General features: G+C 63.7%; 50 protein-coding genes and 2 tRNA genes (1 of these 52 cut by a window edge). 21 read left to right on the top strand and 31 right to left on the bottom strand.

Annotated features, from left to right (window positions below; genetic code table 11):
* From QF118_RS13030 to QF118_RS13020, 3 genes are all read right to left on the bottom strand, one after another.
* Positions 1 to 1,824, bottom strand: the 5' portion of a protein-coding gene (locus QF118_RS13030; RefSeq protein ID WP_282299486.1) for a site-specific integrase. The gene continues 114 nt to the left of window position 1, outside the view; only the first 1,824 of its 1,938 coding nucleotides appear in the window; the start codon lies at positions 1,822 to 1,824; its stop codon lies beyond the left edge, outside the window.
* Positions 1,825 to 2,150: 326 nt separating this feature from the next.
* Positions 2,151 to 2,225, bottom strand: a tRNA-Asn gene (locus QF118_RS13025).
* 80 nt (positions 2,226 to 2,305) lie between these two features.
* On the bottom strand, positions 2,306 to 3,217 hold the full coding sequence (locus tag QF118_RS13020) for an MBL fold metallo-hydrolase (RefSeq protein ID WP_394357095.1): 912 nt from the start codon (positions 3,215 to 3,217) through the stop codon (positions 2,306 to 2,308).
* Positions 3,218 to 3,274: 57 nt separating this feature from the next.
* Here QF118_RS13020 and QF118_RS13015 point away from each other — a divergent pair, with 57 nt between their 5' ends.
* Both QF118_RS13015 and QF118_RS13010 read left to right on the top strand, forming a co-directional pair.
* Entirely contained in the window at positions 3,275 to 4,567 is a 1,293-nt protein-coding gene (locus QF118_RS13015; RefSeq protein WP_282299484.1) for an ATP-binding protein, read from the top strand.
* 227 nt (positions 4,568 to 4,794) lie between these two features.
* Entirely contained in the window at positions 4,795 to 5,073 is a 279-nt protein-coding gene (locus QF118_RS13010) for a hypothetical protein (RefSeq protein WP_282299483.1), read from the top strand.
* Between the two features lie 27 nt (positions 5,074 to 5,100).
* Here QF118_RS13010 and QF118_RS13005 read toward each other — a convergent pair whose 3' ends face one another.
* The 5 genes from QF118_RS13005 to QF118_RS12985 form a co-directional block, all read right to left on the bottom strand.
* Entirely contained in the window at positions 5,101 to 7,308 is a 2,208-nt protein-coding gene (locus QF118_RS13005) for a hybrid sensor histidine kinase/response regulator (protein WP_282299482.1), read from the bottom strand.
* A 1-nt stretch (position 7,309) separates the two neighbouring features.
* Positions 7,310 to 8,485, bottom strand: a complete 1,176-nt coding sequence (locus tag QF118_RS13000) for an FIST N-terminal domain-containing protein (RefSeq protein WP_282299481.1) — start codon at positions 8,483 to 8,485, stop codon at positions 7,310 to 7,312.
* Between the two features lie 42 nt (positions 8,486 to 8,527).
* A complete protein-coding gene (locus QF118_RS12995; RefSeq protein ID WP_282299480.1) occupies positions 8,528 to 9,220 on the bottom strand; it encodes a response regulator in 693 nt (230 codons plus the stop codon).
* 117 nt (positions 9,221 to 9,337) lie between these two features.
* The gene (locus QF118_RS12990) at positions 9,338 to 9,454 is read right to left on the bottom strand and encodes an entericidin EcnA/B family protein (RefSeq protein ID WP_282299479.1); all 117 of its coding nucleotides are present in this window, start codon (positions 9,452 to 9,454) and stop codon (positions 9,338 to 9,340) included.
* A gap of 34 nt (positions 9,455 to 9,488) precedes the next feature.
* Positions 9,489 to 11,309, bottom strand: coding sequence for an extracellular solute-binding protein (locus QF118_RS12985; RefSeq protein WP_282299478.1), 1,821 nt, complete (start codon positions 11,307 to 11,309; stop codon positions 9,489 to 9,491).
* A 328-nt stretch (positions 11,310 to 11,637) separates the two neighbouring features.
* Between QF118_RS12985 and QF118_RS12980 the strand changes: the two genes are divergently transcribed.
* The 3 genes from QF118_RS12980 to QF118_RS12970 are packed head-to-tail and all read left to right on the top strand — an operon-like array spanning position 11,638 to position 13,779.
* Positions 11,638 to 12,411 (top strand): 3-hydroxybutyrate dehydrogenase, encoded by a 774-nt coding sequence (locus QF118_RS12980; RefSeq protein WP_282299477.1) that lies wholly within the window; start codon positions 11,638 to 11,640, stop codon positions 12,409 to 12,411.
* The gene (locus QF118_RS12975; RefSeq protein ID WP_282299476.1) at positions 12,408 to 12,746 is read left to right on the top strand and encodes a pentapeptide repeat-containing protein; all 339 of its coding nucleotides are present in this window, start codon (positions 12,408 to 12,410) and stop codon (positions 12,744 to 12,746) included. The genes QF118_RS12980 and QF118_RS12975 overlap by 4 nt, the downstream gene beginning before the upstream one ends.
* The gene (locus QF118_RS12970; RefSeq protein WP_282299475.1) at positions 12,739 to 13,779 is read left to right on the top strand and encodes a patatin-like phospholipase family protein; all 1,041 of its coding nucleotides are present in this window, start codon (positions 12,739 to 12,741) and stop codon (positions 13,777 to 13,779) included. Before QF118_RS12975 ends, QF118_RS12970 begins: the two co-directional genes overlap by 8 nt.
* Before the next feature lie 12 nt (positions 13,780 to 13,791).
* Here the strand turns inward: QF118_RS12970 and QF118_RS12965 are convergent, their stop codons facing one another.
* The 5 genes from QF118_RS12965 to QF118_RS12945 all read right to left on the bottom strand — a co-directional run bounded on the left by QF118_RS12965 (position 13,792) and on the right by QF118_RS12945 (position 19,470).
* The gene (locus tag QF118_RS12965; protein ID WP_282299474.1) at positions 13,792 to 14,487 is read right to left on the bottom strand and encodes a DUF502 domain-containing protein; all 696 of its coding nucleotides are present in this window, start codon (positions 14,485 to 14,487) and stop codon (positions 13,792 to 13,794) included.
* 84 nt (positions 14,488 to 14,571) lie between these two features.
* The gene (locus QF118_RS12960) at positions 14,572 to 15,495 is read right to left on the bottom strand and encodes a pseudouridine-5'-phosphate glycosidase (protein WP_282299473.1); all 924 of its coding nucleotides are present in this window, start codon (positions 15,493 to 15,495) and stop codon (positions 14,572 to 14,574) included.
* Positions 15,492 to 16,385 (bottom strand): PfkB family carbohydrate kinase, encoded by an 894-nt coding sequence (locus QF118_RS12955; RefSeq protein WP_282299472.1) that lies wholly within the window; start codon positions 16,383 to 16,385, stop codon positions 15,492 to 15,494. Before QF118_RS12955 ends, QF118_RS12960 begins: the two co-directional genes overlap by 4 nt.
* A gap of 98 nt (positions 16,386 to 16,483) precedes the next feature.
* A complete protein-coding gene (locus tag QF118_RS12950; protein ID WP_282299471.1) occupies positions 16,484 to 17,365 on the bottom strand; it encodes an FAD:protein FMN transferase in 882 nt (293 codons plus the stop codon).
* The gene (locus tag QF118_RS12945) at positions 17,362 to 19,470 is read right to left on the bottom strand and encodes a 4Fe-4S binding protein (protein WP_282299470.1); all 2,109 of its coding nucleotides are present in this window, start codon (positions 19,468 to 19,470) and stop codon (positions 17,362 to 17,364) included. The genes QF118_RS12950 and QF118_RS12945 overlap by 4 nt, the downstream gene beginning before the upstream one ends.
* Before the next feature lie 101 nt (positions 19,471 to 19,571).
* On the opposite strand from QF118_RS12945, the gene QF118_RS12940 reads away from it, so the two are divergent.
* Complete coding sequence (locus tag QF118_RS12940; protein WP_282299469.1) at positions 19,572 to 20,333, top strand: ABC transporter permease; 762 nt, start codon at positions 19,572 to 19,574, stop codon at positions 20,331 to 20,333.
* Between the two features lie 169 nt (positions 20,334 to 20,502).
* Positions 20,503 to 23,382 carry a PAS domain S-box protein gene (locus QF118_RS12935; RefSeq protein WP_282299468.1) on the top strand — a complete coding sequence of 960 codons (2,880 nt, stop codon included), beginning with the start codon at positions 20,503 to 20,505 and terminating at the stop codon, positions 23,380 to 23,382.
* A 47-nt stretch (positions 23,383 to 23,429) separates the two neighbouring features.
* On the opposite strand, the gene QF118_RS12930 is transcribed toward QF118_RS12935, so the two are convergent.
* Positions 23,430 to 23,506, bottom strand: a tRNA-Ile gene (locus QF118_RS12930).
* Positions 23,507 to 23,610: 104 nt separating this feature from the next.
* Here QF118_RS12930 and purM point away from each other — a divergent pair.
* From purM to tsf, 6 genes are all read left to right on the top strand, one after another.
* Positions 23,611 to 24,657: a phosphoribosylformylglycinamidine cyclo-ligase gene (gene purM, locus QF118_RS12925; RefSeq protein WP_282299467.1), complete on the top strand. Its 1,047-nt coding sequence runs from the start codon at positions 23,611 to 23,613 to the stop codon at positions 24,655 to 24,657.
* Positions 24,654 to 25,250: a phosphoribosylglycinamide formyltransferase gene (gene purN / locus QF118_RS12920; protein WP_282299466.1), complete on the top strand. Its 597-nt coding sequence runs from the start codon at positions 24,654 to 24,656 to the stop codon at positions 25,248 to 25,250. The genes purM and purN overlap by 4 nt, the downstream gene beginning before the upstream one ends.
* Before the next feature lie 78 nt (positions 25,251 to 25,328).
* Complete coding sequence (gene rnd / locus QF118_RS12915) at positions 25,329 to 26,486, top strand: ribonuclease D (RefSeq protein WP_282299465.1); 1,158 nt, start codon at positions 25,329 to 25,331, stop codon at positions 26,484 to 26,486.
* A gap of 75 nt (positions 26,487 to 26,561) precedes the next feature.
* Positions 26,562 to 27,860: a HupE/UreJ family protein gene (locus QF118_RS12910; protein ID WP_282299464.1), complete on the top strand. Its 1,299-nt coding sequence runs from the start codon at positions 26,562 to 26,564 to the stop codon at positions 27,858 to 27,860.
* A 173-nt stretch (positions 27,861 to 28,033) separates the two neighbouring features.
* Positions 28,034 to 28,798 (top strand): 30S ribosomal protein S2, encoded by a 765-nt coding sequence (gene rpsB, locus QF118_RS12905; RefSeq protein ID WP_282299463.1) that lies wholly within the window; start codon positions 28,034 to 28,036, stop codon positions 28,796 to 28,798.
* Between the two features lie 102 nt (positions 28,799 to 28,900).
* Positions 28,901 to 29,776, top strand: a complete 876-nt coding sequence (gene tsf / locus QF118_RS12900) for a translation elongation factor Ts (protein WP_282299462.1) — start codon at positions 28,901 to 28,903, stop codon at positions 29,774 to 29,776.
* A 421-nt stretch (positions 29,777 to 30,197) separates the two neighbouring features.
* Here tsf and QF118_RS12895 read toward each other — a convergent pair whose 3' ends face one another.
* From QF118_RS12895 to pedF, 9 genes are all read right to left on the bottom strand, one after another.
* The gene (locus tag QF118_RS12895) at positions 30,198 to 30,962 is read right to left on the bottom strand and encodes a helix-turn-helix transcriptional regulator (RefSeq protein WP_282299461.1); all 765 of its coding nucleotides are present in this window, start codon (positions 30,960 to 30,962) and stop codon (positions 30,198 to 30,200) included.
* Positions 30,963 to 31,250: 288 nt separating this feature from the next.
* Entirely contained in the window at positions 31,251 to 32,594 is a 1,344-nt protein-coding gene (locus tag QF118_RS12890; RefSeq protein ID WP_282299460.1) for an NAD(P)H-dependent oxidoreductase, read from the bottom strand.
* Positions 32,595 to 32,699: 105 nt separating this feature from the next.
* Positions 32,700 to 33,923 carry an acyl-CoA dehydrogenase gene (locus QF118_RS12885; protein ID WP_282302477.1) on the bottom strand — a complete coding sequence of 408 codons (1,224 nt, stop codon included), beginning with the start codon at positions 33,921 to 33,923 and terminating at the stop codon, positions 32,700 to 32,702.
* 168 nt (positions 33,924 to 34,091) lie between these two features.
* The gene (locus QF118_RS12880; protein ID WP_282299459.1) at positions 34,092 to 34,877 is read right to left on the bottom strand and encodes an FAD binding domain-containing protein; all 786 of its coding nucleotides are present in this window, start codon (positions 34,875 to 34,877) and stop codon (positions 34,092 to 34,094) included.
* Positions 34,878 to 34,983: 106 nt separating this feature from the next.
* Complete coding sequence (locus tag QF118_RS12875; protein ID WP_282299458.1) at positions 34,984 to 37,344, bottom strand: xanthine dehydrogenase family protein molybdopterin-binding subunit; 2,361 nt, start codon at positions 37,342 to 37,344, stop codon at positions 34,984 to 34,986.
* A 97-nt stretch (positions 37,345 to 37,441) separates the two neighbouring features.
* Positions 37,442 to 37,927 (bottom strand): (2Fe-2S)-binding protein, encoded by a 486-nt coding sequence (locus QF118_RS12870; protein WP_282299457.1) that lies wholly within the window; start codon positions 37,925 to 37,927, stop codon positions 37,442 to 37,444.
* 53 nt (positions 37,928 to 37,980) lie between these two features.
* Positions 37,981 to 38,502 carry an SRPBCC family protein gene (locus QF118_RS12865; protein WP_282299456.1) on the bottom strand — a complete coding sequence of 174 codons (522 nt, stop codon included), beginning with the start codon at positions 38,500 to 38,502 and terminating at the stop codon, positions 37,981 to 37,983.
* A gap of 88 nt (positions 38,503 to 38,590) precedes the next feature.
* Positions 38,591 to 39,508: a substrate-binding periplasmic protein gene (locus QF118_RS12860; RefSeq protein ID WP_282299455.1), complete on the bottom strand. Its 918-nt coding sequence runs from the start codon at positions 39,506 to 39,508 to the stop codon at positions 38,591 to 38,593.
* Between the two features lie 28 nt (positions 39,509 to 39,536).
* Positions 39,537 to 40,229, bottom strand: coding sequence for a cytochrome c-550 PedF (gene pedF, locus QF118_RS12855; RefSeq protein ID WP_282299454.1), 693 nt, complete (start codon positions 40,227 to 40,229; stop codon positions 39,537 to 39,539).
* A gap of 179 nt (positions 40,230 to 40,408) precedes the next feature.
* On the opposite strand from pedF, the gene QF118_RS12850 reads away from it, so the two are divergent.
* The 5 genes from QF118_RS12850 to QF118_RS12830 all read left to right on the top strand — a co-directional run bounded on the left by QF118_RS12850 (position 40,409) and on the right by QF118_RS12830 (position 44,613).
* Entirely contained in the window at positions 40,409 to 41,575 is a 1,167-nt protein-coding gene (locus tag QF118_RS12850; RefSeq protein ID WP_282299453.1) for an ABC transporter substrate-binding protein, read from the top strand.
* 85 nt (positions 41,576 to 41,660) lie between these two features.
* A complete protein-coding gene (locus QF118_RS12845; RefSeq protein ID WP_282299452.1) occupies positions 41,661 to 42,623 on the top strand; it encodes a YVTN family beta-propeller repeat protein in 963 nt (320 codons plus the stop codon).
* A 48-nt stretch (positions 42,624 to 42,671) separates the two neighbouring features.
* Entirely contained in the window at positions 42,672 to 43,106 is a 435-nt protein-coding gene (locus tag QF118_RS12840) for a cupredoxin domain-containing protein (protein ID WP_282299451.1), read from the top strand.
* Positions 43,107 to 43,108: 2 nt separating this feature from the next.
* Positions 43,109 to 43,825: an ABC transporter ATP-binding protein gene (locus tag QF118_RS12835; protein ID WP_282299450.1), complete on the top strand. Its 717-nt coding sequence runs from the start codon at positions 43,109 to 43,111 to the stop codon at positions 43,823 to 43,825.
* Positions 43,822 to 44,613 (top strand): ABC transporter permease, encoded by a 792-nt coding sequence (locus tag QF118_RS12830; protein WP_282299449.1) that lies wholly within the window; start codon positions 43,822 to 43,824, stop codon positions 44,611 to 44,613. The genes QF118_RS12835 and QF118_RS12830 overlap by 4 nt, the downstream gene beginning before the upstream one ends.
* Before the next feature lie 48 nt (positions 44,614 to 44,661).
* Here QF118_RS12830 and QF118_RS12825 read toward each other — a convergent pair whose 3' ends face one another.
* Together QF118_RS12825 and QF118_RS12820 are read right to left on the bottom strand one after the other, a co-directional pair.
* The gene (locus tag QF118_RS12825; RefSeq protein WP_282299448.1) at positions 44,662 to 45,306 is read right to left on the bottom strand and encodes an ABC transporter ATP-binding protein; all 645 of its coding nucleotides are present in this window, start codon (positions 45,304 to 45,306) and stop codon (positions 44,662 to 44,664) included.
* Positions 45,306 to 46,280 carry an ABC transporter substrate-binding protein gene (locus QF118_RS12820; RefSeq protein WP_282299447.1) on the bottom strand — a complete coding sequence of 325 codons (975 nt, stop codon included), beginning with the start codon at positions 46,278 to 46,280 and terminating at the stop codon, positions 45,306 to 45,308. Before QF118_RS12820 ends, QF118_RS12825 begins: the two co-directional genes overlap by 1 nt.
* Before the next feature lie 160 nt (positions 46,281 to 46,440).
* Between QF118_RS12820 and QF118_RS12815 the strand changes: the two genes are divergently transcribed.
* A complete protein-coding gene (locus tag QF118_RS12815; protein ID WP_282299446.1) occupies positions 46,441 to 46,848 on the top strand; it encodes a c-type cytochrome in 408 nt (135 codons plus the stop codon).
* A 117-nt stretch (positions 46,849 to 46,965) separates the two neighbouring features.
* Here QF118_RS12815 and QF118_RS12810 read toward each other — a convergent pair whose 3' ends face one another.
* Complete coding sequence (locus QF118_RS12810) at positions 46,966 to 47,790, bottom strand: DUF1963 domain-containing protein (RefSeq protein ID WP_282299445.1); 825 nt, start codon at positions 47,788 to 47,790, stop codon at positions 46,966 to 46,968.
* 301 nt (positions 47,791 to 48,091) lie between these two features.
* On the opposite strand from QF118_RS12810, the gene QF118_RS12805 reads away from it, so the two are divergent.
* Positions 48,092 to 49,858: a PQQ-dependent methanol/ethanol family dehydrogenase gene (locus QF118_RS12805; RefSeq protein WP_282299444.1), complete on the top strand. Its 1,767-nt coding sequence runs from the start codon at positions 48,092 to 48,094 to the stop codon at positions 49,856 to 49,858.
* Positions 49,859 to 50,067: 209 nt separating this feature from the next.
* On the opposite strand, the gene QF118_RS12800 is transcribed toward QF118_RS12805, so the two are convergent.
* Positions 50,068 to 51,618 carry a helicase HerA-like domain-containing protein gene (locus QF118_RS12800; protein ID WP_282299443.1) on the bottom strand — a complete coding sequence of 517 codons (1,551 nt, stop codon included), beginning with the start codon at positions 51,616 to 51,618 and terminating at the stop codon, positions 50,068 to 50,070.
* A 434-nt stretch (positions 51,619 to 52,052) separates the two neighbouring features.
* Between QF118_RS12800 and QF118_RS12795 the strand changes: the two genes are divergently transcribed.
* Positions 52,053 to 52,700 (top strand): invasion associated locus B family protein, encoded by a 648-nt coding sequence (locus QF118_RS12795; protein ID WP_282299442.1) that lies wholly within the window; start codon positions 52,053 to 52,055, stop codon positions 52,698 to 52,700.
* 61 nt (positions 52,701 to 52,761) lie between these two features.
* Here QF118_RS12795 and lpxB read toward each other — a convergent pair whose 3' ends face one another.
* Genes lpxB through fabZ form a run of 4 tightly spaced genes read right to left on the bottom strand, consistent with a single transcriptional unit; the run spans position 52,762 to position 55,959 of the window.
* On the bottom strand, positions 52,762 to 53,922 hold the full coding sequence (gene lpxB, locus QF118_RS12790; protein WP_282299441.1) for a lipid-A-disaccharide synthase: 1,161 nt from the start codon (positions 53,920 to 53,922) through the stop codon (positions 52,762 to 52,764).
* Positions 53,922 to 54,707 carry an LpxI family protein gene (locus QF118_RS12785; protein WP_282299440.1) on the bottom strand — a complete coding sequence of 262 codons (786 nt, stop codon included), beginning with the start codon at positions 54,705 to 54,707 and terminating at the stop codon, positions 53,922 to 53,924. The genes lpxB and QF118_RS12785 overlap by 1 nt, the downstream gene beginning before the upstream one ends.
* A 5-nt stretch (positions 54,708 to 54,712) precedes the next feature.
* Positions 54,713 to 55,501: an acyl-ACP--UDP-N-acetylglucosamine O-acyltransferase gene (lpxA, locus tag QF118_RS12780; RefSeq protein ID WP_282299439.1), complete on the bottom strand. Its 789-nt coding sequence runs from the start codon at positions 55,499 to 55,501 to the stop codon at positions 54,713 to 54,715.
* The gene (gene fabZ / locus QF118_RS12775) at positions 55,498 to 55,959 is read right to left on the bottom strand and encodes a 3-hydroxyacyl-ACP dehydratase FabZ (protein WP_282299438.1); all 462 of its coding nucleotides are present in this window, start codon (positions 55,957 to 55,959) and stop codon (positions 55,498 to 55,500) included. The genes lpxA and fabZ overlap by 4 nt, the downstream gene beginning before the upstream one ends.
* Positions 55,960 to 55,961: the final 2 nt, after the last annotated feature.

The following is a 55,961-nucleotide window of genomic DNA, read 5'->3' as shown; positions in this document are numbered from 1 at the left end:
GCCCTCAACGTGCCCGAGGAGATCAAGCCTTGTTACTTTGTGAACGTCATTTTCGTGAATCAGCGTGTTGTTGACGAAATGGCGAAGGCTGTGGATGCACAATTTACGCGGGTTGTCCTCCAGCGCAAACTTCATAGCGTTGCTCCACGCATTATCGAACTTTGCTCCGAACTTCTCGACGAGAAGAGCGGGATCCGCAGCTTTTGCTCGTACCGAGCCCTTGCGCGGCTTCGGGACGACATCTGGGAACAACAGGGCGTGGCCCTTGGTGCGGATGTTTTCGACGTAGTCGAGAATTCCCAGGTCGAGCAGTTGCGAGTGGATGGGGACAATACGGGTGAGCTTGTCATCCGGACCGGCGTCCTTCGCCTCACCCTTGATGCCTCGGTACTTGTTCGACTGGATGATGAATACTGGAATTCCATCGACGACCTGTACGTCTGATGCCAGCATCCCGGCGATTTCGGCCCGGCGAGCACCGGTGTACATCAAAATCAAGGGGATCCACCACTTGCCGTCGCGCGTGACGACGGGTCCGGCCTTGTGGAGCCGGTCAGCGGATTTCGCACCGGTCCAAAGGGGATGTGCGAAAAGCTGGTTGAGCTCTTCCACTCTGAAAGTCGCGCGCTTTTTGTGGCGGTTCCGACCAGATGTTTTCCTTGGTTTTAATGACTTGAGTTCCAGATCCTTAAGATCGCTCATTCCCTCGGAAACGGCCCGTCTGATCAGAAGTTCGATCGACTTCACATGGCGGTCGAGTGTACCGGATGCGAGACCTTTATCCTTGGCGGCGAGATGCTTTGCCCCCAGCAGGATGGCTTCGAGTTCCTGATGGACATCCTTGCTTGAACGCAGAAAGTTCTTGGGGAACTGCATCAACATATCGTTCCAATGCCTTAATTTTGCTTGCGTAATCTGCGTCACGCTTGTGATCCCCAAGATGAGCATGAACCGCCTGATATCTGACTGACGCTGCGTCGCCACCGCCGGTGTCATGTTCTCTGACCGAGTTGCCCGCCAGAAGACATGCGCAATGTCCATGGACCAGCCGTCGGAACCTGCAGCCAGTGCTTCATCCCGGCAGGCGGCGAAATGGTCTGCCAAGGTGGACATGGTCCGACAAACGGATTTCGGGGCAGGGCGCTGGACGGCGGATACGGGTTCCGTCGTTGTTTCCGCAGCCTTTGCAGGCGTCCGCGGACACACAGGACAAGGTTGACCGTTGTCAGGCCGCACACCGAGCGTAGTGTCATCTGGACGAGTATCGCATTGCGAAGCCGTCGAAACCACGCTGTCCATGGCGCCAGCGCTGGCCGGTTCCCGGGCGTTGGCGGCTTGTTCGTGGTGATCCGCCTGATCGCAGAGAGCTTCAAAACACGTCGGCGCAGTTCCTTTCCCCAAGGCGGCGAGGCGGGCGGAAATGTAGGCTTCGCGCAGTTGCGCGGTATGCTCCATGCTGGTGAGATCGGATTGCTTGATGTCGGGGAAGGACTGCTGGATCCGCCGCGTCTCTTCCGAAGATTGGATTTTGCGGGCTTCCAGCGCATAAAGGTGCATCGCCATCGAGAGCGTCTCTTCTGACCACTCGGGGTCGACCCTCTGGAGCGGCAGTTTGTCATTGATACCATCGTGCAGAAGGCTCTGCAGGATCATGGGCATGAGGGAGAGCTGCATCTGATTGTCTGCTCCGAAGCGTCCGGTCATCCTGGCCATACGGACTTGGCGACGTAGCGTGGACAGGCTGTCCTCGAGGCAATGCCGAAAATACTGTGCGACGAGCGCTTCGGGAAGCGGCGGGGCAACAAAAATGAAACTGTCGAACATAAGGTCGGACTCCTGCGTCAGGTGTCTGACCCAGGTAAGCGCAAGATTTTCGTCTGTCGTCCCCAGCGGGAGAGAGATCGGCGGAAAATTGCCGAAAGCCCCTGGAATTCGTCTGCGAAAGTGAAAGCGGTCGCGTTTGCGGTGCAGGTATCGAAAAGGCGTCATTGTGACCTCGACGGTTGGACCGTCGCGGACGTACATGAGACACGAAGTGAGCCGCGTGTGACCCCCGTGTGCGCCGCCTGTGTGCCAGGATCGCAGCTGAGGGGGAAAGTTAACGGAGCTACTCTCCGTTTCCTTTCAGTATCAACGGGTTAGGTTGATTATGGCTCCGGCGGTAGGGATCGAACCTACGACCAATTGATTAACAGTCAACTGCTCTACCGCTGAGCTACGCCGGAACACGTGGGCCGTATAGCAATCTCGAATCCGGGCGTCCAGTGGGTTTTGCACCAAAATTCAGGATTTTCTGAATTTCCTGTCACAAGCGTCGAAAACGCGCTGTCGCGGACAATGCCTCTTCGGGGGTTATCCAATCTTTTTGCGTCATATCAACAAGATGGCTCAGGACGTTGCGTTCGGCGGCGGGCAGCAGCGCGGCGGGCGTGTCGGTGTAAATGCGCGCGGCCAGCTCGGCCGCGGTGGCGGGGGCGTCGCCCAAGGCCTGCAGGATCGCGGCCTCGCGGCCCAGGCGATGGGCCAAAAGCGCCTCGATCCGGGCCATGGGGTCGGTGACGGGGGCGCCGTGGCCGGCATGGAACTGCCGCCAGCGGTCCGTTTGCAGCCGCCGCAGCGACGCCATGAAGGCGGTCAGATCGCCATCGGGAGGCGAGACAAGCGAGCTGGCCCAGCCCATGATCAGATCGCCGGAAAACAGCACGTCGCCCCAGGCAAAGCAAAGGTGGTTGGCCATGTGGCCCGGGGTATGCAGGGCGCGCAGGGTCCAATCCGGCCCGCTGACCTGATCGCCATCGGCCAGCAGGATATCGGGCGCAAAGGCCAGGTCCACGCCTTCGCCGCCGCCCATCAGACCCTGGTCGGCCAGCCTGGACATGATGGCGCTGCGCCCGGCGGTGGCGGGCCCGAAGCCCAGCACCGGCGCGCCGGTTTCGCGCGCCAGCGGGGCGGCCAGCGGCGAATGGTCCAGGTGGGCGTGGGTCACCAGGATATGGGTGATGCGTTGACCGGGCAAAACCGCCCGCAGAATCGCAGCAAGATGCGCGGGATCGTCCGGGCCGGGGTCGATCACCGCCAGTTCGCTTTCGCCCAGCAGATAGGTATTGGTGCCACGATAGGTCATCGGCGAGGGATTCGGCGCAAGAACCCGCCGCAGACCGGGCGCGAGAGGGTCGGCAAGGCCCGCCACGGGGCGAAACTCGGGCTGGGGGTCGATCACGGGGGCGTCCTTTTGGTGATGGCGCAGGTGCGCGGGCAAGGATAGGTTTAACGCATGTCGTTCGAATGGCTCAAACGCTATATGCCGCGCAGCCTTTATGGCCGTGCCGCGCTGATCCTGGTGCTTCCGGTTGTGACGCTGCAACTGGTGGTTTCGGTGGCTTTCATCCAGCGCCATTTCGAAGGCGTCTCTGTCCAGCTGAGCCGCGAGCTGGCGCGGGCGGTCAATCTGGCCACCGCCGAACAGGCCAGCGGGCTGGACCTGTCGCAGGCGCTGGATCTGCGTTTGTCCAAGGTCAGCGCCGATGATGTGCCACGGGCCGATTTCCGCCGTTGGTATGATTTCACCGGGATCGTGGTGATCCGCACGCTGCGCGCCCGCGTCACGGGCCTGACCCAGGTGGAATTGCCCAACGATCAAGAGGTGCGGTTGTTCGTGGCGCGCGGTGATACGCTGTTTCGGATCGCGGCGGACCGGGGGCGGGTTTCGGCCAGCAACCCGCATCAGTTGCTGATCACCATGGCGGTGTTCGGCCTGCTGATGACGTTGATTTCCTTTGCCTATCTGCGCAATCAGCTGCGCCCGATCACCCGGCTTGCCCAGGCCGCCGAGGCTTTTGGCCGGGGGCGCACCGTGCCTTATTCGCCCTCTGGCGCGATCGAGGTGCGGGCGGCGGGCCATGCCTTTCTGGACATGCGGGCGCGGATCGAACGGCAGATCGAACAGCGCACCATGATGCTGTCAGGGGTCAGTCACGACCTGCGCACGCCGCTGACGCGGATGCGCCTGGGCCTGTCCTTGCTGGATGACGAAGACCGCGAACCGCTGGAACGCGATGTCGAGGACATGCAGCAGCTGATCGACGCCTTTCTGGAATTTGCGCGCAGCGACGCCGAAACCGCCGCCGTTGAGCCGACAGACGTGGTGGCCCTGGTCCAGTCCATTGCGGAAAACGCCCAAAGGGTGGGCCAGGCGGTGACGCTGGGCGATATTCAGGGCGGCGGCGAATACCCGCTGCGGCCCCGGGCGCTGCGCCGCGCAGTCGAAAACCTGGTGGGCAATGCCATCCGCTACGGGTCGCGCTGCGAGATATCGGTGATGATCACCGCCAAGTCGCTCCGCATCCGGGTCGAGGATGACGGCCCCGGCATTCCGGTCGATCAGCGCGACGAGGCGATCCGCCCCTTTGTGCGGCTGGATCCGGCGCGCAACCAGGACAAGGGGCCGGGTGTGGGGCTGGGCCTGGCGATTGCGGCGGACATTGCGCGCGCGCATGGCGGCGTGCTGCGGCTGGGCGAAAGCGAAACGCTTGGCGGTCTGCGGGCGGACATCGTGATCGCGCTTTGAGCGGTGCATGAGCTGCGCCGCGCTTTTATCTGAAATTGAACGATAATTTATCCAATTGAACCCGGGCGGATTTTCCTAAAAACCGATCGGATGTTCATCTTTCTGCCCTTTACCGGACATGGAATAGATCAGCCGCCCCCCGAAGGTCATGGCCAGTTCGCCCGCCAGCGGCGCGATCCTTTTGCCACAGCGCCGGCTGGTCCGGCCCGACCCACAGGAGTTACCCGATGAGCCTTACCGCATTCATGACCGCCTCGGTGATTGGACTTGTTTCGCTGACCGCACAGGACACCCCGGCGCCCAAGCAATTGCTGATGGCGCAGGGCGCCCCCTTTGTCAGCAGCCAGGGCGTGGCGGCGCCGCAGGGCGATTACCGCACCATGTCGAATGGTTGCACCTACCGGCGCACGCAGGCTCCGGGCTATCCCGAACGCTGGATCCTGGTGGTCAACCCGACGCGCATCGGCATGCCGGCAGCGCCGCGCGGTTGTCGCGGCATGATGTAAGGCGGGCAGGGCGCGCCGCCCCCCGGGTCAGACCATCCGGGCGGCGGCGCTTTCCAGAACCTGGCTCAGCTTTTGGCGGTCGATCGGCTTTTGCAGAAAGGCCAGACCCAGTTCCGCGCAGTTCTGCCCCAATTCCGGCGCCCGGTTGGCCGACACGATGGCGCCGGGCAGCGGCCCCAGCCGGTCGCAGATTTCCTGGTACAGCTCCAACCCGGTCTGGCCGGGGCCCAGCTGATAGTCCAGCAGCACCGCATCGGGCGTGATTTCCAGATCGGTCAGCAGGGCCAGCGCAGAATCGGCGTCTTCGGCCTCGATCACATGCACGCCCCAGCTTTCCATCAGCACCGTGATGGCCCGGCGCATCTGCGGGTCGTTTTCCACCAACAGCGTGATCATCCCCGCCTGCGCCAGCGAAATCGGCCGCACCACGCGCGGCGTCTTGACCCCGCTGGGCGCCACCTGGCCGGCAATCGGCAGGTTCACCATGAAACAACTGCCGCGCCCGGGCTGTGACCACAGCCCGATGGGATGGCCCAGCCGGGCGCAGGCGCGTTCGACGATGGCCAGCCCCAGGCCCAGCCCGTCATTGTCCGAGGCATTGGCATCAAGGCGCTTGAACTCTTCGAAGATGGCGTTCTGGTCTTCCTCGGCGATGCCTGGGCCGGTGTCCCAGACCTCGACCCGGGCCGAGCCGCCGTTGCGCCGCACGCCCACCAGCACCCGGCCGCGATCGGTATAGCGGATGGCATTGGCCAGCAGGTTCTGCACGATGCGCCGCAAATAGGTGGCATCGCTTTCGACGCTCAGGTCGCAATCGACCAGCCGCAGTTCCAGCCCCTTGTTCTGGGCCAGCACCTCCATTTCGTCGACCAGCGGGCGCAGGATGTCGCGCAGCGACACGGTGCGGATGTCAAAGCTGATGCCGTCGCCATCCAGTTTCGAGATGTCCAGCAGCGCGTCGATGATCGCCTCGGCGCTGGTCAGGGCGCTTTCTGTCTTGGCCAGGACCGAGCTTTCGTGCGCATTGGTGCAGTGATCCGCCAGCGAAGCGATATACAGCTTGGCCGCCGACAGCGGTTGCAACAGGTCATGGCTGGCGGCGGCGACGAACCGGGACTTGGAGGCATTGGCGCGTTCGGCGGCAGACAGGGCATCCTCCAGCTCCAGCGTGCGCTCCATCACCCTTTGTTCAAGGATCTCATTGAGTTCATACAGCTTTTTCGCCGCCTCGCGTTCCGCCGTCACATCGGTGACCGAAATCACAAAGCCGCCGTCCGGCATGCCGCGGCCAAAGATCTGCAAGGTCACCGCGCCATTGCGGCGGATTTCAAAGCTGATGGCGGCGCGCGGCCCTTTCTGGCGCGCCCAATAGGCAAAGCCTTCGCGGTCAAGGCCGCGGGTGAAATCAATCTCGTCGCCCAAAAGGTCGATCAGCGCAAAAAACGACGCCCCCAGGTGCATGCGCCGGGCGGGCAGGGCCAGCAGCGTGCCGATCTTGTCGTTCCATCCGACCAGCCGCGCGTTTTCGTCAAAGATGCAGACGCCCTGGTTCAGGTGGTCCAGCGTGGCGCGGATCATGCGGGTCTGCTTGTCGCGCAGCTTGGTGCGTTCCTGCCGCTCCAGCCGGATGATGTCGGTCACGTCGGTCTGCAAGACGACCGTGCCGCCATTGGCGGTGCGGTGTTCGGACACCTGAAGCCAGCGGTCATTGGCCAGCTGCACGTTGAACATCACGCGCCGGTCCTTGTGGCGGCGCATGCGCTTTTCCGACCATTCCTGCGGCGTGGTGGTGGCCGGCAGCGCCAGGTAGCGCGATGTGCTGACCGTTTCGACATAACGCTGAAAGGCCAGGCCAGGGCGCAGATCGACCACGGTGTCGCGAAAATCGCGGCAAAAGCGCGAATTGCACATGACCAGCACATCGCCGGGATCGAACAGGGCAAAGCCTTCGGACACGGTTTCGATTGCATCGGCCAGGTTGCGCCGCGCGGCTTCGGTTTCGTTGTTGGCCTGGGCCAGCTGGGCGTTGGATTCGTGCAGCAGGTCCAGCGTGCGTTCCAGCTCCAGCGTGCGTTCGCGCACCCGCTTTTCCAAAAGCGCCGCGCGTTCGAACTGTTCATAGGCCGCGCCCGAGGGCGCCCCGCCGTATTCCACCCGCTTCATCAACGACTCGGCGATCTTGATCAGCTTGGCGTTTTGCAGATCCAGCGGGTCCGACGGGTTGACGAGCGACATCTCAGGCATCCTCGAGCGGTGGGTAGATGGCCACGCCGGTCAGCGTCTGGTTGACATGCAGCGCGCCGATCTGTTCGCCATAGGTCGAAAAGCCGACGACCTTGTGCCGGATCAGGATATCCGAGATTTCGCGGCTTTTCTGGGTCTGCCCGGCTTCGATCCGGCGCAGCAGGCAATCGCAGGCCAGGATGTGGTCGGGTTTGCCCAGGTCGGCCAGCTTTTCGAACCGCTTGTTCAGGTGATCGGCAATGTCCAGGTGATCGGCAAGGGTCAGCACCATGCCTTCGTCGATGGCCGAGAAAAAGACCAGGTCGCCGTTGTCGTCCACCCGCTGGATCGAACGCACGTGATGGGTATCGCCCAGGCGCACCACGACCGGGTGGGCGGCAAAGGTAAAGGGGGTCAGCTGGTTGGGGTCCTTGCCCAGCAGGCGGGCATATTCCTTAGCGGCAGGTTCGGCGTTGATTTCCTGCACCACGCGGCGGTCGGGATCGGCGGCGGTGACCACCATGCGCGTGGCCGTGGGCACCATGTGATCGAGGCTGAAAACCTGCACCGGGCAGCGCGTGCGCACCAGCGCGACCTGCGCCGCGTTCTGCCGCACCGTGCCGTTGCGCGACAAAAAGGTGGCGTGGAAATTTTCGCCATCGCCGGCCGAGCCGCCAAACAGCGGCGTCGGGCCCAGCCCGGCGGTCAGCACCGCGGTCAGGTGTTCCTCGCGCAGCGACAGCCCGTCGACCATCAGAAAGGCGAATTCCGACGGCATCTGCGGCGCGCGCTGGTTCAGCGCCATGCGGCTTTGGATCAACCGGTCGATCAGCGCCTGTTCGTTGAGGTTGTCCAGATCCTCGATCACCAGGGTCGTGACGGCAAAATAGGCCTCGGGGAAGGCGACGGCGATGATCTGGCCGTCTTCGTAGCCCTGTTCGCCCAGCTCTCCGGCGGTGGTGCAGGCCAAGACATCCGCCCCGCCAAAGGCGCGGTGGGTGTCGCGGGTCAACCGCGCGAAATCCGCATCGGGAGAGGCGAACAGGCAGACAAGGGCAAAAGGCCCCGGCCCAAGCCGTGCGGCCAGCGTGCCGACCCTGTCCGGCCCGTCACAGGGCACCTGGGCCACGCGCAGCGCCGCCCTTGTGCCGGTTTCCTCCCGTGCGGAGCTGTTTTGCGCTCCGTCCATGATCTTGACCCTTGTGGGGTTTCGTTGGTGCAGGATGCGGGCTTATTCGCCCATTGGCAAGACCCGGCTGAACCGTGCCTCTTGCGCGACCAGCACCGCCTGGGTGCGGCTGTGCACGCCCAGTTTGCGCATGATTGCCGTGACATGCGCCTTGACCGTGGTTTCGGCGATCGACAGGTCATAGGCAATCTGCTTGTTCAGCTTGCCTTCGCAGATCAGGTGCAGGATGCGCGCCTGCTGGTTGGTCAGCGACGCCAGCCGCGCCAGCGCATCGTCGGGGGCCGGTTCCTTGCCGGCCTGCGGGTCGATATAGCCGTCGGGCACAAAGGCCTGGCCCTTGGCCACCGCCTCGAAGGCGCGGCGAAACACCGAGCGCTGGGAATGCTTGGGCACAAAGGCATCGGCCCCGGCCTTGAGAGCATGGCTGATCATGGCGTTGTCCGCCATCGAACTGGCAATGATGATCGAGGCCTTGGGCGCCGCATTGCGCAGCCGCACCAGCCCGTCCAGGCCATTGACGTCCGGCAGGTTCAGGTCCAGCACGATCAGCCCGATGCCGGTGTCCTGTGTCACCACCTCCAGCGCCTTTTCCAGCGTCCCGGCGCTGCGGATTTCCTCGAAATCGGCGATGGATTGCAACGTGAGCGTCAGAGCATCGCAAAACAGCGGGTGATCATCGACGACCAAAGCCGTTGTCAGATTACCTTCGGGAAACTTCTGTGCCGCTTCGCTCATCGTGTTTTCTCCTCGTGACCTCAGCATAGGCGAGGGCAGGGCGAAAGGAACTAGGCGAAAAGTACTAAGGCCGCCCGGGTGTCGGGCGGCCCTTGAATGTCAGTCTGACGTTATGGGTCAGAACCAGCCCGCGACGCGCTGCGCCCCGCGCGAGATGTCCTGTCCGACGCCATCCACCGTCGCGCAGCCCGCCAGAAGGACGGCAAGCGCGACCAGGATCCCTGCTTGTTTCATCTTCGCCTCATGTCTTTTCATGCTCGGGTGGACCTTATTGGTCCTCCCACCACCATACATCAGGCTGGAATCCGATCCAATCGCCATAGGCAGGGATACGCTCGGGGTAGTGCAGTTCTGCCGCATGGGCGATGTAACTGACGTCATACTGGTCATGGAACGGGATGGCATAACGGCCTGCCGTCAGCACACGGTCCAGCGCCCGCGTGGCAGCGATGAAATCATCGCGGCTGGTCGCGGACAGCATGGTGCCGATCATCGCCTCGGCGGCGGGGTCGCAGATCCCGATCAGGTTGCGCGATCCCGGAACCTCGGCGTTTTCACACCCCCAATAGCTGTATTGCTCGTTGCCCGGCGACAGCGACAGCCCGAACCGGTTGTAAGTCATGTCATAGTCAAAGCTGCTGGTGCGTTCCTTGTACTGGGCGCTGTCGATCACGGTGATGGTCGGGCTGATCCCCAGCCGCTTGAGCGCCTCGATATAGGTGTCGGCCATCGACTCCGGCTCGCCCGAGCCCTGCGACAGCAGCAGCTCAAAGGTAAAGGGCTCGCCTTCGGCGTTTTTCATCACGCCGTCCTGCACGGTCCAGCCGGCCTGTTCAAACAGCTCGGTGGCGCGGGCGATATTGGCGCGGTTGCGCGAACTGCCGTCGCCCTGCGGCAGGGTATACCCTTCGAGCGTGCCGGGAAGCAGGTCAGCCTTGAACGGTTCCAGCAATTCGGCGACGCGCCCCGTGGCGGCGCCTTCCTGCATGCCCAGCACCGAACTGCCAAAATAGCTTTTGATACGCTGCTTGCGGCTGCCGACGATGCTTTCGTTGATGTATTCAAAGTTGAAGGCGGAAATCAGCGCCTCGCGCACGCGCCAGTCCTTGAAAATGTCGCGGCGCATGTTCATCACGAACCCGGTCATCCCGGTGGGGCGGGCGTTGGGGATTTCCGATTTCACCACCTCGCCAAGGTCAATGGCCGGAAAGTTGTACTGTTCGTCCCATTTCACCGGGTTGGTTTCGCGGTTGGAATTCAGGATGCCGGCCTTGAAGGCCTCGAACTGGGCAGTGCCATCGGAAAAGAATTCCAATCGCACTGTATCAAGGTTGTTGGTGCCGCGCGCCACCGGCACGGTGCGGCCCCAATAATCGGGGTTGCGTTTCAGTGTAACATACCGGCCGGCCTCGAAATCCTCGATCACGTAGGGGGCGGTGGAAATCGGGATCGTGTCCAGCCCGGATTCGGTGAAATCCTTGCCGTCCCACTGGGCTTTTTTCAGGATCGGGCGCATGCCCACCAGCAGCGCCAGTTCGCGGTCGTCTTCGGAGAAGGTGAACTTGATCTTGCGCTCGCCGGTCTGTTCCATGCTGGCGATCTTGCCCCACAGCCCGTGATAGCGCGGGTGGCCGATGGTGCCGAGGGTCTCGTAGCTCCACATAACGTCTTCGATGGTGACGGGGCTGCCATCGGAAAAGGCCGCCTGCGGGCGCAGGGTAAATTCCACCCATTCGCGATTCGGCCCGACGTCGATCGTTTCCGCTAACAATCCGTAAAGCGCGAAAGGTTCATCCCAATTGCGGCCCATAAGTGACTCATACGCCAAATATCGCAACTGCCAGGGTGTGGACCCTTTGAGGATGTGCGGGTTGAGGCTGTCAAAGCCGCCGACCTCGCCGGTGACGATGGTGCCGCCGGTGGGCGCATCGGCGTTTGCATAGGGCAGGGACACAAAATCCGGTGGCAGCTGCGGGTCGCCATACATAGCTATGCCATGCTGCGGGTCGGCCCCGGCCAGGGTGCCGCAGAGAATCATCGCCAGGGCCGAAGTGGCCAGGCCGCGCTTTGGGAAAAAGTTTAGATACATTTCGAAGACAATCCTCTACCGCCCTTGGTTTGTTTGGCCTGACCGTACCGGGGCTTTTACGCCTTTTCAAACTTTTAGCTTGGACTCAGGCGGCGTTTTGCATATAACTAACTCACTGCTCGATAGGTTTCTTGCCTGTATGAAACCTGCCTCAATGACTTAACCCCGGCTTCGGCCGGGGTTTTTTTCTGCCCGATTATCGGGCGGTGCCGGGCGGGCGCCTGCTGCATGAAAAACCCGTGAAACCCTTTGCCTGTTGGTAGTTTCGCTTTTGCTTTTGCGCGCGGCGGGCTAGGTTCGCTGCAAAGCAGCATCAAGGAAAGCCGCCATGAACCTCAAGGGAAAGACCGCCGTCATCACCGGATCGAACTCGGGAATCGGTTTGGGAATCGCGCATGAAATCGCCCGTGCCGGGGCCTCGGTCGTGATCAATTCCTTTACGGACCGCGCCGAAGACCACGCGCTGGCCAAGGAAATCGCGCAGGAACACGGGGTTGCGGTCCGCTACATCAAGGCGGACATGTCCAAGGCCGATGAATGCCGCGCCCTGATCGAACAGGCCGGGGCTTGTGATATCCTGATCAACAACGCCGGCATCCAGCACGTCGCGCCGATCGACGAATTCCCGGTTGAAAAATGGGATGCGATCATCTCGATCAACCTCAGCTCGGCCTTTCACACCACCGCCGCCGCGCTGCCGATGATGCGCAAGGCAGGCTGGGGCAGGGTGGTGAACATCGCCAGCGCCCATGGCCTGACCGCATCGCCCTACAAATCGGCCTATGTCGCGGCCAAGCACGGCATCGTCGGCCTGACCAAGACCACGGCGCTGGAAACCGCGCAGGAACCGATCACCGCCAACGCCATCTGCCCCGGCTACGTTCTGACCCCGCTGGTCGAAGCGCAGATCCCCGACACCATGAAGAAATACGACATGGACCGCGACGAGGTGATCAAGAAGGTCATGCTGGAACGCCAGCCCTCCAAGGAATTCGCCACGGTCGAACAGCTGGGCGGCACGGCGGTCTTTCTGTGTTCGGACGCAGCAGCGCAGATCACCGGCACCACGATTTCCGTCGACGGCGGCTGGACCGCGCTATGAGCGATTCAGAGGCCGGGCGCGACAGGCTGGAAATCGACAACATGGTCCTGTGTGGCTCGCGGCTGACGCGGGTCAGCCTGAAGGACAGCTTCTTTGGCGATGCGCATCTGATGGGCGCACGGTTCGAGGATGTGAACGGCAGCGGGCTGACCTTTGACAATGCCAACCTGACCGGCGCGCATTTTCACAACGTCAACCTGTCGCAGGCCACCATCGACGCGGCCACGCTGCAGGGGCTGGCGATCACCAACGCCAACCTGGACGGCATGACCATCAACGGTGTTCTGGTCAGCGACCTGTTCGCCGCCTATCAGGCGCAGAACCCCGATGACTGACCCGGTCCGCATCAACCTGGCGCTTCAGGGGGGCGGTGCGCATGGTGCCTTTACCTGGGGCGTGCTGGACCGGCTGCTTGAAGAAGAGAGCATCGAGATTGCCGCCATCTCCGGCACCTCGGCCGGGGCGCTGAACGGCGCGGCGCTGAAGGTCGGGATGATCAAGGGCGGGCGGCAAGGCGCGCGCGACAACCTGGACTGGCTGTGGAGCCAGATCGGCGCTCTGGACGACAGCGCCCTGCCGGTCTGGATGCACCCCTGGTTCCCCGATCCGGCCCATGTCAGCAAATCGCTGGAATATTCGCTGCCCTATGTCTGGGGCGAGGCGCTGGGGCGGATGTTTTCGCCCTATACGGTCGGGCCCTTCTATCGCAACCCGCTGGAACGCATCGTCGATCAGTTCGATTTCGCCAGTGTCTGCGCCCATGACGGCCCGGCCTTGTATGTCTGCGCCACGCAGGTGCGCAGCGGCAAGATCCGGCTGTTTTCCGGTCATCAGATCACCACACAGGCGATCCTGGCCTCGGCCTGCCTGCCGACGATGTTCCAGGCGGTCGAATGCCCCGATCCCGAAACCGGCCAGCCCGAGGCGTTCTGGGACGGCGGCTATACCGGCAACCCGGCGCTGTTTCCGTTCTTTGAACCGCAATACCCCGATGACGTGCTGGTGGTGAACATCAACCCGCTGCAGCGGGATCGCGTGCCGGTCACGCCGCCGGAAATCCAGAACCGGATCAATGAGATAAGCTTCAACTCTTCGCTGCTGCGTGAACTGCGCGCCATCGACTTTGTCCAACGCCTGTTGGCCGATGGTTCGGTCCAGTCGGGGCGGATGAAGGACGTGCGGGTGCACATGATCGCCGATGATGCGCTGATGAACGCGCTTTCCGTGGCAACCAAGGTCGTGCCGGTGCCGACGGTGATCGCCCAACTGAAAACCGCGGGCAGGCGCGCCGCCGATGATTTCCTGAACGATCATTTGCAGGATCTGGGCCGGCGTCAAACCGCCGATCTTCGGGAAATGTTTACCTGATGAAATATAGGCTTACGAGGCTTTCTTGAACGTGCCTTCGACGGTTTCCTTGGCCTTGTCGGCGTTGGGATAGACCAGACCGGCCGAAATCACCAGCTTGGCGGCGTCCTCGATGGTCATGTCCAGTTCGATCACGTCTTCCTTGGGGAAGAACAGCAAGAACCCCGAGGTCGGGTTGGGCGTGGTCGGCACGAAAACCGACACCAACCCGCCCATGGTCTGCGCCTTTTCCGCCACTTCGCCCTTGGTTTCGGTCGAAATGAAGGCCACGGCCCAGATCCCCTTGCGCGGGTATTCGATCAGGCAGGCCTTTTCAAAGCTGCGCTCGGACTGGGCGAACACCGTCTCGGCGATCTGTTTGATCCCCGAATAGATCGAGCGAACGACAGGCGTGCGTCCGACCAGCCCTTCGGCAAAGCGGATCAAGGACCGACCGATAAGCCCCTTGGCGACCCAGCCGATGATGATGGTGAAAACCAGCCCGAAAATGACGCCGACGCCGCGCAGGTTGATGCCGATGTACTGTTCAGGATTGAACCGGTCGGGCACCAAGGGCAGCACAAAGCCATCAACCCAGCCCACCAACGTCCAGACCAGCCAGATCGTCAGGCTGACCGGAACGATCACGACCAGACCGGTCAGAAAGCTCGAGCGCAACCGCGAGAACATCCCGGGGCGCTTGGGTTCTTGGTCAAAGGGGCTGGTCATGAAAGGCAGGTCTCGGCTGGCTGCTGGGAATTATGGTTAATAGCTAAGCCTTGGGATGTGACGCTACAATGGCTGATCCGCCGATCAGGCGGTTTCGCCGCGCAATTTGCACAATTCACAGGCGATTTGCGCCCCAAGCCGGGCATTGTTCAGGACCAGCGCGATATTGGCGGACAGCGACCGGCCTTCGGTCAGCTCATAGATGCGTTGCAACAGGTAGGGCGTGACGGCCTTGCCGTGGATGCCGTGGGTCTGCGCGTCGCGGGTGGCCTGGGCGATGATCGGGGCCATGACCGCATGCGGGATCTCGTCTGCCTGCGGGATCGGGTTGGCGATCAACTGCCCGCCGGGCAGGCCAAGCGCGCCGCGCATCACCTGGGCGCGGGCGATCTGGGCCGGATCATCCATGCGCAGCGGCGCCTTGTGACCGGCGCTGCGCGACCAGAAGGCGGGCAGGTCGTCCTGGCCAAAGGCGATGGTCGGCACCCCCAGCGTTTCCAGCACTTCCAGCGTCTTGGGCAGGTCCAGAATGGCCTTGGCGCCGGCGGCGATCACCGTCACCGGGCTTTGCGCCAGTTCCTGAAGATCGGCCGAAATGTCAAAACTTTGCTCGGCGCCCTTGTGCACGCCGCCGATGCCGCCGGTGGCGAAGACCCCGATCCCGGCCAGGCGCGCGGCGATCATGGTGGCGGCGACGGTGGTGGCGCCGGTGCCGCCATGCGCCATGCAGACGGCCATGTCGGCGCGGCTCAGCTTGGCGACGCCCTTGGCCTGGGCCAGCTTGTGCAACTGTTCTTCGGTCAGGCCGACGTGCAGGGTGCCCTCGATCACGGCGATGGTGGCCGGGGTGGCGCCGCCCTGGCGGATCACCTCTTCGACCTTTTGCGCCATCTCCAGGTTCTGCGGCCAGGGCATTCCGTGCGTGATAATGGTCGATTCAAGCGCGACAACCGGCTTGCCTGCGGCCAGGGCCGTGGCGACTTCGGGCGAGGGGGTGTAAAGGGTCATGAGGCGATCTCTCCGGATACATGGGCGGCGGCGGTTTGCAGGGCAAAATCCAGCGCCTTGGCGCGGCTCTGGCCCTTGCGTTCGGCGGCGATATGGGCGGCCATGAAGGTGTCGCCCGCGCCGGTCACCTTGGTGACCAGCACTTCGGGCGGGCGCTGGGAAATCAGACCATCGGCGCTGGCGTCACAGCACAGATCGCCGCCGTGGGTGACCAGCGCGCGGGCCGCGCCGCGTTCGACCAGCCGCGCGGCCGCTTCGGGGGCGGTGTCGAACCGGTCCTGGCACAGCAGTCCTGCCTCTTCGAGGTTGACGTAAAGGGTGCCGCGTCCGCCGCGCAAAAAGGGCGTCAAACGCTCGGCCTTGCCGGGCGAGGCTGGCGCGATGCGCAGGTCGGCCTGCGCGAACAGCGGGCTTTGCGCGATCTCGGCCAAAAGCGCCTCGGTCAGGTTGCCGTCCAGGGCGATCTGCCCGGTATAGGGCGTGTCCGGGCGGCCCAGCGGGCCATCCAGCAGCGGCCGCAGGATGCGCTGGCCGGCGGCCTCAAGAGAATGGGCATCGGCGATGGCGGCAATCAACCCGTTCGCGCCCTCGATCGCCATATAGCTGTCGGTGGGCAGGTCGTCCGAACGGTAGACATGGGTCATGTCCAACCCCAGCGCGATGCATTCGCGGATCAGCTCGTCGCCCTCGGCGTCGCGGCCCAGCGCGGTCAGCAGCGCCGGGCGCAGGCCAAAGCGGCCCAGCGTCATGGCGATGTTCAGCGCGACACCGCCGGGAATGCGGGTGATGCGCCCCGGCACGTCGGCCCCGGCGCGCATATGGCTGGGGGTGCGGCCGATCACGTCCCATAGGGCCGAGCCAATGCAAAGGATATCAGGAGAAGCTGTCATGGCGTTGTTTTTGACCTTGTCCGCGCAGCAGCGCAAGCCTTGGCGTGACGGCAGCGCAATTCCTGCGCTGCGGCCGGGGTTTGACGCGGGACTGTGCGTCAGCTGCCCTGGATCGTGCGCAAGTTGCCGTCGTGATCGACCAGGGTGATGCGCCGCAACTGCGCCTGATCCTTGAGCCGCCGCAACCGTTCGACCGGCAGAAAGACCGCGGCGGTCGACAGGGCGTCGGCGAGGGTGGCGCTTTGCGCTTCGATGCTGACGGTGGACCACAGCGGCGGCTGTCCTTGCGGACCAAGGATATGCGCCTGCGTTCCAAGCGACAGCGCGCCGGGGCTGGAACTGGCAATCGCGCCGGCGGTCAAAACCCGTTGGCCTATCACCCCGAACTCCGGGTCCTGCAGCCCCAGGCGATAGGGTCCGCCCAGCGCCGCGATCTCGCCGATGTCGATCAGCGCGCGGTCAAAGCCCTGCGCCTGCAGGTCGCTTCGGATCAGGTCGGTGGCAAAGCCTTGCGCGATGCCGTTCAGGGTAAGCGCCTGCCCGCTGCCCAGCCGGACCCGGCCGCCAACATCGCGGCGCACCCGGTTCCAGCCGATCAGCGCCCGGGCCGGGGCAGGGTCAGTGCCCCGGGCCAGCGCCTTCCACAGCGGCTGGACCGTCGGATCGAACAGCCCGTCCGTCAGGTCATGGGCCTGCGAAACCTGATCCAGAAGCTGCGTGAACAGGCCGGGCGCCACGGCGGCGCCGTCCCGGTTCAGGCGCGCCAGTACCGAATTCGGGCGGTAAAGGCTGAACAGGTCTTCGATCTGTTCCAGCTTGCGCGGGATCGCGGCCAAGGCCGGATCGACCGCGTCGCGTGGGCCGCTCAGCGTGACCGACACTTCGGCCCCCAGCGCCCGACCTTGCCAGGTGGCAGCATGGGCAAAACGCGGTGCGCAGGCAAAGGCGGCGGCAAGGGTCAGAAAACGGCGACGGTTCATTCGGCAGGTGTCCCGCTGGGCTGGCGGCCAAGATCGGGCGCGCGTTTCTGGCTGCGCGCCTTCAGGATCAACGGCACGCATTGGCTGGCACTGTCGTGGATCGTCACGCAGTCGAGGCATTGGAAACATTCGTCGTACTGGATTTCGCCGGTCTTGCGGATGGCGCCATAGCTGCACTTGACCCGGCACAGCTGGCAGGGCGATCCGCATTCCACCCGGCGCGGAATCCACTTGCGCAGGCGCAGCACGCCGCCAATCGCCATCAGCGCGCCAAGCGGGCACAGATAGCGGCAGAACCCCTTGAAGGTGAACAGCCCCAACCCCAGCCACAGCGCGGCATAGGCGGCATAGTACCATTCGCGCAGGAAAAACGTCGTGATGGCGGTCTTGAAGGGTTCGATCTCGGCCGCCTTGTCCATGTAGGACGGGGCAAAGACCGTGACCAGCACCAGACCCGCCAGCGCCACGTACTTCAGTTTCTTCAGCCGCTGGTCCCAAAGCCGCGAAGGTTCGATCCGCGGCAGGCGCAGAAGGCGGCCCAGATGGTGGGCAAATTCCTGCAAGGCGCCAAAGGGGCACAGCCAGCCGCAGAACAGCCCGCGCCCCCACAGCACGAACCCGGCAATGGCCGCGCCCCAGATCAGCAGCGAAAACGGATCATACAGCAAGAAGGCCAGGCTGCCGACCGAAAGCACCGCCTGAAGGCTGGCCAGGGGCGTGACGATCGACAATTGCCCCTGACCCCACCAGCCGACAAAGCCCAGCACCACCGCAAGCACGCCCAAGCGGATCGGAGTGTAGAATTTCTGCCCTGCAAGCCAGGACTGTGCGAGGAATAACAAGGGGATAAGAGCCAGCAGAAAAACTCCTGCTGCAATCATGTCGTCCTGCCGGTTGCGCACCGCCTCTTGAAAAGGGGACAATTTCTGCACCTGGCCGGGGCGCGTGAAAAAGCGTTCGGGCGTCTGGTGCGTGGCGGTCAGGGTAACACTGCCGATCTCGGGTTGGAACATCCCGTGTTCGCGGACCGCCTTGATCGAAATCTCCCAGGGGCTGGCCGGATCAAAGCCCAGCCGCCGGTCGGTGCGCAGGATCATCGCCACGCCGTCCTGCAGCGCATCGGGCAGATCCCGGGACAGTTCGACAAAGATGTCGGCATCGCGCAGGGCCACGGGAAACCCGCCCTGCTGGGCGCCGATCAGGTCAGGCGCGGTGTTGCGGACGAATTCGTCGGACACCAGCCCGTGCCTTGCGGTTTCGATCAGCAGGATCGGTTCGTCAAAGCCCGAGATGGCGGTGAAATGGTCCAGCTCGTCCAGGGTATCGGGCGACAGCAGGGCGCGGGCGATGGACCGCGGCCCAAGATCGGCCACCCAGAGGTCCAGATAGGGATCTTCGGGCGCGTCCAGCGCCTCGGGGTCGTCGTCGTCCCATGTGGTGCCTTCGAACAGGGCCTGCACCTCGGCGTTGGTGACGCGTTTGTGGGTGATCAGCCCCTGGTCCAGAACCGCCTGCCAGTCCAGCGGCTCGTCGACTTCGGGGTTTGGAAAGGCGGGGGGGCCTGCGGCGATGCCGCCCATCTTTTCGCGCGCCACCTGCAGGGCGGCGGCCAGGATCGATTCATGAGCGATGCGGACGCTGGCCGTGGCCTTGGTCACGCCATCCAGGTAAACCAGCCCCGACCCGCCAGCCCCGGAACCATAGGGCGTGCCGACCACCAGACTGTCGGAAATGGAATGGCCGCGATACTGCTCCATGAAGGCGTGAAACGGCGCCTCGCCCAGGCCCGAGACAAAGATCGGCTCGTTATGCTCCAACAGCTGCACGTCCAGAAAGCGCCCTTCGAGGTCGAGCACCACCAGCATGTTGATCGGCGCGCCGGAAAAGCCGGGCAGGGGGGCCATCGGTTCGGTTTCAAAGACATAGCCCGCATGCGCCCCGCCGGAGTTGAGCAGGTCGTAGACGCCGTTTTCCGGATCCAGATCGCCCAGCGCCATGGGGGCAAAGATGCGCGCCTCGATGGTTTCGCGGTCGCTGGGCGCGGCCTGCCCGGCGACGCAGGTTACAAGCCAGAACAAGGCGGTAAGGATATATGCGTTCCACATGATCGCGCAGACTATGCAAGCGCGCGACACCGGCATATGCGACCTTGGTTCTAGGGCAAATCCGTGACGCCATGGGCTAGTCTGCCCGGCAAGGAGGACCCATGGACGACAGGACCCGCGCGCCCTTGCATGTGACGCTGATCTCGCTTTGCGGGCTTTTGGCGCTTTGGTGGCTGGCCGCCTGGCTGGGCAATGATCCGTCGGTGCTGCCGACGCCTGCGACCGTCGCGCGCGCCATCGCCAAAGAGGCCGCTTCTGGCAAGCTGTGGCTGCATGTGTCCTCGACGCTGTGGCGGGTGATTCTGGCCTTTGGGCTGGCGATGTCGGTGGGCTGCGCGCTGGGCATCGTGCTGGGGCTGATGCCGCGGCTGAACCGCTGGGCCGATCCTTGGGTCACGGTGCTGCTGAATGTACCGGCGCTGGTGGTCATCGTGCTGTGCTATCTGTGGATCGGCTTGAACGAGCTGGCCGCCATCGTCGCCGTCGCCCTGAACAAGACGGCCATGGTGACAGTGACGATCCGAGAAGGGGTGCGGGCCATGGACCCCGGCGTGTCCGACATGGCCCGCCTGTACAAGATGAGCCTGCCGCGCCGCCTGGTGCATGTGATCTGGCCGCAGCTTGGCCCCTTTGTCGCGGCCAGCACGCGCAATGGTCTGGCGGTGATCTGGAAAATCGTTCTGGTGGTCGAATTCCTTGGCCGCTCGAACGGGGTGGGGTTCCAGATTCACTTGTATTTCCAGCTTTTCGATACGGCGATGGTGCTGGCCTATGCTTTCAGCTTTACCGCCGTCATGCTGCTGATCGAATACCTGATCGTGCAACGCTGGGAACGGCGCGCCAATGCCTGGCGCGCGATCTGAGGGGGCGGCCAAGCCTTTTGTGTGCCCATGTTTCGCCGGCTGTGACAGGCTCGACACTCAGGCAGCGCGCCCCAAAGCGGGAAAACTGGTATTTCCGCTTTTGTTTCAACCACAAACTGCGCGATAACTGAGCGGGCGCATTACAATGGAATTGGAAAAGTCGACCGAAATGGCCAAAACAGGTGAAGAAGGCAATCAGCGACTGAACGAAATTCTGCGCGATGTGGTGACCAAACGCGAATTCAGCGCCCTGGATTTCGACGAATGCCTTTTGTATTTCTGCAAATTGCTGTCGCAATCCCTGGGTGTCCGCCGTGTCGGCATATGGGAGCTGAGCACCGACAAATCCCGGCTGAGCGTTCTGGTGCAATGGGACAGCGAGGCCGGATTGCTGCGCGACACCGCGACGCTGAACGCCGACGCCGCGCAGGCCTATTTTGACGCGATCAATGAAAACTGCGTTCTGCCGATCCGTGACACCCTGAACGATCCGCGATGCGCCGGGCTGGTTCCCGATTACCTGGTGCGGACCGGGGTGCGCGCCATGCTTGATTGCCCGGTTCGGACCTACACCGGCCTGACCGGGATCGTTTGCATCGAAACGGTCGAAGGCCCGCGTGACTGGACCGAGGCCGAGCGCAACTTTGCCTTTGCGATTTCCGATCTGGTGGCGTTGTCCATCGAACATTGGGGCCGGGTGATTTCGGAACAGGCCGCCGGGACGCATGAACAACGCCTGAAGGTCTATACCGAACTGGCCACCGACTGGCTGTGGGAAACCGACACCGACCTGCGCTTTCAGTTTCTCGAAGGCAATCAGGCCAATGACGGCCAGATGCCAAAGGATTATATCGGCAAGCGCCTGTGGGAGGTCCCCGTCCTGACGCCGCTGCACGGCGATTGGGAAAGCCTGAAATCGCGGATGGCGCAGCACAAGCGCGTGACCGGCTTTGTCGTCGGCGCCGATCTGGCGGGCGATGGCATCCACTATGCCGAGATTTCCGGCCTGCCAAAATTCGACGAACAGGGCCGCTATGTCGGCTATTACGGCACCGCGCGCGACGTGACGCAACGGGTGCGTCAAAGCCTTGCGCTTTCGGAAAGTGAACAGAAATTCAAGCACGCTTCGCATATCGCGCGCCTGGGCCATTGGACCTGGGACGAAGTCAACGACCGCTGCACCTATTGCTCGTCCGAGCTCGAGGAAATCTATGGCGTTTCGGTCGAGGAACTGTTGCGGCGCACGGCCTCGCATCAGGATCGGCTGGCCTGGGTGCACAGCGACGACCGGGACCGCTTTGACCAGGTGCTGAAAACAGCGCGCCAGACCAAGGCCGGTTACGAGATGACCATGCGCATCGTGCGCGACGACGGGACCGAACGCACCCTGCATCACCACGCCGAACCGGTGCTCAATGCCCAGGGCGATCTGGTGGCGACGCATGGGGTGCTTTTGGACATCACCGAAAACGCGCGCATCCAGGCGCAGTTGCAGCTGCAACAGGGCCGCCTGACCAGCATCATCGACCATCTGCCCGGCGCCGTGTACCGGGTGAAATGGGATGCCGTGTTCAGCAATATCTATCGCAGCCGCGGCTATCTGCGCCATTTCGTCGATCCTGCGCTGGGCGGCGACGACTGGGCCCTGCAAGGCGATCTGCCGGGCCTTGAGATGGATTCGGCAGACCGGGCGCGCATCGAAGCGCTGCTGCGCGACGCCGTGGCGCGCGACGTCCCCTACGAGGTCGAATATCCCATCACCCTGCGCGACGGTTCGACCAAGTGGGTCTTTGATCGCGGACGCCCGGTGCGCATGGACAACGGCGAGGTCGAGCTGGAAGGCATCATGCTGGACATCACCGACCGCCACGCCGCCGAGGAAGCCCTGGCCCATGGTCAGCGGCTTGAGGCCATCGGCAAGCTGACGGGCGGGATCGCCCATGATTTCAACAACCTTCTGGCCGTCATCCTGGGCAACCTGGAACTGCTGCGCGGCGATTTGGACAAACCGACGCTGATCGAACTGATCGACGCAGGCATCGAGGCCGTGCACCGCGGCGCCGACCTGAACAAGAACATGCTGGCCTTTGCCCGCAAATCGCGGCTGACGATGGAAGTGCTGGACCTGAACGACGTGGCCCGCAAGTCCAAGAACTGGATCGGCCGGACCCTGCCGGAAAACATTGATGTCGAAACCTCGCTTCTGGCCGGGCTCTGGCCGATCGAAGCAGACATCAGCTCGACCGAAAGCGCGATTCTCAACCTGGTGTTGAACGCCCGCGATGCCATGCCCCAGGGCGGCCGGTTGACCATCGAAACATCGAACGTGCGCATCGACGAACACTATGTCCAAAGCCGGCACGAGGATCTCGCGCCGGGGCGCTATGTCATGCTGGCGGTCAGCGACACCGGCCACGGGATTCCCGACGAGGTGCGCGCCCATATCTTTGAACCCTTCTACACGACCAAGCCGCAGGGGATGGGGTCGGGCCTGGGGCTGTCGATGATCCTGGGCTTCATGAAGCAATCGGGGGGCACGGTCCGGGTCTACTCCGAACCGGGCGTTGGCACGACCTTCAAGCTGTATTTCAAGGCCCTGTCGCGCGGCGCCCAGGTCGAAACCGCCCGCGCCCGGGACACGGGCATCGTGGGGCAAGGCAGCGCCGAAATCCTGGTGGTTGAGGATGAACATGGCGTCCTGCAGGTGCTGGACACGATGCTGACCAAAGTGGGTTACACCGTTCACACCGCCCGTTCAGGGGACGAAGCCTATGCCATGTTCCAAGAAGGACTGCACTTTGACCTTTTGCTGACCGACATCGTCATGCCGGGGGAAAAGCAGGGCACCACTTTGGCCAAGGCGCTGCGCGCCCATCGCCCCGATCTGCCAGTGGTCTTCATGTCAGGCTATGCCAACGAGGCGACAGTGCACGGCAACGGTCTGCTGCCCGAGGATATCCGCCTGATGAAACCGGTGTCGCGCAGTGATCTGATCATGGCCATCGAAAAGGCGCTGGGGCAGGGCGGGAGCCGGTCTGACACGCCCTGACCGCGCGCGCCGGGCGCCACTGCGGTGCTTCGGGCAAAGCGGTGGGATGGTAGGCCCGGAGGGACTCGAACCCCCAACCAAGGCGTTATGAGCGCCCTGCTCTAACCAATTGAGCTACAGGCCCACCGTGGCGACTTGACTACCAGAGAGTCCCACAGCGTCAAGCAGGGACATTGCAGGACGGCGCACAATCGGCTATCGCGGCGCCAAAGTGCCAAGGAGGGCGTCATGAGCGAAGCCAAAACCCCAGTGACCTATGCGCAGGCCGGCGTGGATATCGACGCGGGCAACGCCCTTGTGGACCGCATCAAACCGGCTGCAAAGAAAACCAACCGTCCCGGCGTGATGTCCGGCCTTGGCGGCTTTGGCGCGCTGTTCGACCTTAAGGGCGCGGGATACAGCGACCCGATCCTTGTGGCGGCCACCGACGGCGTCGGCACCAAGCTGCGCATCGCCATCGACACCGGCCATGTGGACGGCGTCGGCATCGACCTTGTCGCCATGTGCGTCAACGATCTGGTTTGCCAGGGCGCCGAGCCGCTGTTTTTCCTCGACTACTTTGCCACCGGCAAGCTGGACACCGACACCGCCGCCCGCGTGATCGAAGGCATCGCGACGGGTTGCGCGCAATCCGGCTGTGCCCTGATCGGCGGCGAGACGGCGGAAATGCCGGGCATGTACCCGGCGGGCGATTTCGACCTTGCGGGCTTTGCCGTCGGCGCGATGGAGCGTGGCTCGGACCTGCCCGCAGGTGTGGCGCAGGGCGATGTTCTGCTGGGTCTGGCTTCGGACGGGGTGCATTCGAACGGCTATTCGCTGGTCCGCAAGCTGGTCGAGATTTCCGGCCTTGGCTGGGAGGCTGATTGCCCCTTTGGCGAAGGCTCGCTTGGCGCGGCCTTGCTGACGCCGACACGCCTGTATGTGAAACCGGCACTGGATGCGGTCAGGGCAGGGGGCGTGCATGCGCTGGCCCATATCACCGGCGGCGGTCTGACCGAAAACCTGCCGCGCGTTCTGCCCGAGGGCATGGGCGCATTGATCGACCTGAACGCCTGGGATCTGCCGCCCGTGTTCAAATGGATGCAGGAAACCGGCAACATCGAAAGCGCCGAGATGCTCAAGACCTTCAACTGCGGCATCGGCATGATCCTGGTGGTCGCCGCCGACAAGGCCGCGGCGTTGACCGAGGTACTGCAAGGCGCGGGCGAAACCGTCTATCCGCTGGGAACGGTCACCGACAAACCCGGCGTCGCCTACGAGGGCGCGCTGTCGTGAAAAAGGTCGCGATCCTGATTTCGGGCGGCGGCTCGAACATGATCAAGCTGGTGGAAAGCATGACAGGCGATCACCCGGCGCGCGCCGTGGTTGTCGCCTCGAACGATCCGCAGGCGGGCGGGCTGCAAAAGGCGGCCGCGATGGGCATTGCCACGCTGGCCGTCGATCACCGCCCCTTTGGCAAGGATCGCGCCGCCTTCGAGGACGCGCTGCAACAGGCATTGGCGCCCTATCAGCCCGACATCATCTGCCTTGCGGGCTTTATGCGGGTGCTGACGGCGGGGTTTGTCCAGCCCTGGGCAGGCAGGATGCTGAACATCCACCCGTCGTTGCTGCCCAAGTACAAGGGCCTGCACACCCACGCCCGCGCGCTGGAGGCGGGCGATTCCGAGGCCGGCTGCACCGTGCACGAAGTCACCCCCGCGCTGGACGATGGCCCGATTCTGGGTCAGGCGCGGGTGCCGGTGCTGCCGGGCGACACCCCCGATGCGCTGGCCGCGCGGGTTCTGGTGCAGGAACATCGGCTTTATCCTGCGGTGTTGCGACGTTTTGCATCCGGCGACCGCACCCCGGTCCTGCTACAGGGCGATTAAATTTCCCAAAGGCGCAAAATCGGCTAAGGTCGGGGTAACAGCGGGCGGGACCAGAAGAACGAGGAAGAACACCTGCAAATGCAGACCATTACCAAGACCGAAGAACTGGCCGCCTTTTGCGAACAAGCCAAAGACCAGCCCTATGTCACCGTCGACACCGAGTTCCTGCGCGAACGCACCTATTATTCCAAGCTGTGCCTGATCCAGCTGGCGCTTCCGGGCAAGGATGACAGCAACGCCGTGCTGGTCGATCCGCTGGTCGACGGGCTGTCGCTGGACCCGCTGATCGACCTGTTCCGCAACGAGGACGTGGTCAAGGTGTTCCACGCCGCGCGCCAGGATCTCGAGATCTTCTTTATCGACTACAAGGTGATCCCGTCGCCGCTGTTCGACACCCAGGTTGCTGCCATGGTCTGCGGTTTTGGTGAACAGGTCGGCTATGAAACGCTGGTCAAACGCATCGCCAAGGCGCAGGTCGACAAATCCAGCCGCTTTACCGACTGGTCGCGCCGCCCGCTGACCGATGCGCAAAAGACCTATGCCCTGGCCGATGTCACGCATCTGCGGCAGGTCTATGAATTCCTCGCCCGCAAGCTGGAGGAAACCAACCGCCAGCCCTGGGTCGCCGAAGAGCTGAACACCCTGACCGCGCCGGAAACCTATATCTCGCGCCCCGAAGAAGCCTGGCAGCGCGTGCGCACCCGCTCGAACGCGCCCAAGTTCCTGGCCATCGTGCGCGAACTGGCCGCCTTTCGCGAAGACTATGCCCAGACCCGCAACATCCCGCGCAACCGCGTGTTCAAGGATGATGCGCTGGTCGAGCTGGCCTCGACCAAGCCGGTGACCCATGCCGATCTGGGCCGTTCGCGGCTGCTGCTGCGCGAGGCCCGCAAGGGCGATATCGCCGACGGCATCCTGAAGGCCGTGCAGGACGGGCTGAACTGCCCCAAGGCCAAGCTGCCGCAGGTCGATCAAAGCCGCGACAAACTGCAGGTGAACCCGGCGCTGGCCGATCTCTTGCGGGTTCTGCTCAAGGCGCGGACAGAAAGCTCGGGGGTGGCGTCCAAGCTGATCGCGCCCGCCGCCGACCTTGACGCCATTGCCGCAGGGTTGCGTGATGTTCCGGCGCTGTCGGGCTGGCGGCGCACCGTCTTTGGCGAGGACGCGCTGCGCCTGTGCGAGGGCAAGATCGCCCTGGCCGCCAAGGGCCGCAACGTCGCTGTCATCGAGCTTTAGGGGGTCGTGTCGTTTTTCGCTTGAACTTCCGGTGCTTTGCCTCAGTTTCCCGAGGTGGCATATAAGGAAGATGTGATGCGATTTCTCTTGGTGGTTCTGATCTGGCTGGGCTCGGCCAACCTGGCGCTGGCACACGAAGTGCGCCCGGCCATCGGCGATTTGTCGACGGCCGAGGGCACCCTGACCCTGACGCTGGAACTGAACGCCGAGGCGCTTTTGGCCGGTGTCGATCTGGAAGGCGTCAGCGATACCAACGAAACCGACGGCTCGGACGACGTCGACGCGCTGCGCGCGCTGCCCCCGCAGGACATCGAACAGCGGCTGAGGGCGCAGTCCCCCGACCTGGTGACCGCCATGGCGCTGCGCGCCGATGGTGCGCCCGTCGATCTTGGGCTGGTCGCGGTGCAGGTGCCCGAGGTGGGCGATACCGACCTGCCGCGCGACACGCGCCTGACCTTTCAGGCCGCCTTGCCGGGCGGCACCGAAGCCGTCGACATGCAATGGCCCGCCCGCTACGGCACCCTGATCCTGCGCCAGGTCGGCGTCGAAGACGGCTATACCGGCTATCTGGCGGGCGATTCCAGCGGCCCGATCGCGGTGCAGGGGGGCGATGCCAAGGGCGCCGCCGCGACCTTTGCCAGCTATATTCCCGTGGGCTTTGACCACATCCTGCCCAAGGGGCTGGACCATATCCTGTTCGTGTTGGGGCTGTTCTTCCTGTCGACACGTCTGGGGCCGCTGCTGTGGCAGATTTCGGCCTTTACGCTGGCGCATACGGTGACGCTGGCGCTGGGTGCCCTGGGCTATGTCAACATCCCCGGATCCATCGTCGAGCCGATCATCGCCGCCTCGATCGTCTATGTGGCGGTCGAAAACATCGTGTCGGACAAGCTGCACAAATGGCGCCCGGCGGTGATCTTTGTCTTTGGCTTGCTGCACGGGCTTGGCTTTGCCAGCGTGCTGGGTGAATTCGGCCTGCCCGAGGCACAGTTCGTCCCGGCGCTGATCGGCTTCAACGTCGGGGTCGAAATCGGCCAGCTGACGGTGATCGCCCTGGCCTTTCTGCTGGTGGTGCTGGCGCAGCGCACTATTGAGGGTGACGTCGATATCCGCACCGGGCAGATCGTCTATGCCGGGCTGGCCCTGGTGTTCGTCGGGCTTGGCCTTGCCTTGAATGGGTCGGGGTTCGTGGAAACCATGGGCGCCAAAGCGCCGGTGTTCTTCTGGCCGCTGGCGGCGCTTAGCGTCATGTGCCTGCTGTCGGTCAACTTTCTTGACCGGCTCGAGGCCTACCGCCGTTTCGTGGCGATCCCTGCCTCGGTCGGGATTGCGCTGGTCGGGGCCTATTGGTTCATCGAACGGGTTTTCCTGTAAAACATGGGGCAGGGCGCTTTGGCCCTTGCCATTCGTGGCGCGCCGGTCTAAACGCGCGCCACGAACCCCGCAGGCGGGGGCGGGCCCTGGGACAGACATCCCCCAGCGTCCACCGGTTGAGGCATCTGCCTTGATCCCCCGCCGAGGATATGAAACCGGAAAGGATACAAGGCATGGCTCTTCCTGAGTTCACCATGCGTCAGCTGCTGGAAGCTGGCGTTCACTTTGGCCACCAGACGCAGCGTTGGAACCCCCGCATGGGCGAGTTCATCTATGGCGCGCGCAACGGCATCCACATCATGGACCTGACGCAGACCGTCCCGATGCTGGACCAGGCGCTGAAGGCAATCCGCGACACCGTCGCCAAGGGCGGCCGCGTGCTGTTCGTCGGAACCAAGCGTCAGGCGGCTCAGCCGATCGCCGATGCAGCCGAGAAATGCGCACAGTATTACATGAACCACCGCTGGTTGGGCGGCACGCTGACCAACTGGCAGACCGTGTCCCAGTCGATCAACCGTCTGAAGAAAATCGACGAGCTGATGGAGCAGGGCGCCGAAGGCCTGACCAAGAAAGAGCGTCTTGGCATGGAACGCGACCAGCTGAAGCTGCAGGCATCGCTGGGCGGCATCCGTGAAATGGGCGGCGTGCCGGACATGCTGTTCGTCATCGACGTCAAGAAAGAAGCGCTGGCCATCGCCGAAGCCAACAAGCTGGGCATCCCGGTCGTCGCCATCGTCGACACCAACTGCTCGCCCGCCGGCATCGACTATATCATCCCCGGCAACGACGACGCGGCCCGCGCCATCGCGCTGTATTGCGACCTGGCAAGCCGCGCTGCCCTGGACGGCATGACCGGCCAGATGGAAGCAGCAGGCGTTGACCTGGGCGCGCTCGAAGACGCCCCCGCAGAAGAACTGCTGGCCGACGCAAAGGGCTAAGCGCCTTGGCGGTTGTCGCACACGCGACTTCTGTTTTGTGACAGACAGCGGGCGGGCCTTCGGGGCCGCCCAGATCCGTATATACATTCGAGGAGAGCCCCCATGGCGATCACAGCTGCACAGGTAAAAGAACTGCGCGAAATGACCGGCGCCGGCATGATGGATGCCAAGAAAGCCCTGGTTGAAACCGATGGCGACATCGAAGCGGCCGTTGACTGGCTGCGCACCAAGGGCCTGGCCAAGGCCGCCAAGAAATCCGACCGCACCGCAGCCGAAGGCCTGGTGGCCGTCAAGGTCGAAGGCGGCAAGGGCGTCGCCGTCGAGGTGAACTCGGAAACCGACTTTGTCGCCAAGAACGCCGACTTCCAGAAGATGGTTGCCGGCATCGCCGAAGTGGCGCTGACGGTGTCCGACGTCGAAGCGCTGAAAGCGGCCGACATGGGCGGCAAGTCCGTGGCCGACGTGATCACCGACAAGATCGCCACCATCGGCGAAAACATGTCCGTGCGCCGCATTGCATCGGTCGAAGGTGACGTCGTTGCCTCGTACGTGCACAACGCTGCTGCCGACGGCATGGGCCAGATCGGCGTTCTGGTCGCGCTGAAAGGCGGCGACGAAGCCTTCGGGAAGCAGATCGCGATGCATATCGCTGCGGCCAACCCGCAGGCCCTGAACGAAGCCTCGCTTGACCCGGCCGTGGTCGAGAAGGAAAAGCAGGTTCAGATCGACATCGCCCGCGAATCCGGCAAGCCCGACGCCGTGATCGAAAAGATGATCGTTGGCCGCATGGCAAAGTTCCTGGGCGAAGTGACCCTGACCGGTCAGCAGTTCGTCATGGACACCGACAAGACCGTTGGTCAGGCCGCCGCTGATGCGGGCGCCGAGATCGTCGGCTTTGTCCGCATGCAGGTTGGCGAAGGCATCGAAAAGGTCGCCGAGGATTTCGCCGCCGAGGTGGCCAAGGCCGCTCAGGGCTGATCCAGCCCCCGATGACACCTACGAAAGCCGTCCCTGATTGGGGCGGCTTTTTCGTTTTCATGCAGGGAAATCATGGGGCTGCGCCGCGACGCTAAAGTAAAATCCGGGGTCCCCAAGAGACATTGGGGATGAGATCGGGAACCCCGGAAGAAGTGCCGGCCTGACAGGGCCAGAATTGCCCCGTCAGAACCGGCGTGAAACCTCAGGGCCCGGAAATCGCCGGGGTGCGGTCTCTGCGTTCCATGGCCTAAAGCCACCACTCACGGAACATGGTCACAATCGCAAATGACGCGACGTTACGAAAGTGGGGAAATCCCCACCTGCGTCCGTACCCCACATTTTTCACGCAGTTTTCACGCAAGCGGCGCAAACGGATTCAAGTTTTGAAAACAGGCGGTTGAAACGGCCGGGCAGGGCGGTTTCAGGTGGCTTCGATGATGTACATCTGGTTGTGAAACGCCGCCTTGGCGACGGCCTGCGCCGTGGTTTCGACGTTCAGCGTTTCGCGTGCCAGCCGCAGGTGTTTTTCGATGGTCGCCTGGGTCAGCCCCATGATCTGCGCGATATCCTGCATCGTCTTGCCATCGCCAACCCATTCCAGCGCCTCGCGCTGGCGCGGCGTCAGGGTCTGGTTCTTCAGCGGCACCGGAAGCGTCAGGATTTTCAGGTGCACGATGTTGTTCAGCAGCACGATGTCATTGCCATGCTCGGCCCAGATCTGGTCGGCCTGGTCCTGGTTCATCTCGGCCCGGGTGGTCAGGGAAATGGCGCCCTTGGCGCGGCTGGAAACCGATTTGAAGCTGATGGTATAGCCCGCGTGTACCTTGTGCGACAGGTTGAATTCCAGAACCTGGCGTTCCTTGTCGCTCAGATCGCCGGCGGTCACGCGCGGCGCCATCACACGCCAGCTGCAATGGCCTTCGTTTTTCAGCGCCCAGCGAACCATGGGCGCGTGGCGATACAGGCCATCCTCGACAAAGCCTTTGCGATAGGCCGCCGTGTGGTTGGTCAGCACGACGAAATCGTTGGGATCACCCAGCGAGTTTTCGGTCTTGAAGTTGGTGAAACCATAGATCAGCCGGTCAAAGCCGTAATCCGCCATGCGGGCGCAATGGGCCTGCCAAAGTTGTTCGACGCTATCCTTGTTGGTCAGGTCAATCAGATAGTCGCGCAGGTCGGCCTTCATTTTCGTGTCTCCCAAGCACGCGATGTGCCGTCGTCTGGTTGGTTTCCTTGCAGATCCGGGGATCGCAGGATCACCGAGATAAAAGGCTAAGCGCTTGGTCGGGGGTCTGTCCAGCATCAGCTTGGGTCAGAGACAGGTTTCTTGTGGGAACCCATGAAAAGACCGTGGTTTTCGCAGGTTAACAGGGGTTCTGGACGTATCTGCATTGGTCTTATATTTACATAATACTGATTATAGGACTTAAACTGCACGCCTTTGCCGCTTCCCTAAAGTCCCCTCATGCGGCGTTCAGTCCGGTGCCATGCTGCGCAGCTGTTCGCGGCGCAGCGCGACAACGTCCAGATCGTCGGTGAAATCGACGTCGGACATGCGAATGATCTGGTCCCGCTTGATGTCGGTCTTCAGCTTGACGTGATGCGCCAGCCCCATGGGCAGCGCGTCGATGGCCACGGATTGTTTCGCCGGGATCGCCTTGGCCCAGGTGGCAAAGCCACCCTCGCCATCCAGATAGCTGCCGGCCTTCAGGTCTGATTTCGCCGTGGCCACCGCATCGCCGCGAAACTCGCGCGAACTGCCCGTTGGTTCGCCGCGCAGAACCGCCGACAGCACCGAGACCGAAGTTTCCAGTCCGATCAGGTGAAACGGTCTCCACATCGACCCGTACCAGCCTGATTTGTCAGTCAAAAGTCCGTATTGCTCGAAACAGCCCCGGGTGTAGTCATCCGGCGCGCGAAAGGTCACGAACATGCCGTACTGGATATTGTTCACCACCTTGCGCCCGTCTGGCTCCATGCTGGCGGCGATGTCCACCAGCCCGCTTTTCGGCAGTCTGCCGCCCTCGGCGGCCGGTTTGAACACCTGCGCCAGATCGTGCAACCCCGTGGGATAAAACGCCAATCCATCGTCCGGGCAATCCAGACCGGTGCCATTGGCGACAGCAGCCATTTCGATGGCCGCCTTGGTGCCATCGGTAAAGGAATTGTACATCTTGGGGTTAAAGTCCCCCTTGGCGACGAATTCCTCGGACCAGCCGAAATAGCCCCAGACCGTATCGGGGGTCGAATATCGGTATTCTGGTCTGAAATTCATACCCTTACCGGCGGATGTTAACTCAAAGCCGCAAGAGCGGACCCAATCCACCAATTCGCAGATAAAGGCCGGTTGATCGCCGTAGGCCATGGAATAGACCAGCCCCTTGTCGCGGGCCATCTTGCCCAGGATCGGGCCGACCATCACGTCGGCCTCGACGTTGACCATGACGATGTGCTTGTTCCCGTCAATCGCCGCCAGCGCATGGCGCGTACCCGCCAAGGGGTGCCCCGTCGCCTCGATGATGCATTCGATTCCGTCAAAGCCGCACAGCGCCGCCGCATCGTCCGTGACAAAGGTCTTGCCGCTGTCCATGGCGTCGGACAACGACGTGGCGCTGTATTCGTCCTTTTCCCAGCCGGTCCGCTGCAAGGATGCGCGCACCTTGCCCACGTCCAGATCGGCTACGCCGACCACGTGATAGCCGTCGATCTTGCGCGCTTGCGCCAGCACCATCGAGCCAAATTTCCCGGCCCCGATCAGCCCGACGCGCACCGGTTTGCCCCCGGCGGCGCGCGCGCTCAGCATTGCATGCAGGTTCATGTCAGGCGTCCTCCCAAACGGTCTGGCATCACCTTCATCCCTTTCATGCAAAAAGGGCAAGGGTTGCCCCCTGCCCTTGTGCTTAACGATCCCGCAAGCGCAGCTTCAGAAAAACGCCTGTAGCCCGGTTTGCGCCCGTCCCAGGATCAGCGCATGCACATCATGCGTGCCCTCGTAGGTGTTCACCGTTTCAAGGTTCAACATGTGGCGGATCACCTGGAATTCCGCCGAAATCCCGTTGCCGCCGTGCATGTCGCGCGCCATCCGCGCGATATCCAGCGCCTTGCCGCAGTTGTTGCGCTTCAGGATGCTGATCATCTCGGGCGCGCCCTGCGCTTCGTCCATCAGACGGCCAACGCGCAGACAGCCCTGCAGCCCCAGCGTGATTTCCGTCTGCATATCCGCCAGCTTGCGCTGGAACAGCTGGGTCTGGGCAATCGGTTTGTCGAACTGCTTGCGATCCAGCCCGTATTGCCGCGCCGCATGCCAGCAGAACTCGGCGGCGCCCAACACGCCCCAGGAAATGCCATAGCGCGCCCGGTTCAGACAGCCAAACGGCCCTTTCAGCCCCTCGACATGCGGCAGCAGGGCGTCTTCGGACACCTCGACCCCCTCCAGCACGATTTCCCCGGTGACCGAGGCGCGCAAGGACAGCTTGTTGCCGATCTTTGGCGCGCTCAGGCCCTTCAGCCCCTTTTCCAGAACAAAGCCACGGATCTTGCCGCCATGCGCCTCGGACTTGGCCCAGACCACAAAGACATCGGCGATCGGCGCGTTGGAAATCCACATTTTCGATCCGGTCAGCCGATAGCCGCCGTCGATCTTTTCAGCGCGGGTTTTCATGCCGCCCGGGTCAGACCCGGCGTCCGGTTCGGTCAGGCCGAAACAGCCGATCCATTCGCCGCTGGCCAGCTTGGGCAGATATTTCTGCCGCTGCGCCTCGGAGCCATAGGCATAGATCGGGTACATCACCAACGACGATTGCACCGACATCATCGAGCGATAGCCGCTGTCCACGCGCTCGATCTCGCGCGCGACAAGACCATAAGACACATAGCCCGCGCCCAGCCCGCCGTATTGCTCGGGGACGGTGATGCCCAACAGGCCCATCTCGCCCATCTCGGCAAAGACCTCGGGCGCGACGGTTTCCTCTTCAAAGGCCTTGATGATGCGCGGCGCCAGCTTTTCCTCGGCAAAGGCGCGCGCGCCATCGGCCAGCATGCGTTCCTCTTCGCTCAGCTGGTCGGCCAGGCGAAAGGCGTCTTCCCAGTCGAACCGCCCCAGATCGGGCGCGTCCTTGGGTTTCAGGCTGGGGCGGTCGGGGCTCATCTCGTTCATGGCATCCTCCAAGGTTTGCCGGCAGCATAGGCCAGTTGCGCCCAAGGAAAAGCCCCCCTTGCCGCAATTTCCGGCAATTTGATCAAATCTACCGCTAACATGCAAAAAGCCCCCGGGCCTGGCTGGTCCGGGGGCTTTCCAATGCGCCGGATCAGCGGATCAACCCGCTGCGGTCACCGCCCGTTTGGTCATGACACCGACCAGATGCGCGCGGTAGGCCGCCGTGCCATGCAGGTCCGAAATCATGTCCTCGGCCGAGGCCGACAAGCCATCGAGCGCGCTGGCCGAGAAATTCGACGACAGCGCCGCCTCTGCCTCGCTCCAACGGAACACACCGTTGTTCGACGCCCCGGTGACAGCAACGCGCACGCCGCCTGCCCCCTTGGTGACAAAGACGCCAACCAGCGCAAAGCGCGACGCAGGCTGCTCGAACTTCATGTAAGCGGCCTTTTCCGGGATCGGGAACTTGACCGCGGTGACAATCTCGCCCTCGTCCAGCGCGGTTGCGAACATGCCCTGGAAATAGTCGTCCGCCGCGATCTCGCGGGTGTTGGTCACGATCGTCGCGCCGCTGCCCAGGGCCGCGGACGGATAACAGGCCGACGGGTCATTGTTGGCAAGGCTTCCGCCGATGGTCCCACGGTTGCGCACCGCCGGATCGCCAATGTTGCCTGCCAACGCCGCCAGCGCCGGATAGGCCCCTGCCCCGGCCGCCACCGCCGCATGGGTGGTGGCACCGCCGATGGTCAGGACGCCACCCGCCTCGCTGATGCCCTTCAGCGCGTCGATGCCCGACAGGCTGACCAGAACCGAAGGCGACGCCAGCCGCTGTTTCAGCGTCGGGATCAGGGTCTGCCCCCCGCTCAACGCCTGCGCCTCGTCCTGCCCCAATGCCGTAACCGCATCGGCCAGGCTGCTGGGGCGCACTAGTTCAAATGAATACATCGTTTCTTTCCTCCTAGGCCAGAAATCCGGGCCTGCGCCCATGTTTCTTTGTGCCAGAAATATCCCGGGGGTCCGGGGGCAGCGCCCCCGGTCCTGCCTTGTGCAATCAGCCGTTCATCGCGGCCCAGACACGCGACGGCGTCAGGGGCATGTTGATGTGCGCGACATCGTGGCCGCCGCCGTTCAGCGCGTCCAGCACGGCGTTGACCAATGCGGGCGGCGATCCGATCGCCCCGGCCTCGCCGCAGCCCTTCACACCCAAGGGGTTGTGCGTGCAGGGGGTGACGTTGGAATGGTCGACCTTGTAGAACGGCACGTCATCGGCGCGCGGCATTGCGTAATCCATGTAGGATGCGCTCAGCAGCTGGCCGTTTTCGTCATAGGCCGCGTTTTCAAGCATGGCCTGCCCGATCCCCTGAGCCAGCCCGCCATGGACCTGGCCTTCGACGATCATCGGGTTCACCACGTTGCCGAAATCATCGGCGGCGGCAAACTGCAGGATCTCGATCTTGCCGGTCTCGGGGTCCACTTCCAGCTCGCAGGCATAGGCGCCCGAGGGATATGTGAAGTTCGCCGGGTCGTAGAACGCGGTTTCCTCCAGGCCCGGCTCGATGTCCTCCAGCGGGTAGTTGTGCGGCACATAGGCGGCCAGGGTCACATCGCCCCAGGCCACCGACTTGTCGGTGCCCGCAACGCTGAACTGACCATCCTTCAGCTCGATATCCGCCTCCGAGGCCTCCAGCAGGTGGGCGGCGATCTTCTTGGCCTTGTTGATGATCTTCTCGGTGGCCCGAACCATCGCCGATCCGCAGACCGCCAGCGACCGCGACCCATAGGTGCCCATGCCGAAGGGGATCTTGGAGGTATCGCCGTGCACGATGTCGATCATGCTTTCGTCGATGCCCAGCATTTCCGCGACGACCTGCGGGAACACCGTCTCGTGGCCCTGACCGTGGCTGTGCGCCCCGACCATTACGGAAATCGAGCCGGTGGCGTTCACCCGCACGGTTGCCGCGTCATACAGGCCCGCACGTGCGCCCAACTGCCCGACAAGGTTCGACGGCGCGATGCCGCAGGCCTCGATATAGCAGTTGATGCCCAGCCCGCGCAGCTTGCCGCGCTTGGCGCTTTCGGCGCGGCGCGCCTCGAACCCGGCGCGGTCGATCATCTGTTCCAGCGTGTCCATGGTGGCGTTGTAATCGCCGGTGTCATATTCCACCGCGACCGGGGTCGCATAGGGGAACTGGGTGATGAAGTTCTGACGGCGCAGGGCCACCGGATCGACGCCCAGCTCGCGCGCGGCCTTGTCCACCACACGCTCCAGCTGAAAGGTCGCCTCGGGGCGGCCCGCGCCGCGATAGGCGTCCACCGGGACGGTATTGGTAAAGACGGCCTTGACGTTCACCTGAACTGCCGGGGTCTTGTAGTTGCCGGCCATCAGCGTGCCGTGCAGCCAGGTCGGCGTACAGGATGCAAAGGTCGACAGGTAGGCCCCCATGTTGGCATAGGTGTCGGTGCGCAGCCCGATAAAGTTGTTGTTCGCATCCAGCGCCAGTTCGATCTTGGACACGTGGTCACGGCCATGGGCGTCGGACATGAAGGCCTCGGACCGGGTCGAGGTCCATTTGACCGGGCGGTTGATCTGACGCGAGGCAAAGGTGCAGAACGCCTCTTCGGCGTAGTGAAAGATCTTGGTGCCGAAACCGCCACCGACGTCGGGCGCGATCACGGTCAGCTTGTGCTCGGGGATGCCAAGGACAAAGGCGCCCATCAGCAGCCGGATCACATGCGGGTTCTGGCTGGTGGTGTACAGCGTGCTCTGGTCATTGGCGCGGCTGTAATCGCCCACGGCCACGCGCGGCTCCATCGGGTTGGCAACCAGGCGGTTGTTGACCAATTCCAGCGTGGTGACATGCGCGGCTGACGAAAACGCCTTGTCGATGGCTTCCTGATCGGACCCGAACTGCCAGTCATAGCACAGGTTGTCGGACAGATCGTCGTGCACCTTGGCCGAACCGGGCTCCAGGGCGGCCTTCATGTTGACCACGGCGGGCAGTTCGGAGATGTCCAGCTCGATCGCCTCGGCGGCGTTGCGCGCCTCTTCGAGGCTTTCGGCGACGACGGCGGCGATGGGATCGCCAACATGGCGCACCTTGCCCTGGGCCAGGACCGGGTGGGCCGGTTCCTTCATCGGCTCACCGTGCTTGTCGGTGACCTGCCAGCCGCAGGGCAGACCGCCCACGCCTTCGAAATCGGCGCCGGTAAAGATGCGCACGACGCCGGGCATGGCCTCGGCCGCGCTGGTGTCGATCTTGTTGATCTTGCCATGCGCCATGTCCGAGCGCAGGAAATGCACATAGGTCTGGCCATAGATGTTGATGTCGTCGGTGTAATTTCCGGCGCCGGTCAAAAAGCGGACGTCTTCGCGCCGCTTCGGGCTTGCGCCAATGCCATGATCTTTCGGCATGGTATAATCCTCCCTTGGGGTTGCGGGGGTGAACCCCGCCCTACAATCGGTTCAGGCGCGCAGCGCGGGGGAATGTCTGCCCCGCCTTGCGCACGAGTTATTCAGCGGCGATCGACGACACATCCTGCCCGGATGCGGCCAGGATCGCCTTGACGATGTTGTGGTAGCCCGTGCAGCGGCAGATGTTGCCCTCGAGGTAGTCGCGCACCTCGTGTTCGGTCGGCTTGGGGTTGTCCTTCAGCAGCGCCGCCGCCGACATCACCATGCCCGGCGTGCAGAACCCGCACTGAAGCCCGTGATGATCCTGAAAGGCCTGCTGGATCGCGTTCAGCGACCCGTCGGCATTGGCCATGCCTTCGATCGTCGCGACCTCGGCGCCGTCTGCTTCGGCGGCGAACATGGTGCAGCCCTTGACCGCTTCGCCGTTGACATGGATCACGCAGGCGCCGCACTGCGAGGTGTCACAGCCCACATGCGTTCCGGTCAGGCGCAATTCGTCACGCAGGAATTCGGTCATCAGCGTATTGCCCTTGACCGACTTGGTGACGGTCTTGCCGTTCACCTTCATCGTTACTTCTGCCATCTCACTCCTCCCTTGGGAATTTTCTTGATTTCTGGACGGGTCCGGCGCGGGTCTTACGACACCAACCGCTTGAACCAGCCTTTTTTCTTGTGCTCGGTGCCGTGGCCCTCCTCGGCCTCGGCTTCGTTCGAGGGGCCTTCGACCGCCTCCTGGAAATTGGTAAAGAACTGGTCGGCCATCTTCTTGGCAAAGCCGTCGATGATCCGGCTGCCCAGCTGCGCCAGCTTGCCGCCGACGCTGGCGTCGACGTCATAGGTCAGCAGCGTGCCGCCGTTTTCGCCCGGCGCCAGGGTGACGACCGCGCCGCCCTTGGCAAACCCGGCCGCGCCGCCCTTGCCTTCGCCGTTCAGCGTCACGGTATTGGGCGCATCCACATCCGACAGGGTGACCTGCCCCTTGAAGGTTGCCTTGACCGGGCCGACCTTCTGCACGACCGTCGCCTCAAAGCCGTCTTCGGCGCTGCCGGCCATTTCGGTGCAGCCCGGCACACATTCCTTCAGCACATCGGGGTTCAGGATCGCGGCCCAGACCACATCCTGCGGTGCGTTGATCTGGCGGGAATCGCTCATTTGCATGGGTAGTGTCCTTTTGCTTGATGCCAAGCCTAGGCGCGTTTGCGCGGCGGGGCATATTAGACCAATGGCTTACGCCGGGGTTTCAAAGTTACCATTGCGGCGGGCGATGACTGAGCCCGTAAGATTCGAAAATGGCGGCGATACGGCCATCGGCAAGGGCCTCGGCCACCGCGTCATCGACACTGTAGGAAAACGCACGGTAGGCGAAATGCGACGCGGTCCCAAGCGGCCATTTCGATTTCGCCAGGCCCGCCAGGGGCGGTTCGTGAATCGCCACGCCCTGACCGGCAAAGAATTCCAGCTGCGCGCGCGGCCCCATGGCGGCCATCGTCTCGCCGGTGTTCAGGGCCTGCATCGCGTCCTGCATGGTCGGATAGCGCCGCACCCCCGCCGCCGTCTGCCCGCCGGCAAAGCTGGTCAGGTAGAAATCGGCGATGGAATCGTTCTCGACCGCCACCGTGTCGAACCGGAAATAGGCCGGCACCGGGCCGCCATCGGGATAGGCATCCTCGCGATAGGCGATGGCGATGCTTTCCTCGTGGTAGACCCCGGGAAACACCGCCTGCTCGACCCGGCATTGAAAGCTGGAATCGTAGGGCACCCGCATCATCAGGTTCGACACCGCGCCGCCCACCACCGGACCCTGCCAGATGTTGTGGCGCAGATCCGCCTCGAGGTTTTCGCCGGCCGCGACAAAGCGGAACTGCGCCTTCACCCCGATATACTCGGCGATCAGCCGGGCGATATCCACATCGACCCCGCGCGCCTGCCCGCCGTCGCGCCAGCTGTAGGGCGGATAATCCTCATAGACCGCGACGGTCATGTAGCCGCGCTCCTGGATCTGGTCCATGTCCTGCCCGACGATGTCTCGGCTGGCGTTCTGAGGTTTGGCCTGCGGGACATGATCGGCGCAGGGGTCGGCCGCCTCGGCGCCCCCCGCCAGCCCCGCCACAAGGACCGGCGCCAGCAACAGCTGCCGCGCGGTCTGCCAAGTCTTGCCGATCATCTCGCGCCTCCCCCTGCCCGATCCTGGATCAGTGTGCCGCTGACAATCCGATCGTCAAGGCCTCGGCCGCCTGGCGGAACCCGTCCTGGGTGCCGTCGATGAACACCGCCGCGCGGCTGGCGGCACTGTCGGCCACCGGTGCCCCGGACAGGGTTTCGATCCCCGCCGCGATTTCGCTCAGCCGTCCCTTGACCGCATCGCTGTCGGCCCCCGCAGGGTCCTCGGCCCAGGCGGTCAGCTCATCGCGCAGCGCCTTGAGCTCATCCGAAACCTCCTCCATCGAGGCATCGTCCGGGCGGGTTTCGACATAGGTGCGGATCGCCCAGGCCGCGTCCTGGCCCAAAAGCTCGCCAAAGGCCGGCATCTTGGTCACGCCGTTCTGGGTATAGCCGTCGCGGAACCGTTCGATGAACCATTCGTCGCCGTATTCCTCGGCCTCCAGAAAGCGCAGGTCAGGCGCCAGCCCGCCCGAGATCACCTCAAGCCCGTGACAGCGCGCGCAGTTCTGGTTGTAGCCCGATGCGCCCACCTTGACGGCGGTGGCCCAGACCTCCTCACCGGCGGTTTCCGCGCGGTAGGGGTTCTCGCTCAGCCAGTCGTCGCCGTTTTCCGGCAGCCCGGCCGTGTCCACCGCCTGCGGGGCGACATCGCCATGGGCCAGCGCCAGCGCCGGTGCAAGGATCAGGGCCCCAAGGGCCAGGGTCATGGTGAATTTGGTCATGTCGTCTCCTCCGGAGCATCTCCGTTCCCGTTGTCCTAGGGTTTAGGCCATGCGGCGGCGGTCGCACTATTGGACTTTCGTGGCGCGGACGGCGCCGGGGCCGGCCTGCAAACTGCACCTTGGTCGTATTGAGCGCCCCACCCCCTGGGATAGCCTGCCCCCAAGGAGGACCCCCGTCCATGATCAGACCGTTCATCGCGTCATGCCTTTTGACGGCAGTTCTTGCCGCACCGCTGCAGGCGGCCGAAATCCTCGTGCACTACATCCGGCAAGAGGTGCCGCAGCCGCCGACCCTGTCCAACCTCGACGCTCCGCCCGCCGACCTGGGGTTGCGCGGCGCGCAACTGGCGCTCGAGGACAACCGCACCACCGGCCGTTTCCTCGGCCAGACCTGGACGCTGACGCAAACCTCGGTCGCTCCGGGGGGCGATTTCCTGGCCGCTGTCAGCGCAGCGCTTGCCGAAACCGATCTGCTGATCCTCGATGCGCCCGCCGACCAGCTGCTGGCCGCCGCCGATCTGCCGCAGGCGGCGCAGGCGCTTTTGTTCAACGCCTCGGCCCCCGACACCGACCTGCGCGGCGCGGATTGCCGCGCCAACCTGCTTCACACCCTGCCATCGCGCGCCATGCTGTCCGATGCGCTGATGCAGTTCTTCGTGACCCGCAAATGGGACAAGATCGCCATGATCGAAGGCAGCGGCCCCGGCGACGCCGAAATGGCCCAGGCTTACGACCGCTCGGCCAACAAGTTCGGCCTGAAGATCCGCGCCCGCAAGACCTGGGCCTTTGACGCCGACATGCGCCGCAACGCCAGCGCCGAGGTGCCGCTGTTCACCCAGGACCTGGGCGACTACGATGTGCTTCTGGTCGCCGACGAAAGCAATGATTTCGCCCGCTACATTCCCTACAACACCTGGCGCCCGCGCCCCGTCGCCGGGGCCGAAGGTCTGACCCCCAAGGCCTGGGACCGCGTCGTAGAACAATGGGGCGCCGCCCAGCTGCAATCGCGCTTCGAAACCCTGGCTGGCCGGCCGATGGACTCTGTCGACTATGCCGCCTGGGCCGCCCTGCGCACCCTGGGCGAGGCCGTGACCCGCACCGGCGCCGCCGATGCCCCCGGCCTGCGTGCCTATATCCTTGGCCCCGACTTCGAACTCGGCGGCTTCAAGGGGCGTCCGCTGACCTTTCGCCCCTGGAACGGCCAGCTGCGCCAGCCGATCGCCCTGACCCATCGCGGCGCCCTCGTCGCCCAGCCACCGCTCGAAGGCTTCCTGCACCAGACCTCCGAACTCGACACCCTGGGGCTCGACCGCCCCGAAACACCCTGCTCTGCCTTCGCGCAGTGACCCTTTGTTTCTTTGTGCCCAAAACATCCCGGGGAGCGCGAGGGGCAGCGCCCCTCGTTGCAACACCGCCAAAAAGGACCGACCCATGAAATACACGCCGCTCCTCGCCGCCCTGCTTCTGGCCTGCCCCGCGCAGGCCGACGAAATCTGGGTGACCAATGAAAAGGACGACAGCATTTCCGTCATCGACGTCACCACGCTCGAGGTCACGCGCACCATCCCCACCGGCGAACGTCCGCGCGGCATCATCTTTTCCCATGACTATTCGGTGGTCTACATCTGCGCCTCGGACAGCGACGCTGTCCAGGTCATGGACCCCGAAACCGGCGAGATCCTGCATGATCTGCCCTCCGGCGAGGACCCCGAACAATTCGCGCTGCACCCGGACGGTCGCCACCTGTACATCGCCAACGAAGACGACGCGATCACCACGGTCGTCGACACCCAGTCGCGCCACGTCATCGCCCAGATCGACGTTGGCATCGAACCCGAAGGCATGGCCGTCTCGCCCGATGGCAAGATCGCCATCACCACCTCTGAAACCACCAACATGGCGCATTGGATCGACACCGCGACCCAGCAGCTGTTTGCCAACACCCTTGTGGACAGCCGCCCGCGCCACGCCGAATTCGTCAAGGACGGAGCCGAGCTTTGGGTTTCGTCCGAGATTGGCGGCACGATCACCGTTTTCGATACCGCCACCCAGGCCGAAAAGGCGAAGATCGCCTTTGAACTGCCCAACATCCACCCAGACCGCGTCCAGCCCGTCGGGTTCGAACTGACCGCCGGGGATACCCACGCCTTTGTCGCGCTCGGACCGGCAAACCACCTGGCCGTGGTCAATGCCCAGACCTACGAGGTCGAGGACTACATCCTTGTCGGGCGCCGCGTCTGGCACATGGCCTTCAATGCCGACAAATCCCGGCTGTTCACCACCAATGGCATTTCCGGCGATGTCACCGTTGTCGACGTCGCCGCGCGCAAGGCGTTGAAATCCATAAAGGTCGGGCGCTTTCCCTGGGGCGCGGCCTTTCGCCCGTCGCCCTGATCGCCCACAAACGCCCAAAACCACGCACCAAGTTACGAAGGACCCACCATGAAACACCTGCCCCTTGTCGCCGCCCTGATCTGCCTGCCCTTGCCGGCGCTTGCCCAGGACACGGGCTTTGGCCCTGCCGGGATCCTTTCTGCCAAGAACAAACAGGACCTGGAGCCGATCACGCTGAGCGCCGGGATGCCGCTGACCTCGGCGCCCTGGGTGCTGAAATCCGGCACCTATTACGAATTCGAAATCCAGGGCGATGGCAGCCAGGAACTGGCGTTGACCGGCTCGGATTTCTTTCGCGCCATCTGGATTGACGAGATTGTTGTCGAAGGGCTGGAAATCCGCCCCCTTGGCCTCGATTCCATCGAATTCGACGAGGCGGGTGAAATGGAAATCGGCTTTCTCGCGATCAAGCCGGGGCGCTATCACCTGATGGTGCCGGGTTCGACCGGGGAAACGCAACGCCTTGATATCACGATTGAATAGCCATGGGCCTGCGCGTTTCTGACCTGTCCTTCCGCTATGGCGCGAAACAGGCGCTGGACAGCGTCAGCTTTGACGCGCGGCCCGGGCATTTCACCGCCCTGTTGGGGCCGAACGGGGCGGGAAAATCGACCCTGTTCGCGCTGCTGACCCGGCTATTCACCGCGCCGCAAGGACGGATCGAAATCGCCGGGCATGATCTGGCGGAAACCCCGCGCGCGGCGCTGGCGCAGATGGGTATCGTCTTTCAAATGCCCACTTTGGATCTTGATTTGACCGTCCGCCAGAACCTGGCCTATTTCGCTGCGCTGCACGGGTTGTCCGGTGCCGGGGCCGCAAAGCGCATCGACGCCGCGCTGGACCGATTGGACATGCGCGAGCGCGCCGGTGAAAAGGCCCGCGCGCTCAATGGCGGGCATCGCCGCCGGACCGAGATCGCCCGCGCCCTGCTGCATTCCCCATCCGTCCTGCTGCTGGACGAGCCGACCGTGGGGCTGGACGCCGCCGCGCGCGCCGCGATCACCGAACACCTGCACGCGCTGGCCAGCGCCGACAATCTGACGGTGCTTTGGGCCACCCACCTGACCGACGAGGTGCGCTCCGATGACGACCTGGTGCTGCTGCACCACGGCCGCATCAAGGCCACGGGCCAGGCCGGCACCTTGCACGGGCCCGCCGCCCTGTCCGACTGGTTCCTGTCCCAGACCGGAGCCGAAGCATGAACCCCTATCTGATCGCCTTTCGCGCCATCACCACCCGCGAAGCCCTGCGGTTCGTGCATCAGCGCGAACGCTTTATCGCGGCGCTTGTGCGTCCGCTGGTCTGGCTTTTGGTCTTTGCCGCGGGCTTTCGCGCGGCGCTGGGGCTGTCGATCACGCCGCCCTACCAGACCTATATCACCTACGAAACCTACATCGTTCCGGGGCTTTGCGGGATGATCTTGCTGTTCAACGGCATGCAAAGCTCGCTCAGTCTGGTTTATGACCGGGAAATGGGGTCCATGCGGCTTTTGCTGACCTCGCCCCTTCCCCGTTGGTTTTTATTGTTTTCAAAACTTTGCGGAGCGACCTTCATCGGAATTCTGCAGTGTTATGCCTTTTTGGCCATCGCCGGGCTGTTCGGGATCACCGCGCCGCTTTGGGGCTATCTTGCGGTGCTGCCGGCGCTGGTCCTGTCGGGGCTGATGTTGGGGGCCTTGGGGCTGGCATTGTCCAGCTTCATCAAGCAGCTGGAGAATTTCGCAGGCGTGATGAACTTTGTGATCTTCCCGATGTTCTTTCTCAGCTCCGCGCTCTATCCCCTTTGGAAGATGGCAGAATCCTCGGAACTGTTGCACGATGTCTGCCAGGCGAACCCCTTTACCCATGCGGTCGAATTGATCCGCTTTGCGCTGTACATGGAACTGGCGCCCTGGGCGCTGCTTTGGACGCTTGTGGCAAGCGCTGTGTTCATGGCGCTGGCGCTGTGGGGATACGATCCGGCCCGATCCCTGGTGCGGCGCAAAGGGTAATTTTTTCAACCCCTTACGCACGCATGTTTATCCAAACAGTGAAGGTGGTCAGGCCTGCGACAGCGTTGCCGGGCTGCCCTCCAGCCGCAGGATACGGCTGGCCAGGCGCTTTGCCTCGGTGGTTGAATGGGTGACCAGCAGGGTCGTCACGTCGCGCCGCGCGCGCATGGTTTCGAACAGGGTCATCATTTCGTCCCCCAGGGCATCGTCCAACGAGACAAAGGGTTCGTCCATCAGCAACAGGTCGGGGCGCGCGGCAAAGGCGCGGGCCAGCGACATGCGCCGCTGCTGACCAAGGCTGAGCCGCCCGGGGAAATCGTCACCGCGCCCGGCAAGACCGACCTCGGCCAGCGCCTTTTCCGCCTCGTCCGGGGAAATGTCGGTGGTCAGACGCAGGTTGTCGCGCAGGGTGCGCCAGGGCAGCAGCGTGGGCTCCTGGAACACCATGGCCAGGCGCGCAGGCACCTGGACCGTGCCGCGGTGGCGGGTTTCAAAGCCCGCCAGAACCCGCAGCAACGTGGATTTGCCAATGCCCGACGGGCCGGTCAGCGCGACGGTTTCGCCGCACCCCAGCGCCAGGTCGATGGCGCCCAGAACCGCGCGCCCACCAAGCGCCAGCCCGGGCAGGCTCAGGCGGGCCACCGGGGGGGCCGCCTGACGCCGGTTGTCATGCACCAGATGCAGCGCGGCCATCACGATCCGGGCTGGACAAACAGCCCCTGCGGAAGCTCGGTCGCGGTCCCGACAAGCTCTTCTCCGCCAAGATCGGCCATCAGTTTCAACATCCGCGCGGCGGCCTCTTCGTCCACCGGTCCGGGGGCGGGAATGCCGGCGCGATAGCCGGCCTTGAGCGCGTCGAACTGCGCATCGTTGTCGGCATTCATGCGCGGGCGCAGTCGATCCCACTCCTCTTCGGAGGTGCTGAGCAGATCTTTGGCATCGCGCGAAGCGGCGGCAAGGCCTTCGACCAGGTCGGGGTGCTCGCGCAGCATGTCACCTTTGAGCACATAGCCCAGCAGCGGCGTCTGCGGGTCCAGCCCCAGCGCGGTGGCGGCCTGGTCGACGGTGACCAGCGGCTTCATCCCGCCGGCCTCCATCTTGGCCAGGAAGTGCCAGAAATTGATCGCCCCGCCCAGTTCGCCCTGAAGCGCGGTCTTGAAGATCAGCGGCGGCGCGCCAAAGACCTGCTCGGTCTCGGCGGCAAGATCCATGCCGTGTTCCTGCTGGGCATAGGCGCGCAGGATCAGCCAGCTTTTGTCCAGCGGCCCCCCGGCGATGCCGATCTTTTCGCCCTTGAGATCCGCCAGAGACTGCGCCGCCGAATCTGCCGGCACCATCAGCGCACCCACCGCACGGCTGTAGGGCACAAAGACATAGTCCATGCCCGCCGCCCGCTGCCGCGCCACCCAAAGCCAGTCAGAGACGATCACATCGGCCGCGCCGCCCTGAAAGGCGACCTGCGCCGCCGGGCCGCCAGCCACGCCCTGCACCGCCAGCTCAAAGCCGTGCGCGCCGTCGAAATCATGGTGCTGGATCACGTCCAGCTCCCAGTTGACGGTGCCGTATTCCAGCACCGCGGCGCGCAGCACCGGGGTTTCGGCCAGCGCGGCGCCAGCGGTGATGACCAGCGCGGCGGTGGTCCCGTAGAGTGTTTTCAGAAAAGCCATGTCTCTCCTCCCAGAGCGATCTTTGCGCCAGAGTAACAGCCATAAAAGCCCCCGATATACGACCAATGGACAGGGCGCGGCAGGCCATCTGTTGACATGGATCAACATCGTTCAGGGCGCCGGGACTATCTTGGGCGCAGATCACGAAAGGACTGAAACGATGCGCAATTTCCCCCTGGTTCTGGCCGCCTGCATGGCCGCCACCCCTGCCCTTGCCGATACCTTCCAGGAGGTGACGGTGACCGCTGGCAAGACCCTGTTCGAAGCGGAATGCCGCCGCTGCCACGCGGTCGACGCAAGCGATCCGTCCTATGGGCCGCCGCTGGAAAACGTGCTGTACCGCGCGGCGGGCAGCTATGAGGGTTATGACTATTCGATTGCGCTCGAAGCCTCGGGTATCGTCTGGACCCCCGCTGCCCTGCGCGCCTGGATGGAGGACAACGACGGCTTCATGCCCGGCACCAAGATGCGCCATGTCGGGATCGAGGACCGCACGGTGCAGGACTTCATCCTTGCCTACCTCGGATCGATCTCGCCGCAGGACAACAAGGCCATCGAGGGCGAGTAAGCCCCGCCGGCGCGCGGCGGCCAAGGGGCGTTCCGGCGCCCCTCTGGCCGCGCCGCCATGCCTGGCCGGCCGGCACGCATCCACAAACCGGGCCGCTTGGCTTCAGAAATTGCGCCTTCAGAAATCTCGTATCATTATGTTTTCAAAACGATTGTTTGCAAGATCGCCTTTATTGATCCAGAACAGCGTGTAGGAAAACCCGAATTCGATGTCGGGATCGGAATCCAGCAGCAGCAGCAGCAGCGGAACAGCGTCCTTTTCCACCTCCATGTACTCCCGGTTCTCGTCGCCCTCATCCGGGCCAAAGAACAGGGCGTGAAACACGGTTTGCTCGCCGGACTTGTTCCCGTCAGCATCCAGCAGCACAGGGTGCTGTTCAATCCATTCCTCTTCGAAATCCGGCGGGTCTTTCCTCGCAAAAGCGGTCGGCACGATTGGCCATCGCGGATAGCCGGCGGAAAGCATCTCGCGCAGATAGGTATCGCTGGGCGTAAAGGTCAGGGCCCCATCGTCCGTGATGGGCAAACCGCCGGGCATGTCTCTTTCGGGGATATCCGCCACAGGCCCGGGCACATGGATCACACGCGCCCCGCCAAGGTCGTGGCCGAAAACAGGCGCATAGACCGGATCCACGAAGAAAAACAGCGTCCCCTGCCGCGCAAATTCCGGCAGGCCCGGGACATCGCGCAGCACCGCCAGGTCGATCTGCAACAGGAAATGAAGCGGCACCTGGAGGTTTTCATCGCCGTAATGGGGCCACGCGATCTGGGCCGGCAGGTTTGGCCGCCCGCCAAAGAAGCACCCCGGTGTCCCGGCATCCGTTGGCGCGGGTGTTTTGCGAAGCCATATACCCTGTTTCATGCCGTCAAAACCCGATCCGCCCGCCTTGCTGCCGATGCCATGTGCCGTCTCCTTGTATCCTCGCCTGCGTTGCCTGCGCATTCGTGATGCTTTCCAAGACGTTATCCGGCGGCAAAGCGCGGCACAACGCTTTGTGCGGGCCAAGTCGCGCCCAAGGCATGCCACGCGGCCGCCGATTTCGCCGCGAGTCGCCCGAAAGGCGCAAGGCCGGCGATTCTGCCGATTCTGGGTTCCGGGCAAACCGCGGCTGTCAAGTCGCCATGGGTCGTACGACCTATGGCCCGTTCCGGCAAAACCGCTTCTTCTTATAGAGTTTGACCCAGCACCGGTTCCGGCGGTCAATCCCCGGGGCAAAACGATGCTTGTTCACGGGAGGAGACACATGAACAATTTCGTCGCCGCCGTTGCCCTCAGCCTGATTGCCGCCACAAGCGCACAGGCCCAGGTCACGGAAGAAATGCTGGCCAATGACGACACGATCACCAACCAGGTGGTCACCAATGGCATGGGCCGCCACCTTCAGCGCTATTCCCCGCTGGAAACCCTCAACAAGGACAACGTCAAGAACCTCGTCCCCGCATGGGCCTTCAGCCTGGGCGGCGAAAAGCAGCGCGGGCAGGAAACCCAGCCGCTGGTCTATGACGGGGTGATGTATATCACCGGGTCGTATTCGCGGCTTTATGCCATCGACGTGAAGACCGGCAAGGAACTGTGGCAGTACGACGCCCGCCTTCCCGAAGGCATCCTGCCCTGCTGTGACGTGATCAACCGCGGCGCGGCGCTCTACAACGACAAGGTCATCTTTGGCACGCTGGACGCCCGCATCGTGGCGCTGGACGCCAAGACCGGTGACGTGGTCTGGCGCGACAAGATCGAGGATTACAAGGCCGGCTATTCCTATACCGCTGCGCCGCTGATCGTGAACGGGCTTGTCATCACCGGCAACTCGGGCGGTGAATTCGGCATCGTCGGCGAAGTGCAGGCGCGCAACGCCGACACCGGCGAAATGGTCTGGACCCGCCCCGTGATCGAAGGCCACATGGGCACGCTGAACGGCGAAGAAAGCACCATGACCGGCACGCTGAACGCGACCTGGCCCGGTGATCTGTGGAAGACAGGCGGCGGCGCCACCTGGCTTGGCGGATCTTATGATGCGCGCACCGACACGATCATCATGGGCACCGGCAACCCGGCGCCGTGGAACAGCCACCTGCGCGGCGCGGGCACCCCGTCCGACGACGGCATGGGCGACAACCTTTATGCGGCCAGCCGCATCGGCCTCGACCCCGCCACCGGCGAGATCAAGTGGCACTTCCAGACCACCCCGCGCGAAGGCTGGGACTATGACGGCGTGAACGAAGTGGTCGCCTATGACGACCGCGCCGGCAACCAGCGCCTGGCCACCGCCGACCGTAACGGCTTCTTCTACGTTCTGGATGCGGTGAACGGCGGCTATGTCGGCGCCACGCCCTTCGTCAAGGATATCTCCTGGGCCTCGGGCATCGACGAAAACGGCCGTCCGATCTTCATCGAGGAAAACCGCCCCGGCAATCCCGCCGATGCGGCCGATGGCAAGAAAGGCGATGTCGTCTTCTCCTCGCCCGGCTTCCTCGGGGGCAAGAACTGGATGCCCATGGCCTTCTCCCAGAAGACCGGCAACTTCTACGTGCCCTCCAACGAATGGGGCATGGATATCTGGAACGAGCCTGTCTCCTACAAAAAGGGCGCGGCCTACCTCGGCTCGGGTTTCACGATCAAGCCGAACTACGAAGACCACATCGGCTCGCTCAAGGCGATCGACCCCGACACGCTGGAAACCAAGTGGGAATACAAGAACGAGGCCCCGCTTTGGGGCGGCGTGATGACCACCGCTGGCGGCCTGGTGTTCTTTGGCACCCCCGAAGGTGAATTCCTGGCGCTGGACGATGAAACAGGCGAGATCCTGTGGTCCTTCCAGACCGGCTCGGGCATCGTTGGCCAGCCGATCACCTGGGAACAGGACGGCGAACAGTTCGTCTCGATCATCTCGGGCTGGGGCGGCGCGGTTCCGCTCTGGGGTGGCGAAGTGGCCAAAAAGGTCAGCTACCTGAACCAGGGTGGTCTGCTCTGGACCTTCCGCCTGCCCAAAGAGCTGGCCTCGGCCAACTGATCCGCTCGTCGTGATAGAACAAAAAGCGCCCGGTCTTGACCCGGGCGCTTTGCTTTTGAACCGCCAAAGAAGGGGGCCAGCCCCCTCGGCCTTTCGGCCTCACCCCCGGGATATTTGCAGCACAAAGAAGCACATGTGTGCCCCCTTGGTTTCTTTGTGCCTGAAATATCCCGGGGGAGCCGCGCAGCGGCGGGGGCAGCGCCCCCTCTTTACCGCGCCTTGAACAGCCCGCCCAGAATGCCGCGTACGATGCGCCGGCCGGTGGTGCCGGTCAGTTCCTTGACCACCATGTCCTGCATCTGTTGGCCAAAGCTTTTGTCGCGGCTGGTTTTGCGGCTGGGCTGGGCGGTGGAGCGTCCGACCCGCGTGCCCGAATACCGACGGCCGGCGCTGTATTCGCGTTCGGCGGCTTCCATTTCCTCTTCACGGGCCTCGGCCTCGGCGGCGGCCCTGGCGGCCTTTTCTGCACGTTCCAGCAGCATTTCATGCGCCGAGTGGCGATCCAGCCTTTCGTCGTATTTGCCCGACAGGTCAGAGGCCCCCATGATCCCGCCGCGCTGCGCCGGGGTGATCGGCCCCAACTGCGACGATGGCGGCCGGATCAGGGTGCGTTCGGCGACCCCGGGAACGCCCTTTTTCTGCAACATCGAGGTCACGGCCTCGCCAACGCCAACCTCGCGGATGGCTTCTTCGATGTTGAAACGCGGGTTTTCGCGGTAGGTTTCCGCCGCCAGCCGCAGCGCCTTGCGGTCGCGCGCGGTAAAGGCGCGCAGCGCGTGCTGAACGCGGTTGCCAAGCTGGCCAAGGATGTCCTCGGGGATGTCATCGGGGCTTTGCGTGATGAAATAGACACCGACCCCCTTGGAGCGAATCAAGCGCGCCACCTGTTCGACCTTGTCGACCAGCGCCTTTGGGGCGCCGTCGAACAAAAGGTGTGCTTCGTCGAAGAAGAAGACAAGGCGCGGCTTGTCGGGATCGCCGACCTCGGGCAGTTCCTCGAACAGTTCCGACAGCAGCCAGAGCAGGAAGGTCGCGTAAAGACGCGGCGATTGCATCAACGTGTCCGAGGCCAGGATGTTGACCCGTCCGCGCCCGTCCGCATCGCAGCGCATCAGGTCGGCCAGGTCCAGCGCCGGTTCGCCGAACAGGTTGGCGCCGCCCTGGTTTTCCAGTACCAGCAGGCGGCGTTGGATCGCGCCCACCGAAGCGGTCGAGATATTGCCATAGCGCAGCGACAGGTCGGCCCGGTTTTCGCCCAGCCAGACCAGCAGGCTGCGCAGGTCTTCGAGATCGAGCAGCGGCAGGCCTTCTTCGTCGGCCAGGCGGAAGGCGATGTTCAGGATGCCCTCTTGCGCTTCGGACAGTTCCAGCAGGCGGGCCAGCAACAGCGGCCCCATTTCCGAAACCGTGGTGCGCACCGGGTGCCCCTGTTTGCCGAACAGGTCCCAGAAGGTCACCGGAAAGGCCTGGTAGGCGAAATCGTCAAAGCCGATCCGGGCGTTGCGTTCCATGAAGGGGGCGTGCAGTTTGCCGGCGGGATTGCCCGGCACCGCAAGGCCGGACAGATCGCCTTTGACATCGGCCATGAAGACCGGCACCCCGGCGGCGGAAAACCCTTCGGCCAGGATTTGCAGCGTGACGGTCTTGCCCGTGCCCGTTGCCCCGGCAATCAACCCGTGCCGGTTGGCGTATCCAAGGCTCAAGTATTGCTTTTCGCCATACTCGGGTCCGCCGCCCCCGACAAAAATGCCATCCGTCATCCATGCTCTCCCCATTGGAACGACCCGAACATACATCCTTAACCATTTGATGCCAGAATGAATTTGTCCGAGATGACATGTCCTCTCCTGTCTCGGGCAGACTTCCTCCCTGTCAGACTGACCGCGCCTTATGGCGCGGTTTTTTTTCGTCCAGTGGGGGGTGATGATTTCTTTGTGAAAAGCCTGTTGACCACCGCCTGCACTTCTTCTAGCGTTCCGATCAATGAAAAAGTCGGCCGGTCCGACAGGGAGCGAAGCGGAAAGGGGCCTATTCGGGCCCCTTTTCATATGGGCCGGCTCGTTTAAATATTTTTCCATGCAAACAGGCGCTTATCCGCGAACCGCCCGCAAGGTCAGGTTTTTCCATCCTGACACTGGCCGCGCCGCATGATAAGCGATGACCCAACGATAAAAGAGGATTTCAGAGGACTTCCATGACACGATCGCTTCTTCTTCTGTCTCTGGTTGCCGCACTGGGTGCGGCGCCCGTGTTCGCCCAGACCGCAACAGAAACCGAACAGCCCGCAGCCCCCGAGGCGGCTGATTCCCCTGCGTCCGACGGCAGCACCAACATCGGTGGCGCGCTGGACCTGGGTGAGGATGCCAGTGCCCCCGAAGACGGCGCGGCAAAGCCCGAAACCTATATCAAGGAAACCTTCGGCGACTGGTCGCTGCAGTGTCTCAAGGTCCCCGAGGCCGAAGACGTCTGCCAGATGTACCAGCTGCTCAAGGACCCCAACGGCGCATCGGTGGCCGAGGTCAGCATCTTCCGGCTGCAGAACGGCGGTCAGGCGGTTGCAGGCGGCACCTTTGTGGTTCCGCTGGAAACCCTGCTGACGCAGAAACTGGTCGTTTCGGTCGATGGCGGCCAGGCGCGGCGGTATGACTATTCGTTCTGTGCGCCGATCGGCTGCTATGCCCGCGTCGGGTTCACCGCCGAGGATATCGCCCGCTTCAAGGCCGGCGCCAAGGCAAGCGTGACCCTGGTTCCCGCGCTGGCGCCCGATCAGAAAGTATCGGTCGACATGTCGCTTAGCGGGTTTACCGCCGCCTACGACCAGACATCGTCGCTGAACCAGTAAGTCATTGAACGATCATGGAAAGGCCCCCGAAAGCATGGCTTTCGGGGGCTTTTTCTTTGGCTTAGTGGCGGGTGGCGCCGCTGGCCAGCCCGTTCAGCACCGCGCGGGCTGCGCGCAGGCCGGGGAATTCACCGCCCTGCCCCAGCCGCTGCATGGTCAGTTGCATGGCCTCTTGCTGGCGCGCGGGATTGTCCAGCACCTCGATCAGGGCCTGGGCGATGGGGCCGGGCTGGCATTTCGGGCCGATGAATTCCGGAATCGCGCGGGTTTCCGACACAAGGTTGACCAGGGTCACGGTGTCGACCAGCAACATGCGGCCGATGATCTGGCGGGACAGCCAGCTCATGTCATAGGCGATCACCATGGGCGTGCCTGCCGCCGCCAGTTCCAGAGAGACCGTCCCCGAGGCCGCCAGCGCCACGTCCGCCGCGCGAAAGGCCGCGCGTTTTTCCGCGCCGCTGTCGTCCTGATCCGGGGCGATGACCAGTGGTGCGCCGGGCCAGTCCTGAACCGCCGCGCGCACCGCCTGCGCGACCGAAGGCGCGGCAGGCACCACGATCCGCAGATCCGGGCGTAAAGCCTGCAAGGCGCGGGCCACCTCGGCGAAAATCGGCAACAGCCGCGAGATTTCAGAGCGGCGCGACCCCGGCAACATCAGCGCCATGGCGCCGTCGATTCCGTGGCGCGCGCGGAACGCCTGTGCCTCGGCGTCGCTGGCCTGCGGGTCCATGACCACCGGATGGCCGACGAAATCACAGGCGATGCCGGCGGCCTGCATGTAGGGCGGCTCGAACGGCAAAAGCGCCAGCACCTGGTCGACATGCGCCGCCATCTTTTGCGCGCGCTTGGGCCGCCAGGCCCAGACCGTCGGCGCCACGTAATGCACGATGCGCACATCCGACACCGCCTTGACCAGGCGATTCACCCGCAGCGAGAATTCCGGCAGGTCGATGGTGATCAACACGTCGGGCTGCTCGGCGATGACCGCATCGGCGGTTTGCCGGATGCGTGCCTTGAGGTGCCTGTATTCCTTGAGGATTTCCGAAATCCCCATGATGCTGATTTCATCCATGGGAAACAGGCTGTCCAGCCCTTCGGCCTGCATGCGCGCGCCGCCGATGCCGCGAAAGCTGACGTCCGGAAGCAGCTGTTTCAGCCCCTGCATGAGCGCCGCGCCCAGCTTGTCGCCCGAGGCCTCTCCGGCGGTGATGAAAACGCGCATCAGAGCGGCCTTTCCCGGACCCAAAGAAACAGGCCCGCCTTGTCCAGAATGTCGATGACCGCGCCGCGGTCCAGAACCATGACGCCGCCTGCTTCGATGATCAGCCCGGCCAGCCCCAACTGTGCGGCGCGCTGCGCCGTGGCGGGGCCGATCACCGGCAGGTCGGCGCGCCGGTCCTGCCCCGGTTTCGGCGCCTTGTAAAAGACCGCGCCGGGCGCAGCGCCCAGCCCGGCCAGCATGGCATCGGTGCCTGCCGCATCCTCGCGCGCCAGCACCTGGGTGTCGGTGACGACACAGGCCTGCCCCAGGTCCTGCGCGCCCTGGGCATCGCTGACACGGTCCCCCTGCGCGGCAGCCAGACGGGCCGTGTCATCGGGTTGCACCCGTGTCGGGCACCCTGCTGCGGGCAGCAGATCCGGCGCGGCCTCGTGGGCGGCGATGACCTGAAACCCCGCCTCTTCGAGGATCGAAATCGCGATGCGCAGCGCCCCGTCGTCGCCGCGCTTCAACGCCCGGCGAATTTTCGGCAGCAGCGCCAGCGTCGCCAGATCCAGTCGCAACCAGTTGATCCGAGGCCGAGAGACCGCGCCGCACAGGCAGACCTGACGGACACCGCGCGCCCGCAGCACCCTGAGGAAACCGCCCAGACGTTCCAGCGCAAAGACATGGCTGGCCTCGACACTGTCGGGGGGCGATCCGTCCAGCGCGCAGATCAGCACAGGCCGATCCTGCGCCTGCACCACGGCGCGGGGCAATTCCCCACGCCCTGCGATCAGGGCCAGCACGCGGCTCAGCCCGGGGTCAGAAAGGACCGGTCGCTGTCGCCCAGCACGAAATCGACGATCTGGCGGACATAGACGCTTTGGGTTTCTTCGCCCAGACGGCGGGCGCGGTCCTGAAAGGCGCCTTCGCCCTGCGCCAGCATCTGAAAGGCCGCCCGCAGCGCCGTGATGTCCGACCGGTCGACGCCCTTGCGTTTCAGCCCCACCAGGTTCAGCCCGTCCAGCTTGCCGCGCGGCGCCTGCACCAGGCCATAGGGGATCACGTCGTTGGTCACCATGGTCACGGCGCCGATGATGGCCCCGCGCCCGATGCGCACCCATTGATGGACGCCGGACAACCCGCCGATGATCACATCATCCTCAAGCACGCAATGCCCGGCCAGCGCCGCGCTGTTGACCACGATCACCCGGTCACCGACCTGGGCGTCATGGGCGACGTGGCACCCCGCCATGAACAACCCGTCATCGCCGACACGGGTGACGCCGCCGCCGCCTTCGGTGCCGGTGTTCATGGTAACGTGTTCACGGATGCGGTTGCGTTTGCCGATCACCAGCCGGGTCTTTTCGCCCTTGAACTTGAGATCCTGCGGAATCTCGCCCAGCACGGCAAAGGGAAAGACCACGGTGTCGTCACCGATCTCGGTGCGCCCGCAAACCACCACATGCGATTTCAGCTGGACGCCCGCGCCCAGCACGACCTCGGGGCCGACATGACAGAACGGGCCGATGTGACAGCCCGCGCCAATCTGCGCGCCCGGTTCCACATAGGCGCTGGGATGAATGACAGTGTCGGTCAAGACGGCAGGTCCATCATGGCGGTGAATTCACATTCGGCGGCCATTTCGCCGTCGACCTCGGCCACGCCGCCGAATTTCCAGACCTTGCCGCCGGGCTTGCCGCGCAGCGTGGTCAGGTTCAGGCGCAGCTGGTCGCCGGGCACCACCTTGCGGCGGAATTTGCATTTGTCGATGGACATGAAATAGACCTTCATGTCCTTGTCTTCCATGCCAAGCGCCACGCCCACCATGACGGCAGCGGTCTGGGCCATGGCCTCGACGATGGTCACGCCGGGCATGATCGGCAGGCCCGGGAAATGGCCCTGGAAATGCGGCTCGTTCATGGTGACGTTCTTGATCCCGACACCGGATTTGGTTCCGTCGATGTCGACCACGCGATCCACCAGAAGGAAAGGATAGCGATGCGGGATGATCCTTTGGATCAGCTGGATGTCAGCGCTCAGCAGCGTATCGGTCATGG

Origin of the sequence: Tropicibacter oceani, from assembly GCF_029958925.1 — a bacterium.
In the GTDB taxonomy this organism is placed as follows: Bacteria; Pseudomonadota; Alphaproteobacteria; order Rhodobacterales; family Rhodobacteraceae; genus Pacificoceanicola; species Pacificoceanicola oceani.
The sequence above is the reverse complement of the archived record's forward strand: the minus strand, read 5'-3'. Positions and strand labels throughout refer to the sequence as shown.

What these genes read in the sequence shown, in the direction of transcription:
- QF118_RS13015 (WP_282299484.1), top strand. Translation starts at nt 3,275, where the DNA reads ATGTCGTTCGAATGGCTCAAACGCTATATGCCGCGCAGCCTTTATGGC.
- QF118_RS13010 (WP_282299483.1), top strand. Translation starts at nt 4,795, where the DNA reads ATGAGCCTTACCGCATTCATGACCGCCTCGGTGATTGGACTTGTTTCG.
- QF118_RS13005 (WP_282299482.1), bottom strand. Translation starts at nt 7,308, where the DNA reads ATGTCGCTCGTCAACCCGTCGGACCCGCTGGATCTGCAAAACGCCAAG.
- QF118_RS13000 (WP_282299481.1), bottom strand. Translation starts at nt 8,485, where the DNA reads ATGGACGGAGCGCAAAACAGCTCCGCACGGGAGGAAACCGGCACAAGG.
- QF118_RS12995 (WP_282299480.1), bottom strand. Translation starts at nt 9,220, where the DNA reads ATGAGCGAAGCGGCACAGAAGTTTCCCGAAGGTAATCTGACAACGGCT.
- QF118_RS12990 (WP_282299479.1), bottom strand. Translation starts at nt 9,454, where the DNA reads ATGAAACAAGCAGGGATCCTGGTCGCGCTTGCCGTCCTTCTGGCGGGC.
- QF118_RS12985 (WP_282299478.1), bottom strand. Translation starts at nt 11,309, where the DNA reads ATGTATCTAAACTTTTTCCCAAAGCGCGGCCTGGCCACTTCGGCCCTG.
- QF118_RS12980 (WP_282299477.1), top strand. Translation starts at nt 11,638, where the DNA reads ATGAACCTCAAGGGAAAGACCGCCGTCATCACCGGATCGAACTCGGGA.
- QF118_RS12975 (WP_282299476.1), top strand. Translation starts at nt 12,408, where the DNA reads ATGAGCGATTCAGAGGCCGGGCGCGACAGGCTGGAAATCGACAACATG.
- QF118_RS12970 (WP_282299475.1), top strand. Translation starts at nt 12,739, where the DNA reads ATGACTGACCCGGTCCGCATCAACCTGGCGCTTCAGGGGGGCGGTGCG.
- QF118_RS12965 (WP_282299474.1), bottom strand. Translation starts at nt 14,487, where the DNA reads ATGACCAGCCCCTTTGACCAAGAACCCAAGCGCCCCGGGATGTTCTCG.
- QF118_RS12960 (WP_282299473.1), bottom strand. Translation starts at nt 15,495, where the DNA reads ATGACCCTTTACACCCCCTCGCCCGAAGTCGCCACGGCCCTGGCCGCA.
- QF118_RS12955 (WP_282299472.1), bottom strand. Translation starts at nt 16,385, where the DNA reads ATGACAGCTTCTCCTGATATCCTTTGCATTGGCTCGGCCCTATGGGAC.
- QF118_RS12950 (WP_282299471.1), bottom strand. Translation starts at nt 17,365, where the DNA reads ATGAACCGTCGCCGTTTTCTGACCCTTGCCGCCGCCTTTGCCTGCGCA.
- QF118_RS12945 (WP_282299470.1), bottom strand. Translation starts at nt 19,470, where the DNA reads ATGTGGAACGCATATATCCTTACCGCCTTGTTCTGGCTTGTAACCTGC.
- QF118_RS12940 (WP_282299469.1), top strand. Translation starts at nt 19,572, where the DNA reads ATGGACGACAGGACCCGCGCGCCCTTGCATGTGACGCTGATCTCGCTT.
- QF118_RS12935 (WP_282299468.1), top strand. Translation starts at nt 20,503, where the DNA reads ATGGCCAAAACAGGTGAAGAAGGCAATCAGCGACTGAACGAAATTCTG.
- purM (WP_282299467.1), top strand. Translation starts at nt 23,611, where the DNA reads ATGAGCGAAGCCAAAACCCCAGTGACCTATGCGCAGGCCGGCGTGGAT.
- rnd (WP_282299465.1), top strand. Translation starts at nt 25,329, where the DNA reads ATGCAGACCATTACCAAGACCGAAGAACTGGCCGCCTTTTGCGAACAA.
- QF118_RS12910 (WP_282299464.1), top strand. Translation starts at nt 26,562, where the DNA reads ATGCGATTTCTCTTGGTGGTTCTGATCTGGCTGGGCTCGGCCAACCTG.
- rpsB (WP_282299463.1), top strand. Translation starts at nt 28,034, where the DNA reads ATGGCTCTTCCTGAGTTCACCATGCGTCAGCTGCTGGAAGCTGGCGTT.
- tsf (WP_282299462.1), top strand. Translation starts at nt 28,901, where the DNA reads ATGGCGATCACAGCTGCACAGGTAAAAGAACTGCGCGAAATGACCGGC.
- QF118_RS12895 (WP_282299461.1), bottom strand. Translation starts at nt 30,962, where the DNA reads ATGAAGGCCGACCTGCGCGACTATCTGATTGACCTGACCAACAAGGAT.
- QF118_RS12890 (WP_282299460.1), bottom strand. Translation starts at nt 32,594, where the DNA reads ATGAACCTGCATGCAATGCTGAGCGCGCGCGCCGCCGGGGGCAAACCG.
- QF118_RS12885 (WP_282302477.1), bottom strand. Translation starts at nt 33,923, where the DNA reads ATGAGCCCCGACCGCCCCAGCCTGAAACCCAAGGACGCGCCCGATCTG.
- QF118_RS12880 (WP_282299459.1), bottom strand. Translation starts at nt 34,877, where the DNA reads ATGTATTCATTTGAACTAGTGCGCCCCAGCAGCCTGGCCGATGCGGTT.
- QF118_RS12875 (WP_282299458.1), bottom strand. Translation starts at nt 37,344, where the DNA reads ATGCCGAAAGATCATGGCATTGGCGCAAGCCCGAAGCGGCGCGAAGAC.
- QF118_RS12870 (WP_282299457.1), bottom strand. Translation starts at nt 37,927, where the DNA reads ATGGCAGAAGTAACGATGAAGGTGAACGGCAAGACCGTCACCAAGTCG.
- QF118_RS12865 (WP_282299456.1), bottom strand. Translation starts at nt 38,502, where the DNA reads ATGCAAATGAGCGATTCCCGCCAGATCAACGCACCGCAGGATGTGGTC.
- QF118_RS12860 (WP_282299455.1), bottom strand. Translation starts at nt 39,508, where the DNA reads ATGATCGGCAAGACTTGGCAGACCGCGCGGCAGCTGTTGCTGGCGCCG.
- pedF (WP_282299454.1), bottom strand. Translation starts at nt 40,229, where the DNA reads ATGACCAAATTCACCATGACCCTGGCCCTTGGGGCCCTGATCCTTGCA.
- QF118_RS12850 (WP_282299453.1), top strand. Translation starts at nt 40,409, where the DNA reads ATGATCAGACCGTTCATCGCGTCATGCCTTTTGACGGCAGTTCTTGCC.
- QF118_RS12845 (WP_282299452.1), top strand. Translation starts at nt 41,661, where the DNA reads ATGAAATACACGCCGCTCCTCGCCGCCCTGCTTCTGGCCTGCCCCGCG.
- QF118_RS12840 (WP_282299451.1), top strand. Translation starts at nt 42,672, where the DNA reads ATGAAACACCTGCCCCTTGTCGCCGCCCTGATCTGCCTGCCCTTGCCG.
- QF118_RS12835 (WP_282299450.1), top strand. Translation starts at nt 43,109, where the DNA reads ATGGGCCTGCGCGTTTCTGACCTGTCCTTCCGCTATGGCGCGAAACAG.
- QF118_RS12830 (WP_282299449.1), top strand. Translation starts at nt 43,822, where the DNA reads ATGAACCCCTATCTGATCGCCTTTCGCGCCATCACCACCCGCGAAGCC.
- QF118_RS12825 (WP_282299448.1), bottom strand. Translation starts at nt 45,306, where the DNA reads ATGGCCGCGCTGCATCTGGTGCATGACAACCGGCGTCAGGCGGCCCCC.
- QF118_RS12820 (WP_282299447.1), bottom strand. Translation starts at nt 46,280, where the DNA reads ATGGCTTTTCTGAAAACACTCTACGGGACCACCGCCGCGCTGGTCATC.
- QF118_RS12815 (WP_282299446.1), top strand. Translation starts at nt 46,441, where the DNA reads ATGCGCAATTTCCCCCTGGTTCTGGCCGCCTGCATGGCCGCCACCCCT.
- QF118_RS12810 (WP_282299445.1), bottom strand. Translation starts at nt 47,790, where the DNA reads ATGCGCAGGCAACGCAGGCGAGGATACAAGGAGACGGCACATGGCATC.
- QF118_RS12805 (WP_282299444.1), top strand. Translation starts at nt 48,092, where the DNA reads ATGAACAATTTCGTCGCCGCCGTTGCCCTCAGCCTGATTGCCGCCACA.
- QF118_RS12800 (WP_282299443.1), bottom strand. Translation starts at nt 51,618, where the DNA reads ATGACGGATGGCATTTTTGTCGGGGGCGGCGGACCCGAGTATGGCGAA.
- QF118_RS12795 (WP_282299442.1), top strand. Translation starts at nt 52,053, where the DNA reads ATGACACGATCGCTTCTTCTTCTGTCTCTGGTTGCCGCACTGGGTGCG.
- lpxB (WP_282299441.1), bottom strand. Translation starts at nt 53,922, where the DNA reads ATGCGCGTTTTCATCACCGCCGGAGAGGCCTCGGGCGACAAGCTGGGC.
- fabZ (WP_282299438.1), bottom strand. Translation starts at nt 55,959, where the DNA reads ATGACCGATACGCTGCTGAGCGCTGACATCCAGCTGATCCAAAGGATC.